Raw genomic sequence first — 57,671 nt, 5'->3', positions numbered from 1 at the left:
TTGGCAGAAATAGTGATATCCCTGCAGAAATAATCTCATTTACTGATTTAAAAGATGGCAAAGAACATATTGCTATGGTGTTTAACAACGCTGATACAGAGCAAGATGTACCGCTTATTCGTATGCATTCTGAGTGTTTAACAGGTGATGTATTTTACTCATCGCGTTGTGATTGCGGCGAGCAGCTAAATGAATGTATTGAAATGATGCACGAGCAAGGCGGTATTTTATTGTATTTACGCCAAGAAGGTCGTGGCATTGGTTTATACAACAAAATTGATGCTTACGTATTGCAATCGCAAGGTATGAACACCTACGAAGCTAATAATCATTTAGGCTTTGCTGATGATTTACGTGACTTTTCGGATGCTGTGTTAATGCTTAATGCGCTTAATTTAAGCCACGTTAAATTAATGACCAATAATCCTAAAAAGCTTAACGCATTAAAAGATGCCGGTATTAATGTTGACTCGGTTGTGGGCACGCATGCGCACATTAAAGCGGGTGTTGCGGGTAATAAATCGTACCTAGAAACAAAAATTAAGCATGGCGCGCATATGTTAGATATTAAGAAAATTAAAAAACCTTAATCATTTAATTACGTTTCGTCTATTAATACCCCCTCACGCCAAGTTATACTTGGCGTGTTTCGTTTTAAATTAAGAGCAAGTATGTCTACACAATTACGAATTTTTAAAGCCGATGCAGGGCTAAAGTGGTTAAAAGCCGGATGGCTTATTTTTAAAACCCAGCCAGCAACCTTTATTTTTATGCATTTATTTATTGGCATTGTAGGGCTGCTGTCTTTATTTTTACCTTTACTGCAAGTTGTGGCAGCGCTAGCTACGCCATTTTTAACCGCAGGCTTTTACCAAGCGGTGCTTAGTAAGCAGCAGGGCGGAAAAATTATGCTAGCCGATATTCTCAAGCCATTTACGGCTAAGGGAAATCGTTTAGGGTTACTACGTTTAGCACTTTACCAAATGGGTGCGGGCATTTTAATGGCGCTACTCGCTAATGGCTTATTTGCCGATGCAGTGGCTGTTATGAGCCAACCAGGACTTGATCCAAATGTAGCACTTGAGCAAATGCTTGATAGTATTTCGGGCGCGAATGTCATTTTGTTTTTTATGGCAATGCTAATTTACTTAACAGCGTTTGCTTACGCTGTACCGCTTGTTTATTTTAGTAAAGAAACACGTATTTTAACGGCACTTAAAAAATCGTTAATGGTGTTTTATCATAACATTTTGCCACTTGGCGTTTTTGGCCTTATTTGCGCATTATTTATGGCGCTTTCGATGTTCTTATCGTTCTTACCACTGTTGATTTTAATGCCAATTTGCTACATTAGCTTTTTTGTATCTTATCAAGCCATTTTTATGCCTGTTGTACCACCAAGTGACGACATTAATGTTAAGCCACTTAGCAGTGAAACAAGCGGGCGTTTTGACGCTTAATGGATGATAAATTAAAGCAAAAACTAAAAAACTATGTACTTTGGTTACTAGGGCGCCAAGAATATTCGCGTCGTGAGTTAACGCTTAAGCTACAGCAAAAAGAAGCTACAGAAGAGTTTATTGAAACGCTGCTTGATTGGTGCGAAAAGCATAATTTTATTAACGAGCAGCGATACTGTGAAGGCTTTGTAAGAAAACACATATTTAAATGCCACGGGCTTAAGCGAATACAAAGCGAAGCTATGGGCAAAGGGATTGATCGTTCGCTACTTGAATTGGTAGTAGAGGAGCTTGAAGTAGATTGGTTTGAGCTTGCGCAGGATGCGTACAATAAAAAATATTCGAATACACCGGCCGATCTCGATTACAAAGACAAAGCTAAGCGCGTGCGCTACTTAATGTATCGGGGTTTTAGCTACGATGAAATTAATTTTGCAATGCAAGCACAGTAAATACAGGTGAGACTTTCAAATGCAGCACATGACTACCGCACAAATTAGGCAACAGTTTTTAGACTTTTTTGCCAGCAAACAACACCAAGTTGTACCTTCAAGCTCGCTTATTCCGGGTAACGATGCCACGTTGTTATTTAACAATGCCGGCATGGTGCAATTTAAAGATGTATTTTTAGGCGCAGAAAGCCGCCCTTATACACGTGCGACTAGCTCGCAGCGCTGTGTACGTGCTGGCGGTAAGCATAACGATTTAGAAAATGTGGGCTACACTGCTCGCCACCATACATTTTTTGAAATGTTAGGTAACTTCAGCTTTGGTGATTACTTTAAGCAAGAAGCTATTAAGTTTGCATGGGAGTTTTTAACTGAAGAAGTAAAACTACCAAAAGAAAAGCTTTTAGTAACTATTTACCACGATGACGAAGAAGCGTTTGAATACTGGTCAAAAGACATTGGCTTATCTGAGGATCGTATTATTCGTATTGCTACCTCAGACAACTTTTGGTCTATGGGGGATACCGGTCCGTGTGGTCCGTGTTCTGAAATATTTTATGATCATGGCGAACACATTTGGGGCGGACCTCCGGGCTCTCCAGAGGAAGACGGCGACCGTTTCATCGAAATTTGGAACCTTGTATTCATGCAGTACAACCGTCAAAGCGACGGCACAATGTTGCCTCTACCTAAGCAATCTGTTGATACGGGAATGGGCCTTGAGCGTATTTCTGCTATTTTGCAGGGCGTGCATTCAAACTACGAAATCGATTTATTCCAAGGCTTAATTGCCGCTGCTGCAAGTGTTACTAATGCACAAGACATGGACGATAAATCACTACGCGTAGTGGCGGATCATATTCGTTCGTGTGCGTTTTTAATCTCAGACGGTGTTATGCCATCTAACGAAGGCCGTGGTTATGTACTGCGCCGTATTATTCGTCGTGCTGTGCGCCACGGTAACAAGTTAGGTGCACAAGGTTCGTTTTTCTATAAATTAGTTGCTGCGCTAATTGAGCAAATGGGTCAAGCGTACCCTGAGCTTGCTAAGCAACAAGAAATTATTGAAAAAGTATTACGCATTGAAGAAGAACAGTTTGGTAAAACACTTGAGCGTGGCTTAGCTATTTTAGAAGAAAGCTTAAGCGACCTTAAAGGCGATATTATACCGGGCGACTTAGTATTTAAACTTTACGATACGTATGGTTTCCCTGCTGATTTAACAGCCGATGTTGCGCGTGAGCGCCAGATGACAATTGATCATCAAGGCTTTGAAGAGTGTATGGCTGTACAACGTAAAACAGCGCAGCAAGCAGGTAAATTTGGTGCAGATTACAATGACCAATTAAAATCAGATAAACACACTGATTTTAAAGGTTACGACAGTACACATTACAGCGCGACCGTTATTGAAATTTTTGCCGGTGGCGAAGCTGTTCAGTTATTAGAAGATGGTCAACAAGGTATTGTAGTACTAGACCGCACACCGTTTTACGCTGAATCAGGCGGTCAAACGGGTGACACGGGTACTATTACAGTTGCTGGTGGCGAATTTAATGTTACTAATACCACTAAGCTTGGTAATGCTTTTGCTCACCACGGTACTGTACAAGGCCGTATTGGTGTTAATGACAAAGTTGACGCAACTATTGATGATACGCGCCGCGACAGCATTAAGAAAAACCACACAGCTACGCATATTTTACACGAAGCATTACGCCAACTATTAGGCGAGCATGTAGGCCAAAAAGGCTCGCTTGTTCAGCCTGATCGTTTACGTTTTGACTTTTCGCATTTTGAAGCGGTTACTAAAGATGAGCTACGTGAAATTGAGCGTGTAGTTAATGACGAAATTCGTCGTAACTTTGCACTTAATACTGAGCTTATGGCTATTGATGATGCTAAAGCGAAAGGTGCTATGGCATTGTTTGGCGAAAAGTACGATGACGAAGTACGTGTAGTTACTATTGGCGACTACTCTATTGAGCTTTGTGGTGGTACTCACGTTGAGCGCGCTGGCGATATTGGTTTATTCAAAATTGTATCTGAAAGCGGTATTGCCGCAGGTGTTCGCCGTATTGAGGCCGTAACTGGTGCAGATGCTGTAGCGTACGTTAGCGAGCAAGAGCAACAACTTAGCGATGTTGCAGCTTTAGTTAAAGGCGATAGCGCATCGGTACTTGAAAAAGTAACTGCGTTGCTTGAAAAATCTAAAGGCCTTGAAAAGCAAATTGCACAGCTTAGCGATAAGCTAGCAAGTGCAGCGGGCGCGTCTTTACTTGATTCGATTGTTGAAATTAATGGCGTTAAGTTACTTGTAGCTAACGTTGAAGGGACTGAATCTAAAGCGCTTCGCGGTATGGTTGATGACCTTAAAAACAAGATTGGCTCAGGTGTTATTGCACTGGGTGTTGCCAGTGGCGACAAAGTAAGCCTAATTGCCGGTGTAACTAAAGACTTAACAGGCAAAGTAAAAGCCGGTGAGTTAGTTAACCACATGGCAGGCCAAGTAGGTGGTAAAGGTGGCGGTCGTCCAGATATGGCACAAGCCGGTGGTAGTGAACCACAAAACCTTGCTGCTGCACTAGATAGCGTTACAGCTTGGTTAACTGAGCGTACTTAAGCCTAAGTGGCGCTTATTGTTCAAAAATTCGGTGGCACTTCGGTCGGCTCAATAGAGCGAATTGAAGCGGTCGCCGACCTTGTTGTTAAAACCAGACAACAAGGGCATCAAGTGGTTGTGGTTCTCTCTGCTATGTCGGGAGAAACCAACCGCTTAATTAATCTCGCCAAACAAATTGATACTCGCCCGAGTAGCCGTGAACTAGACGTACTAATTAGCACTGGAGAGCAGGTTTCTGTTTCGCTCCTTGCTATGGCTATTATTAAACGTGGCCACTCTGCGGTGAGCTTATTAGCCGATCAAGTCAATATTCTAACCGACAACATGTTTGGCAAAGCCCGTATTGCGGAGGTTGCTGCTACGCGCTTAAAGCATGAGCTTGAACATAACCGTATTGCTATTATTGCAGGGTTTCAGGGGCGTGATGTTGAGGGTAACATTACAACACTTGGACGCGGCGGCACCGATACATCGGCTGTAGAAATAGCCGCAGCTATAAAAGCTGACGAATGCCAGATCTATACCGACGTTGACGGCGTATATACTACAGATCCTCGTGTTGAACCTAATGCTCGCAGAATGAGCCAAGTTACCTTTGCCGAAATGCTAGAGCTGGCAAGTTTAGGCGCTAAAGTTTTGCATATTCGTTCAGTAGAAGCTGCAGGTAGACACAATGTGCCACTTAGGGTGCTTTCGAGCTTTAATCCTGACGAAGGTACATTAATAAGTTTTGAGGAGAGCGATATGCCAAGTAAGGTTGTATCGGGAATTGCGTTTAATCGTGACGAATGTTTAATTAAAGTAGAAGGTGTGCCAACAGGTACTCAATATCTTTCAAAAATATTGAAACTTTTTGCTGATAATGGCATCGAAATAGATATGATTAATCAAGTTAATCATATCTTTGAAAAAATAGACTATGCTTTTACTGTGCACTCGAATGATTATCTGCAAGCACTTGAATTATTGAGCGAAGATCAAGCTCAACTTAGTGCTCAAAATATAAGCGGATTACCAACAGTAGCTAAAGTTTCTGCTGTTGGAATGGGTATGAAATCGCATTCTGGTGTAGCAAGTTTATTTTTTGATGCATTAGCGCAGGAAAATATTAATGTGGTTTTAGTCTCGACTTCAGAGATTAAAATTTCAGTTTTAATAGATGAAAAGTACCTAGAGTTGGCTGTTCGTGCATTACATAAAGCATTTTTAACAGAAAATGGATAGATTGGGAGTTTTTACTTACTTTTCAGTCTAATTTTCATTAGTATGTTTAAGCGGAATCTTATAATTTTTATTGGAACATGGGAGCAAGAGAATGCTAATACTAACTCGTAGAGTAGGTGAAACCCTAATGATTGGTGACGAAGTAACAGTTACCGTTCTAGGTGTTAAAGGAAATCAAGTTCGAATCGGTGTTAATGCACCAAAAGACGTATCAGTGCATCGTGAAGAGATTTACATGCGCATACAAGCTGAAAAGTCGAACCCTAATCCGGGCAATGCTTAATCAACACGTATACGTAGTTGAGCAATTAGCTCAACTAGACTAAAAGCCACTCACTGAGTGGCTTTTTTGTTTATAAAAGCGAGTATTTCAGGGGTTAGTATTTGTTTTGAAATGTACTGCATTCCGCTTTTATTTTTAATAATAATACCTTGCTGAGTATCTATTACTTCGCTTATGTTTTGCCAAGTTAGCTCAAAACTTTTGTAATGATTAGCCGACTTAATGCCTTCTTCATCAAAGGTAAGTGTTACCTCAGAGCCTGACGCTCTGCTGAGCATTTGTCTGGTTACCCACCAAGGTCTGCGATAGTAAAAAGCGACGCACTCTAGTACACCTAGCATGATCATAAACGATCCTAAGTAATGATCGTTTAAAACATAAATGCCAAATAAACCAAGCGCAACGAGGAGTACAAGTAAAAAGTACTTAGGTTTGGCGCGCTTACTGTAGGGGAGTGACTCGTCAAAGCACTCGTAAAAGTAAGGTTTATCTAGTGTGTAGGTTGTTGTAAATGCCATATTGCCTTGCTTTAAATATCGTTTTTTTTATTTTAACAAGCTAGCCGCTAAATGAGCAGCTTTATAGTCAGTGATTTTATTACAGACACAAAAAAACGGCCCTAAGGCCGTTTTTTAGCGATACAAGAAGAATTAACAGTTAGTTTCTTCAGCGTTTACGCCTTCTTTAACATTTTCACATGCATCTTCTACTTTGTTTTGCACGTCAGTTACTGCTTCGTCAATACGTTCGCCTGCGTCTTCTGCATGATTGTCTTCACAACCCATGATAAAGAAACTTGCGAATAGACCGATTAGTGCTGCTTTTACAGTTGTTGAATTCATAATGTAATTCCTTGTAAGTGTTAATTAAATTTTAGTGTTTGTTAGTTGAATGCTTTATCTACCTGGGTGATTTACCACGTAGTGCACCTGAAACTAATGAGATCACTAAAAGTACTAAAAATATAAAAAATATAATTTTTGCTATACCAGCTGCGGCACCTGCGATGCCACCAAAACCTAACACTGCAGCGATTAAAGCAATAACTAAAAATGTAATTGTCCAGCGTAACATTGTTTTCTCCTTGGTTATCAAATTTGCTCACAATAACTAATGCCAGTTATATGCCAAAGTTTATTTTTGTTTTATATCAAGTGGTTATGGTTTTTAACTGTGTTTTTAGTTATTAGTTAGTTAGTAATTTTTACGCTTTGTTATGTAAGTTATTCACACTGTTACAAGTTACCGGTAAATATTCACTAAAAATAATCTTTTTGGTAAGACCAATTAACAATTGGTGTGTGTTTTTGTACTTATTATAAAATTTGGCGGTTATTTTTATTAAGTTGAATAGTTAATTAACAACTTCCATATAACTATTAGCTATAGTCGTTATTTTCTGTATGTATTGTAGGGCGCATGATTGCTGGGTTATGGCATGTAAATTTGTTGAGTGTTATGTTGTTTATAGTTTAATTGGTTTTACCAATTTACAAGATGTAGACAAAGCGACTAGTTTTGTTATTATCCAGTGAATAAATATTTAATTAAATCGATTTTTTATTTTCGATATGGGTTTCAAGGGGGAGAAAAATGGATATAGGTGCTCTACTCACAACGGCTGGTAGCTTAATGCTAACTGGTATGGTTGGGGTGTTTGTATTTCTGTCGATATTAATTGGTGCAGTAACGCTTATGTCTAATTTGGTGACGCGCTATAGCGAACCAGAGGCATCACCAGCTAAATCACCGTCTTTTAAATCTCAAGGTGTGCCTAATGAGCACATCGCTGCTATTAGTGCTGCCATTGCTCAGTACAAATCAAATAATAAATAAGGGGCACACACATGGCTAAATTAAAATTAACAGAATTGGTATTACGCGATGCGCACCAATCATTGCTCGCAACACGTATGCGCCTAGACGATATGCTACCTATTGCTAGCAAGCTAGATGATGCAGGTTATTGGTCTATTGAATCGTGGGGCGGTGCTACATTTGATTCGTGTATTCGTTATTTAGGCGAAGATCCTTGGGAGCGTATTCGCGCGCTTAAAAAAGCGATGCCTAATACTAAACAGCAAATGCTATTACGCGGTCAAAACCTATTAGGCTACCGCCATTACGCTGATGATGTAGTTGAAAAGTTTGTAGAACGCGCACATAAAAATGGCGTTGACGTATTTCGTATTTTCGATGCAATGAACGATGTACGTAACCTAGAAACAGCGATTAAAGCGGCTATAAAAGTAGGCGCACATGCTCAAGGTACTATTTCGTACACGGTAAGTCCTGTTCATACGCTTGATATGTGGCTGACTCTTGCTAAGCAATTAGAAGATTTAGGCTGTCACTCAATTTGTATTAAAGATATGGCGGGTTTATTAAAGCCGTACGATGCTGAAAAACTAATTAAAGCACTTAAGGAAACCGTGTCGGTTCCTATTGCTATGCAGTGCCACGCTACAACTGGTTTAAGTACTGCGACTTATCAAAAAGCGATTGATGCAGGCATTGATATGCTTGATACCGCTATTTCATCTATGAGTATGACTTACGGACACACAGCAACTGAAACTATTGTATCGATAGTTGAAGGAACTGAGCGCGATACTGACCTTGATTTAAATCATCTAGAAGAAATTGCTGCTTACTTTAGAGATGTACGTAAAAAATATGCGGCATTTGAAGGTAGCTTAAAAGGGGTTGATGGTCGTATTTTACTCGCTCAAGTACCTGGTGGCATGCTTACAAACATGGAAAACCAACTTAAAGAGCAAGGCGCGGCAGATAAGCTTAATGAAGTTTTGCTTGAGATCCCACGGGTACGTGAAGATCTTGGTTTTTTACCTTTAGTAACACCCACGTCGCAAATTGTAGGCACTCAAGCAGTACTTAACGTGCTAACCGGTGAGCGTTATAAAACAATTACTAAAGAAACTGCTGGCGTATTAAAAGGTGAATATGGCTTAACACCAGCACCAATGAATAAAGAGCTACAAGAGCGTGTGCTTGATGGAGCAGAGGTTATTACTTGTCGCCCTGCAGATAACATTGCACCAGAGCTTGCAACGCTTGAAGCTGAATTATTAAAAGAAGCACAAGAGCAAGGTTTAACACTTGCTGATGAGCAAATTGATGACGTACTAACTTATGCATTATTTCCGCAGGTTGGTTTGAAATTTATTAAAAATCGTAATAACCCTGATGCATTTGAGCCTATTCCTACCGTTGAAGATAAGAGCAATAAGGCAGCACCAAAATCAGGATCAAATAATAACAGCGTTAAAGCTGAGCAATACAGCGTAAAAGTAGATGGTAAAGTTTACGACGTAGTAGTGGCGCAAGGTGGTGAGCTAAAAGAAGTAACATTAAAAGACTCTGAGCACATTCCTCAGTCTGCTTCAGTTGCATCAGGTGAAACACTTAATGCACCGTTAGCAGGTAATATTTTTAAAATTAAAGTAAAAGCTGGGCAAGTTGTTAATGAAGGTGATGTAGTGATTATTATGGAAGCCATGAAAATGGAAACTGAAATACGCGCAATGCATACCGGAACTATTGCCGAAGTGTTGGTTGGTGAAGGCGATGCTGTAACTACCGGCGACGCTATGATTGCATTAGCTTAGGAGTAAATAGAGGATGGAAGGTATTTTAAACCTCTGGAATGCGACAGGCATTGCTAACTTTACAATCCCATCATTAATTATGATTGCGGTAGGGTGTTTATTACTGTTTTTAGCGATAGCTAAAGGCTTTGAACCACTATTATTACTACCTATTGGTTTTGGTGCAATTTTAACAAATGTACCAGTGGCAGGTTTGTCAGACCCAGGTGGGCTTTTGTATTACGTTTATTACGTGGGTATTGATACGGGGATTTTTCCGTTATTAATATTTATGGGAGTAGGGGCGCTGACCGACTTTAGCGCGCTTATTGCAAACCCACGTATGTTGTTATTAGGTGCGGCTGCACAGTTTGGTATTTTTGCTACTTTGTTTGGCGCAATATTATTAAATTATGTACCAGGTTTTGAGTTTACCCTACAGGATGCATCAGCTATTGCCATTATTGGTGGTGCCGATGGGCCAACAGCAATATTTTTAGCATCAAAACTGGCACCTGATTTACTTGGTGCAATAGCGGTAGCCGCATATTCATACATGGCTCTTGTACCAATTATTCAACCGCCAATTATGCGTGCGTTAACAACCCCAGAAGAACGTAAAATTAAGATGCCAGAGCTTCGCAAAATATCTAAAAAGGAAAAGATTATTTTCCCTCTTATGGTGCTTAGCTTAACGGCTATGTTTTTACCGGCTGCTATACCGCTTGTAGGTATGTTTTGTTTAGGTAACTTAATGCGAGAGTCGGGTGTTGTTGATAGATTAAGTAACAGTGCTCAAAACGAAATCATCAATGTTACAACTATATTTTTAGGTTTAGCTGTAGGTTCAAAGCTTGCTGCAGATAAGTTTTTAACTGTTGAGACGATTGGTATTTTAGTGCTTGGCGCACTGGCTTTTGCAATTGGTACTGCATCTGGCGTATTTATGGCAAAAGGACTTAACCGCATATCTAAAACACCTATAAACCCATTAATTGGGGCAGCAGGTGTATCGGCTGTGCCAATGGCGGCACGAGTAGTTAATAAAGTTGGCCTTGAAAGCAACCCACATAACTTTTTACTTATGCATGCTATGGGACCCAACGTAGCGGGTGTACTTGGTAGTGCAGTTGCTGCGGGTATTTTATTAGCACTTGTTGGCTAATAATTAACGTGGTAGTTAATAAATGATTTAGCGCAGTTTACTGCGCTTTTTTTTGTTCTTAATTTGTTCACCGCTAAATGGTTTCTTGTTCAGCGCTTTTTGTTTACAGTAACAGCTCTTCAAAATTTTAAGGATAGTTATCATGCTTCACACACCTTTAGCAAAGCACTTACCTCATGTTAGTAAACTTGTATTCGGATGCATGGGTCTGGGAGGCGGTTGGAATAAAGACGCAATCACTGATGCACATGTTAAGCAAACTCATGAATGCATAGATAACGCTATTGAAGGTGGCATTAACTTTTTTGACCATGCTGATATTTATACTTTTGGTAAAGCGGAGCAGGTTTTTGGTAAAGCATTAAGCGAGCGACCAGAGCTTAGAGAGCACATGTATATTCAATCTAAGTGTGGGATTCGTTTTGAAGATGACTTAGGGCCAAAGCGCTATGATTTTTCATCAAAGTGGATTGAGCAATCAGTTGAAGCATCCTTGAAGCGATTAAATACAGACTATTTAGACGTACTTATGCTACATCGTCCTGATCCACTCATGGAAGCTAACGAAATTGCTCGCATATTTAGTTGCTTAAAAGAAAGCGGTAAAGTGCGCAATTTTGCAGTATCGAATATGCAGCAACATCAAATGAATTTTTTACAGCATGCACTTGATATGCCGATTGTGGCTAATCAAATTGAGGCTAGTTTACAAAAACATCAGTTTGTTGATGAAGGTGTATATGCCGGTAACAGTGACGGTAAGGATCTTAATTTTACGCCCGGTAGTATTGAGTACTGTCGCCATTTTGAAATTCAAATTCAAAGCTGGGGCAGTTTATGCCAAGGATTATACAGCGGCAGTGATTTATCAAACGCATCGCAGGCTGATATAAACACCAGTCTTTTAGTTAATAAGCTGGCTGCACTTTATGATACGTCTGCTGAGGCTATAGTCATTGCATGGTTACTGCGCCATCCCGCATCTATTCAGCCGATTATTGGAACAACTAATGCCAAGCGTATTAAAGCCTCTTGTGATGCTGTAAACGTACAGCTAACTCGTGAGCATTGGTATGCACTTTATGTAAGCGCTAAAGGCCATGAGCTACCATAAGAAGGGCATTGATATGAATATATTCGTTATTTTAATTGGTTTGTTTGTCGCGCTAGCGATACTTATTCCATTGCTTGAAAAATATCAAAGTAAAATAGGGCTCAACGGTGCAACCAAATACAGCAAATATATTTGGCCATTAGTGATGGTGTCTTTAGTTATTCAGCTCATTTATGTATTAATGTATTAATGTATTAATGTACTAATGGTTTTTAGCGTACACAAAAAAGCCTTTGCAGGTTTAACCTGCAAAGGCTTTTTTAATGTTTATTAATAAACTTTATTTAAGTGCTAACTGTAGCTCGCGATTGCGCTCAAGTTGGGCAATAAAATTATCTGCAATAGGTTTAAACTTAGCAAGTTCTGAGCGAGGTAATGGCTCTGACTTAGGAAGTTTTACTGTTTTAGGATTACGGTGAACGCCATTTACTAAAAATTCATAGTGTAAATGTGCGCCAGTAACACGACCCGTAGAACCTACAGTACCAATTTGTTGGCCCTGTTTAACTTTTTGGCCCGTTTTAACTAGTTTCTTATTTAGGTGTAAGTACTTAGTTACATATTGTGTGCCATGGCTAATAAAGACGTAGTTACCGTTGTACTTGCTGTAACCCGCTTTAACTACCTTACCGTTCCCTGATGCAACCACCGGTGTGCCAGTGCGTGCCGCAAAGTCGATACCACGGTGCGCTCTAACTTGCCCAGTAACTGGGTGTAAGCGACGAGGATTAAAGCTCGAACTAATATACTTAAAGCTTACAGGTGCACGTAAAAATGCTTTTTTCATGCTACGCCCTTCAGGCGTATAAAAATTGCCGTCGGTATGGCGAATCGCTGCAAAGCGCTGACCTTGGTTTACAAATTCAGCGGCAATAATTTTACCGGTACCAATAAACTCGCCATCAACATAATGAGACTCGTAAATTAAGCCAAACACATCGCCTTTACGAATGTCGTTTGCAAAATCAACATCCCAACCAAATATGTCAGCAAAGTTCATTATTTGACGTTCGCTTAAACCTGCCGCTATTGCTGAAGTCCAAAAGTTGTTAGATATTTCGCCGCCAGCGGTTTTGGTTAGCGTTTCAATTTCTTTACTATCAATAGCTGTATCGTAGTTACCTTCTTCATTTAAGGTAACAAATAAAGTATCGGTTTTTGAAATCACATAGCGCAGTTGAGCCAAAGAGCCATCTTCAGCTGTCGCAAAGCTAAGTATTTCACCAGGGTGAATTTTAGTTAGCTTGCGCGTTTCTGCGTTAGTGTTAATTAGTTTATGGAGCGTTTGAGCTGAAAAACCAGCACGTTTGAAGATAATTGCTAAATTGTCGCCATTTTTAACTTTATGATCGACAAAGTCGTATTCTGGTAATTTTTCTGCTGCTTGCTCTGAATTTAACTCAGTTAATTTTTCGTTGTCATCAACTTTAACTTGTAACTCATAGCGCTTGCCTATCTCTAATGCATCTGCATTATTGTCTTTAGAAGCAGTCGCTTTTTCAGAAGGAAGAAATGCCAAGCCGGCAATAGCAGAAACTAAACCTAAAATAAGCAATTTGTGTTTTTTTGGGAGAGTGTTAACCACGTGAACCATAACGTGCCTTTTTCTGCTGTCAAGATAATAAATACATAATATTGCAGGATATACTTAATAATGTACGAATACTAGTGCTTTGTAGATTTAAACTAACCTTAAACTACGCTAAAATCAGGGTTAGGAAGCCTTTTTTAACGTCCTATCTAACTAAGACTCAATTCATTTTGTTTAGTTGCATTAATAACTTAAAAAGTTATTTTAATTAGGTAGAAATTTGTTATGTTAGCTACATATATATATTCGGTTTAAACCTATATTAAACCGTGATTACAAGTAACTAGTCCGCCCCTTCGTAGGCAGAATTTTGGAGTAACACAAAGTGGATTTACAAACCGCTCTAGCAGAGATAAAACGCGGTGCAGAAGAAATATTAATTGAAGACGAACTAGTTGAAAAACTAAAGTCGGGCAAAAAGCTAAAAATAAAAGCTGGCTTTGATCCTACAGCCCCTGATTTACATTTAGGGCACACTGTACTAATTAATAAAATGAAAACCTTTCAGGATTTAGGTCATGAGGTTATTTTCTTAATTGGTGACTTTACTGGCATGATTGGTGACCCAACAGGTAAAAACGTAACGCGTAAACCACTTACTCGCGAAGACGTACTAGCCAATGCCGAAACATATAAAGAACAAGTATTCAAAATTCTAGATCCTGCTAAAACCACTGTTGCATTTAACTCTACTTGGATGGAAAAGTTAGGCGCTGCAGGTATGATAAAACTTGCTGCTAACCAAACAGTAGCGCGCATGCTTGAACGTGATGACTTTAAAAAGCGTTACGGCAGCGGTCAACCAATTGCAATTCACGAGTTTTTATATCCACTGGTACAAGGTTGGGATTCGGTTGCACTAGAGTCAGATGTTGAACTGGGCGGTACTGATCAGCGCTTTAACTTGCTAATGGGTCGTGAGCTACAAAAAGTTGAAGGGCAAAAGCCGCAAACAGTATTAATGATGCCATTACTTGAAGGTACTGACGGCGTTCAAAAAATGTCTAAGTCGCTTGGTAACTACATTGGTATTACTGATGCGCCAAACGATATGTTTGGTAAAATAATGTCAATTAGTGATGTGCTAATGTGGCGTTATTACGATTTATTAAGCGCGCTTTCTATTGAAGAAATTGCAGCTCAAAAAGAACGTGTTGAGCAAGGTACTAACCCGCGCGATATTAAAATTGAACTAGCTAAAGAGCTAATTGCTCGTTTCCATAGTGAAGCTGATGCACAAGGTGCACATGATGATTTTATTCAGCGTTTTCAGAAAAAAGCGTTACCAGATGAAATCCCTGAGCTAACAATCACTATCGCAGAAGACACTATTTTAATTGCTAACTTGCTTAAAGAAGCAAATTTAGTAGTAAGTACATCAGAAGCAATGCGTATGATTAAGCAAGGTGCAGTTAAACTTAACGGTGAAGATAAAATCACTGACACCAAACTTGAAATAGCAAAAGGCACAACAGCTATTTACCAAGTAGGTAAACGTAAGTTTGCAAACATCACTGTAGCTTAAATACCGTTTGAAAACTAAAAAACCAGCCTAGGCTGGTTTTTTTGTGCTCGTATTTTGGGGTCTGTAAATAGTTACGAGGTAGTCACTAAATAGTCACTAAATCACTTTTAATATTTCAATACTTACAATTACTAACAACCAAAATACACGCGCCTGATTTAATCTATTAATTATTACAGGTACATCCTCGGGTGTAGGTAGTCTATCAGTACCTATACGCATTTTATTAAAGCGAGTACCTAAATAAACTGCAGGCCCGCCCAGCTGCACACCAAGTGATGCAGAGCATGTGCTTAGTAGCCAACCTGTATTTGTTTGATAAAAATGTCTACCATAATGCTTTATGTAGTGCATGCTTTGTTTGCTCGCTCTACTTGCTGCAATAGTTAAAGCGAGTAAGCGCATTGGAATATACTCAATAATAAACAAGAGAGTTTTAAGCGGTTTTAAAAAGTAGCTATTTGGGGATATATCACTACGCCAGGCTTGTTGTATTAAAGTAAGCAATCGATAGGCGAGGGCAGTAATTGGGCCAAAGGCTAAAAATATAAATATAACTACGAAATAGTATCGAGCAGTGCGCAGTATTAAGCTTTCAATTAATGCTTTAATAATACCAGGAGATGAAAGCCTATTAACTTCACGGGCAAGCAGTGGTTTTAGTAATTCGCGTGCTGTCGATTTTTGATTTTGTTTAGTTAGCTTTGCAATGCGAAGTGCTTTTTTATCAATACTCTTACTTTCTAAGCATAAGTATAAAATAAGACCTGCGAGTAATTCAGGGTAAAAAGCAAACTCGAGTAGTAGCACTACAATAATGAGAATGACACTTAAAATGAGCGTGCTTGCGAGTATAGCTGCCAAATATTGATAGCTTTTAGGTTCTTTGCTTTTGTATATGCGCTTGCCAATAGCACTAAAAACAGCATTTAGCGCTGTATTAGGATGATACCAGCTAATAAGGGGAATAAAGCGCTCAGCAAGGAGCGCTAGTATGAAGGCAATAAAGTCCAAGTGATTTTGAACAATATTGCTAAGCATTTACAGAGACACTGCAGTTAGCTTTTCTAAAAGTGCGACAACCATTTTAGATGAGTTGATTGATGCTGTTTCTAGGTATTCTTCAAACGATTGTGGTGACTCTTTACCTGCAATATCAGACATTGAGCGAATTACAACAAATGGTGTGTTAAGCGTAAAACACGTTTGTGCAATTGAAGCGCCTTCCATTTCAACGGCAAGCATTGTAGGAAAATCACTGCGTGCTTTATCGATACGCACAGGGTCACACATAAATGTGTCACCAGTACAAATTAAGCCAACAAGTGTTTTAACATCACTGATTTGTTCGATTGTTTGTTGTGCTGCTTCAACTAATCTAGGGTGAGCTGTAAAGCCTGCTGGCATTTGTGGTACTTGGCCAATTTCGTAGCCAAAAGCAGTAACATCTACATCGTGATGACGTACTTCTGACGAAATTACTACGTCGCCAACACTTAGAGAAGGATCGAATCCACCGGCAGAGCCTGTGTTAATTACGCAATCAGGTTTGAAGTTGTCAATTAGTAAGGTAGTTGCAATTGTTGATGCTACTTTACCAATACCAGATTGAACAAGTGTTACTGTGTTACCAGCCAATTCACCAGTATAAAAAGTGAAACCTGCTTTAGTTAAAATTTGTGGGTTTTGCATCGCTTCACGTAAAATTTTAACTTCTGGCTCCATTGCGCCAATAATACCAACATTCATAATGTTTAATTCCTGAGTTTGAATCACTTGATTATACGTGAAGTTAGCAATAAAAAACAAAAAAGCGAGCTTGTTTATGAGCTCGCTTTAAATACTTTTTAGGAGAGTATTTAATTTGGTTTTTAAATTTCAGCTAAAGCAGTTGTTTGTGCTTTGGCTTGAGAAGGTGAAAGTACCGCTGGCTTGTGTGAGCGATTACGAACAGGACGCTGCGTTTGTGTTGCTGCAGGCTTACCAAGTTTAAACATAATTGCATCGCGCACTTCTGATGGACGGTAGCCCGATTTAACTTTCATACGAATATGTGGAATGCCCGCAGACTCTAGTGCACCGTTTACAAACCAGTCGCGTTGAGCTTTGTGGCCATCTTTATTGGCATTGTTAACTAGGTCAACGGCCGCAACAATAGTTAGTTTTTCTTTATCGATTAATACAAAGTCGAGTTGCTTATTTTTAGCTTTAGCTAAAGCAGCACGTTTAGATTTAATAGAAAGACCTTGCTTACAGTCAATAACGTCAATTAGCTTAACGCGACTAACAATTTTATATTGATCGCCTACAGCACGCTCGAGAAGATTTAAAAAAGCGCCCTCAACCTGCGTAAAAACAGTTTGCTTGCGGGTAAAAGGATACGGGTTTCCGCCATCGTCATTAAATTTTGACGCAACAACAGAAGCCCCGACAACTAATACTAGAATTAATAATAAAGCGAATTCCATACGGTAACTCCATAACAACAAATTGACACTGCTCAAATAAAGCAATTTACGTGCCTAAAAAGTATGAGTTATAAAATAATTACCAACTGTTTATAAAAGCTAAAACTATGTAGCTATTAAGCTTTGTATCCACCTTTAATACCTTTAACCGCAATAGCTACAGCATCGTGTGCATGGAGTGATTCATAATGGTTTATTTGCAGCCAGTAATCGCTGTAATTATCTGTTTCTAATAAAGCTTTAATTTTACGCGCTGCATCTTCACAAAACATAAGATTTTGACCATTTAAACGGGCAAATTCTTGCTCGTCTTCGCGTTTTACTGCCGCTTGTACAGGCGTTTTAAGTTCAGCTTCGAGGGTATTTATTAGAGTCACTACGTCAAATTCTTGAATATTGCTATCAAGCTTTACTTTTACGTTGGCAATAGAGCGCTGCGAGTGAGGTGTAGCGACTATGCCTTGTGTAGTGCCTAGCCATTCGTGCACATCTTTTTGGCTTAAGGTTTCTTGGTTAAACTTTTCGTTAAACGCGTTTTGTATAAGCTGGCGTGCAAGTGCTGCAGAGCAAGGGCATGTTGAAGAATAGGTAACATCTACGGTTAGCTCGTAGCTAATAATGTTATTTTCAATTGTACTGGTAAGTACAACTGGGTAGCTTTTCCAGCCTGCTTTACCACTTAATAGTGACTTACGGCGTAGCGGTAGTTCAAATTTAAATTCAATTTGTGCTTTATCGCTCAGCCCTTCGTGGCTAGTTATAAAGGTATCGAGTGCTTGCGCTATTGTTTGCGGATTGACTTGCTGCTCAGTCGAAAGCAGGTCAAGTGCTAAAAATAGACGTGACATATGAATGCCTTTGGCATCTTCTTTATGCAAATTTACAAATGCACGAGCTTTGGCATTTACTGTAACTGGAGATAAGTCTCGTGACTCAAAAATAAATGGCAGTTCGATTTCGCCCATGCCAACCCAGTCTAATTTACCTGTTTGTAAAGCGGGTGCAGTGTCTGCTATATCTGGCATATTGGTTTGCATGTGCGCTACTCGTATTTTGGAGATAATAAAGCGGGGCATTTTACACTAAATAATTTATTGCTGAAATGATGAGTTTAAGAGATGAGCAAAATCAAACATGAAAAATTCTGTTTTTATCGCACAACATGGGTAGTGGTAGGAGAAAAATGCTAAAATCTGGGAAAATGGTATGTTTATACATGCGCATTGCCTTCTTTATATTTAAGCACAGAGCTAAGAGATAAAATTACGTATGACCGATTATTCTTTGAGCCCTTGGGCTCGGGTACTTTCCAGCTCAATAACGCGATTTGGTGAATTTAAAACCGCAGCTATTTGTTACACTTTATTTTTAACTGTATCTCTTATTTTATCGAGCATGTTTTATTATGTTGCGATAGGCGAATTACACCTTGTTGATATTTTGGCTGTGGTATTTTTTACGGCTGTAGTTTCTCCTTTAATTATAAGTGTATTACTTAATTCAATTCGTCAATTAGATGCCTCGTATGCTTATTTAGATAGCGCAACCAAGCAGGAAAAGCTCTTAAACCAAACCCTAAAAGACAACATTAGTCGTTTAAATATTGAAATTGATGAGCGTAAAATGGCGTTTCATGCCAAGCATCGCGCTATTGAAGAGCTGCGCCGAGAAATTGCTGAGCGTAAAAAAACACAACAAGAACTTGCCCAACAAAGTATGTTGCAACGCTCAATCGTTGATTCATCTCCCGATTTATTTTATTACCGCGATAACAACGGTGTATTTGCCGGCTGTAATAAAATGTTTGAAGAGGTAATGGGAAAATCAAGTAGTGAGCTAATAGGAAAAACGGTTGAGCAGATATTCCCAAGTCATTTTTTAGCTGAAGTTTTGGCAACCGATAAAGAAGTAGAGCAAAGCCATAAAGCACTAACTATAGATGTAGGCTATGAAGTAAATGGTGAAACACGTTGGTTTGAGCTGCGTAAATTACCTTTTATAAATGATGACGGTGACTACATTGGTTTACTGGGTTTTGGACGTGATATCACTAGCCGTAAAGAAGCTGCACAAGCACTCGAAACTGCCTATAAAGACAAAGGTAAGTTTATTGCTACGCTGAGCCATGAACTACGTACTCCTTTAAATGGCATTGTTGGTTTAACGCGTATGTTATTAGATACAGAGCTTAATAAGCAGCAGCGTAGTTGGGGCAATACTATTTTTTCGAGTGCTGAAACACTCGGTAATATTTTTAACGATATTATAGATTTAGATAAAATAGATAGAGATCAGCTCGATATAGCAACTAATTCTATTAATGTGTCAGACTTTATAAACGATGTAGTTAATTTTGCAGGCTTAATAGCAGAGCAAAAAGAGCTTGAGTTTGATATTAAGCGCAATGGCATACTTGATGTTTACGCGCAGCTCGATCCGACTCGATTACGCCAAGTTGTTTGGAACTTAATTAACAACGCCGTTAAGTTTACTCAGCAAGGCAAAGTAACACTCGAATGCAGCAGAGAAAATCGCGTAGAAGGCCCATGGTTAGTTATTAAGGTACTAGATACCGGTCAAGGTATTCCACCAGAGCAGCTTGCCCATATATTTGATATGTATTACAAAGCGCCGGATTTAAAAGGCACTAACGCAATAGGTTCAGGTATTGGTTTAGCTGTAACCAAGGCACTTGTAAGTGCAATGAAAGGGATAATTACGGTAAATAGTACTGAAGGCGAAGGAAGTTGTTTTACAGTGCAAATACCGCTTAGTTTATGTGTTGCACCAACAGAGCAAAGTTATGTTGGCCGTGGTTTGTATATTCTACTAGTAGAAGATGTGCCTCTTAACGCCGAAATTGCTACAAACCTATTAGAGCAACGCGGCCATGAAGTGTTATGGGCTGAAACCGGTGAAGATGCACTCTCGTTTGTCGAAACCGAAGATGACTTAGATTTAGTACTACTTGATATGCAATTGCCAGATATAAACGGTGACGTGGTTGCTAAACAAATACGCTCAGATAGCCACTTCGATAAATTACCTATTGTTGCTTTAACTGCCAATGTACGCAGTGCTGAAAAAGAGCTTGAAGGTATATCAATACAAGGTGCGTTGGCTAAACCAATTAACACAGTTAAGCTTGATAAAATGCTGGCTGACTTATTTGGCATTAAGCAAAGTGAATGCACAGAGCCACAGCTAAAAGTAAGTGAAGAAGCGCTAGAGGGCATTGATGCACACTTATTAGATATTGAAACAATAGAAGACTTTGTAAATTCGATGGGCTTAGTTGTATTTAGACGCAGTAGTCAGTTATTCGAAAAGCTAAGTCCACAATATCAGCAAGAATTACTTACTTCATTAAATGCCGGCGATAGAGAAGAGTATGAATCAGTAGCGCATAAACTTAAAGGTGCGGCTGGCTCGGTAGGTTTAAATGATGTGCAGCTTCATGCCAAAATAATGGAGCATGGTGCGATTGATGAATCTGATGAAGTGTTAAAGCAGTGGTTAGATGTTTTAGCAGATAAAATAAATGAAGGACAAAAAGCCCTTCATTTATTTTTACAGCAATTAGAGTAAAACTAATTAGCTCTAATTAAGCGTCAATTTTACCAATGAAACGGTAACCTTCACCATGGATGGTGCTGATTAACTCTGACGTTGAGTTATCACTCTCAAAATGCTTACGAATGCGACGAATAGTAACATCAACAGTACGGTCATTTGCACGAAGCTCACGGCCTGTCATGTGCTTGATTAATTGCTCACGACTAAAAATACGACCTGGAGAATCAAGCATTAAACGAAGTGCTCTGTACTCACCTTTTGGTAAACGTTTAGCGTCGCCATTTGGAGAAGTAAGACAGCGGCTATTCTCATCAAGTTCCCAACCGTTAAACGTAATAACACCATTTGTTTCTAGTGCTGACTCTTCACCGCCTAAAGCAGTACGAGTAATAAGGTTGCGAGCTCTAATAGTTAATTCACGCGGGTTGAATGGCTTAGTAACATAGTCATCTGCGCCAATTTCAAGACCTAAAATACGGTCAACATCGTTGTCACGACCGGTTAGGAATATAAGACCTACTTTACGCTTTTGGCGTAATTCACGGGCTAAAATAAGACCGTTTTTACCAGGAAGGTTGATATCCATAACTACAAGATTAACGTCATCGTTATTTGTAAGCTTGTCATGCATATCATCGCCATCAATGGCTTCAATAACTTTGTACCCTTCAGCTTCAAATAAACTAACTAGGTTCAGTCGAGTTACGTCTTCATCTTCTACGATTAGAATGACTGGCGTTTGCATTATTAATTAACCTTTTGGAATATTTTATTTATAAAAAAACCGGTGACGAATTTATAACCGATTACTAGAGATTATAGGATTATACCCATTTGTTAACAAGGAAAAAACAAATTGGATAAAAATAAAACAGTAGGGTGTCCAAAGTCTACTAAAAAGGGCAGTGCAAAAACTACTGTTTAATTGATATATACGTGGATGTAGCTATTTGAATCATAAAGTCGAAGCCATTTTCCTTTAATAATTGATACATCATTCAATCAAACAAGGTACTTAAAATAATCAGACTAATTCAAAGCAAAACTATATCACTTTCTAACCTTTCATCAATGTATGTGATACAGCAAAGATAAAAAAGTTCATAAATCGCTTGGTAATATTTATTTAATGCAATTAAATAATGTTACGCGCTTATCACATGCCTCATTAATGAGGTCATTAAATGCTAATTCAAGGATAAATTTTAAATATATGCACTTTTTAGTGATCTTTATTTAAGGAATAGTAATTATAAAGCGAGCACCGTGTTTTTCTTCAAGATCAAACATAACTCTTCCGCCAAGTGCTTGTGTTACTAGGTTGTAGACCAAGTGCATGCCTAAGCCGCTTGCGCCTTGTCCGCGCTTTGAAGTTACAAACGGGTCAAAAATTCTATTTTTAATGTTTTTATCAACACCTTGACCATTGTCAGAATAAACTATTGTTAATTTTTTCCCTACCAGTTCTACGTCAAAGCGAATTTCATTATTTTCTTTACCTATAAATCCATGAATCACAGAGTTCATAAGCAACTGCTGAAACACTTGTTGCAGAGGTTCAGACTTACTATGAATAGCCAAGTCGGTCGGACAGTTAATAATAACGACAGGCTTTTTAGGCAGTAGTTCAGATTGAATCGATGTTAAAACATCACTTATTAATTTATGTACATTAATATAGGTATTAACACCGTCGTCTTGAATAACGGCCACTTTTTTAAAGTTAGATATCAGGTCTGCGGCACGATTTAGATTACGATAAATTAAGTCTAAGTTTTCAATACCTTCATCTATAAAGCGTTTTAGATGGCTTGAGGTAAGTTTTTTATCGTCAAAGCTTTGCTGTATATCTGCCAGTTTATCTCGAAGTAATGTAGAGCCTGTAATACCCAGCCCTATTGGTGTATTCACTTCATGGGCAACCCCAGCAACCATTTGCCCAAGCGATGCCATTTTTTCGTTTTCAACAATTTGCGTTTGGTACTGATGCATTCTCTCAAGGGTTGATAAAAGCTCTTGATTTGCTTCTCTGAGAGCGATTGTTCGCTGGTTTACTTTTTCTTCAAGGCTCTGGTTTAGTTGTTTTATTTCTTGTTTATCTTTTTCGTGGCGCTCAAGTTGCTTTTTGGTACGTGTAAGCATGATATTTAAACTATTTGAAAGAGCGGTTATTTCTTTTACATCGGTTATTGGCGCGCGTGCATCATAGTTATGATTTTTAGATACATCCTGCAATAGCATGCTTAACTGTTCTATTGGCTTGGCTATACGTCGTTGAACTTTTATAGCAATAAAGTAAACAACGATTAAAATTAATAGAGTTAATAGCACGTCTATTAATATTTTTCTCTCAATATAAGTCTCTAAACTTTCGAGGCTCCCTCGCATATATACATAACCTACCAACTTTTCGTTATCGTAAATAGGGCGGGTTAGTTCAATATGATCGCTCGTAATTCGTGGCGTTTTTAGCTCATCAACACTGTCTATTCTTAGTGGTACTGGAGGTGTTTTTTTTGCATTAAAGCTAATAAAAAAAACAGGTTTTTGAGATGCTTTTTCTATTGAATAAATATGTATGTTTTTTACAAGGGGGATATTTTCAAATGACTTGAGGCGTTTTTCTTCTGTTTTTCTATCATCTTCAACTACTGATTTACCAGCATCAAAAGCTACAATTTCAGAAAGTATGACGAGTTTATTAATGATTAATTGCTTTTGCTCTTTTACGCTTAAATAAGTAGATATCGAAATAGATAGCGACAAGCAAATAGCTGTAATAAGCATAATTAAATTTATGAGTGCTTTGCGAATGCTACTTTGATGAACTTTTTTAGGCATTATTTCGTTATCGCCTGAATTAATTTTGATTATTTAGAGTTTTAGTTTAGCAAAGACGGGAGAAAATGAAGGAAAAAAGCTAAATTAATTCTTATATTTATGCGAAGGTTAGCTTGAGCGCGTTTGCACTCAAGCATTTTTAAAAATAATACTAGCTGCTATATACGGCAAACTTGTTATTTTTAAATACCGTTTGGTAGCTTTCAAATTGCGTTTCTAAAATAGGCGGGTATTTTAAAAAGCTGTTAGCAACAATATTCAGCTTTCCTACTTTAGTTAAATGCTGTTTTGCATTTGCTAAAAATGTTTCTGCTACTGTGTAGTCGGTTGCAATACCTGTATGAAAAGGTGGATTGCTAATAATTAAATCAAACTTACCGGTAATGCTTTTAAGGCCGTCACTTAATATCGCTTCGCCTTTGATGTTGTTAAGCTTTAGAGTTTGCTGTGTTGCGTAAGTTGCCAGTGCACTTACATCACTACACACAAACTCAAGTGCTGGATTATGCAGCCCTAAAAAGGTTGCTATTAAACCTGCACCACAACCAAAGTCGAGAACCCTACCTTGCTTAATTGTCGGTGCGTTTTCGAGTAGAACTTTCGTTCCCATATCTAAACTACCGTGATTAAACACCCCTGGGACACTAATAGCTGTAAACTCGGTGTCGGCAACATTAACAACAAACTTTTTATGGTAGGTCGTAATATCAAAGTCAGGATGCTGGGTAATCTCAGCAAATGAGTAAAGAACGCAGTGCTTAGCTGAATCAATTTTGTTACTAAACTCAGCTTTACCAGCTAATTGCTTTTCAATTGATTTAACACCACTTTTGTTTTCACCTACCACCAATAGTTCGGCATCGTCAGTAATAGCAGAACGAATATTATCAAGCGCCATTAATAACTCAGGTTTTGATTTAGGATAGTAAAGAATAACTAAATCGTAGCCGTTACCAGGTATTGTGTGATTTACACAAATCTCAACGTCTTTGGTGTTTTTAGCAAACTCACCGTTAGCATGGTTGTAGCTAAATGCAGTTACCTTGCTTTGCGGGTTAAGTTTTTTAAGCTCTGTTAAAAAGCCATCTTGAACAAAGTTGACCACCAAGATAGATTTGCCCGTTAGTGCCTCGCTATTACGAAGTAACAGTAAACTTGGGTTGGTTAGTACGCTCATAAATGGCTTTGCCTTACAGTATGTTTAGTTTTATTAAAAATAAAAGTGAGTGCTTAAAGTTACAAATTACTCAGTACGTTCAAACATTAAATCCCACACGCCATGACCTAGGCGATGTCCGCGCTGCTCAAACTTAGTAAGCGGGCGCAAATCTGGACGTGGAACATAATCGTTTGTTTCTGATTGGTTTTTAAAACCAGGAGCTACATTCATTACTTCGAGCATATGCTCTGCATAGTTTTCCCAATCTGTTGCCATATGAAAAACGCCACCCATTTTCAGTTGGGCTCTTAGTTTTTCAACAAACTCAGTTTGTACAATACGGCGTTTATGATGACGCTTTTTATGCCAAGGATCAGGGAAAAACAACTGTAGTGTTGTTAAGCTTTCATTAGGTATACAGTCTGCAAGTACTTCAACTGCATCGTGTTCAAAAATACGTAAGTTAGTAATGCCTGCTTCATCGGCATCCATTAAACAAGCACCAACGCCTGGGCGGTGTACTTCAATACCAATAAAGTTTAGGTGAGGGGCATTTGTTGCCATTTCGACAAGCGATTTACCCATACCAAAACCAATTTCTACTACTACATCGTTGTTGTTGCCAAAAACTTCGCTTAAATCAAGCATACCGTTTTTATGCTCTAGGCCCATTGTTGGCCAGCATTTTTCGATTGCAGCGGCTTGGCCTTTGGTTAATCGACCTTCGCGTTTTACAAAACTGCGAATGGTGCGGATGTATTTACCTTCTTGCTTAGCTTGCTCAAGGTTAGTGTTGCTTGATTCACTCATATTATTGGCCTGACAAAAACAATGTGTTTAAAAATGGTTGCATATTATCCCTGACCGAGCCCGCAATCACAAGTATTAGCTGGTTTTACACGCCCTATAGCTTGATCTTTTTATTAACTACAATAGACTGAGCCGCCATTGAGCATCAGTAAAAGTACAATATGTTGGATTTAAATAAAGAACAGTCTAATTCGTTTTCTAATCAAGTCGTTGATTGGTATCACCTTCATGGGCGTAAAACACTTCCATGGCAGTTGGGTAAAACACCTTATAAAGTGTGGGTGTCTGAGGTGATGCTCCAGCAAACTCAAGTTATTACTGTTATCCCATATTTTGAAAAATTTATGCAAAGCTTTCCAGATATTATTGCTTTAGCCGATGCTGATGAAGATTTAGTACTGCATCACTGGACCGGCTTAGGGTATTACGCTCGTGCGCGTAACTTACATAAAACAGCTAAAATAGTACGTGACAAGTTCCAAGGCGAATTTCCGCAAACGCTTGATGAAGTAATGGATTTACCGGGAATAGGACGCTCTACTGCCGGGGCTGTTTTATCATTGTCGCTTGGGCAGCATCATCCAATTTTAGATGGGAATGTTAAGCGAGTCTTAGCGCGCTACTTTATGATAGAAGGTTGGTACGGTGTTAAAAAAGTCGAAAACCAGCTTTGGCATTTATCAGAGCAATTAACACCTAAAAATAATGTCACCGAATTTAATCAAGCTATGATGGATTTAGGTGCGAGTGTTTGCTCACGCAGTCGTTTTGATTGTGAGGCTTGCCCATTAAATTCAGGTTGTGGTGCTTTTAATGCAGGTAAAGTAAAAGAGTTTCCATATTCTAAACCTAAAAAAGCAGTGCCGAAGAAGAGTTGTCATCAGTTAATTATTCAGTGCGGCGATAAAGTGCTTATGGAAAAACGCCCTAACAGCGGTATTTGGGGAGGACTATTTGGCTTTTTTGAATTTAATGAGTACGAGGAGCTTCAAATATTTTTAGCTCAGCAAGGATTAGAAGCCGACTTAGTAGAGCTTGAAGCGTTTATTCATGTGTTTTCACATTTTGAGCTGACGATTAATCCGCATGTGCTCAATGTTAAGAAAATTCCTGATGTAGTAAATGACAAACAATTAGTGTGGTATCCGCTTGATCAATCAATAGAGGTTGGCCTAGCAGCGCCAACTAAAAAGTTGGTTAAACAAATTACAGCAATAGTATAGAATAGCCCCATATTTAGCGTTAGAGAGAATCAATCATGGCACGTACAGTATTTTGTCAAAAGTTACAAAAAGAAGCCGAAGGGCTTGGCTTTCAGTTATACCCTGGTGAAGTTGGTGAAAAGATTTTTAATAACATCTCTAAAGAAGCGTGGGGTCAGTGGCAGCATAAGCAAACAATGCTTATTAACGAAAAGCATTTAAATATGATGGACCCAGAGCACCGCACATTTTTAGAAGAGCAAATGGTTGGCTTTTTGTTTGAAAACAAAGATGTGGAAATTGAAGGTTATCGACCGCCTGAAAAATAATATTTTGAACATAAAAAAAGGGCTAAATAGCCCTTTTTTTGTGTGCGATTATTTAATCACTTAACTCATCTTCTTGCTCAGAGATTTTAATTTGTTCTTTTAAAAATTGAGCTGCCTTAGAGTATTCAATTTCTAACTTATCTCTTAAGTCTATTAATTCATCGGTAGTGAGTTCACCTTTTTTACATTTATCTTCAAATGCACTTGAAAGTTCAGCCACCGTTAGGGCACCAATTGTTTTAGAGATCGATTTTAATTGATGACACCCTTCAATAATCTCATCTAAATCGTTAACCATAACGCCTGAATTAATCCCCTTAATTAGCCCTTGGCTTTGTTCTAAATACATTTTGAAAAAGCGTAACTGTTTAGCTTTGTCACCATTTACATATTTAGCAACTGCTTCCATATCAATAGGTAGCGCCATGGTTTGATGGATAACTACATTTGGGTTTTGGCTTTGCTTATCGCTCCAGCGTTTTAAAGTGTCCTCTAACGCGTTTAGCTCTATAGGTTTGGTAATGAAGTCGTTTATACCTACGGCTAAGCAACGCTCTTTTTCGCCTTTAAGTGCGTTTGCTGTTACAGCAATAATGTAAGGCTGTGCATCAATTGATTCTAATAGCTCTGCTTCGTTACGGATTTTTTCGACCATATCGTAACCCGACATTTTAGGCATGTGTAAGTCGGTTAAAATAAGTGAGTAATCACCTTTTCTCCACATATCTAAGCCTTCTTCACCGTTGTTTGCTATCTCAACGCCAAAACCTAGTATGTGTAATTGATCGGTCAGCACTTGTTGGTTTAGAAGGTTATCTTCAACAAGTAAAACCAATTTGTTTGATTTACGAGCTTGCTCAACATTTAAATAATTATTAAGTGTTTTGGTTTTTTTAATTTGTTTAGGTGTATGCAAACCTGCAGCGACTAAAATAGACAGCATAAAGTTAGACTTACATAAAGGAGAGGCATTAATATAAAAAATATTATTATGATTTATAGCCGCTTCATCAAGCTTGCTTAGTACAACAACTTGTTGGTTATAATCCTCTAATGAATAAAATAAGCGTCTTAGCAGCGCGTTTGTTTTATCCATATTGTCTATGCCATCAGCCACCCAAATAATATCTTGCGAATGTTGATGCTCTTCAATTTCTTCTTCTGTGTGTGCATAAACTATTTTAGCGCCCATAAACGATAAATAACGGTACATTGTTTTTTCACGTTCTAGGTGATTACTAACTACAACAATTTGCTTACCATTTAATGCACCTTTGTGTGCGTACTTAATTCTACCCGATGTGCTAAACGGCAGTTCAACAGTAAACTCACTGCCAATTCCTGTATGGCTAGTTACATGAATAGTACCTAGCATAAGCTCAGTTAAGCTTTTACAAATAGAAAGACCTAAACCTGTCCCTCCATATTCTCGGGTAATCGAATTTTCGGCTTGAATAAACGGATTAAATATTTCGCGTAGTTGTGCCTGCGACATGCCTTTACCGTTATCAGTTACGCAAAAGCGTAAGGTAAAGTGATCAGTCGTATTATGTACCACCTCTACTGATATTTTTACATGCCCTTGGGTTTTTTCATCAGTGCTCGTAAATTTAATTGCGTTGCTACATAGGTTATAAAGAACCTGACGTACACGTACGCTATCACCGGTAAGATTTATAGGAATATCTGGTGCTATTGCTAGCTCTAAATCAAGCTCACGTTTTTTAGCAACTGATGAGAGCACACGAGCAACTTCTTCAATAGTATCGGTTACCGAAAATGGGATCGGGTCAATATTTAGCTTTCCAGCCTCAATTTTAGAAAAATCTAAAATATCATCCAAAATGCTCAATAACGAAAATGCTGATTCACGAATAATCGTACTTAAACGATGCTGAGCGCCATCAAGTTCGGTCTGGCGCAGTAAATCAATAGTACCTATAACACCATTCATCGGTGTTCTTATTTCGTGACTCATCGTTGCTAAGAATGTTGTTTTAGTTTCGCTTGCTCGCTCTGCTTTTAATGTGGCTTGCTCAAGCGCTAAGGTACGATTTTGCACTTCGGCTTCTAGGCCATTTTGTAATTTATAAAGCTCTTTTTGTGCAGAGTCATTCTCGCTCATTGCAGTTTGTACTTTTTGTAGCAATAAGTTGATGTTTTTTGCTACTACACCTAAACCAATATCAAGTTGCTCATCAACATTACTATTGTAATTAGCATCTTCAGTGATTGCCTGTAACTCTTGAGTAAGAGTGTCAGTACTTTTACGTAAGCGCGTATTAATGTACATATTAAACATTAAAGTAAGTATAAATAATGCAGCAACACTCGCTATCGCGATGATGTAAGCGATAACTTGAGAGTCTTGAGCGCTTAAAGGCGTGGCTGGTATGTTTTGCTTAATAATAAGCTCGCCAATGGGCTGATCGTTTAACAATAGTAGGTGATGCAGGATACCTTCTTCTTTTAAGTGCTTTTCAGTTTTAACAGAAGCGATGGCTGGTTTACTGCTGCTATATACCAACTGAGTATCTGATGTAGCATTGAAGCGATATAGAGTATATTCAAAGTCACCGTCTAATAAGGAGGTTAAATCAAGTAACTGTTTTACTTTACCTTGACCATACATAGTTAATGCATCAACCATAGGTAAGTCTAATCTATCGGCAAGCGTTACAATATTAATAGATGATACTGGTTGGGCTGTCTTAACTTCAGTTTGTGTATAAAATGAGTGGGCAACAATAGCGAGCGCTGTTACAGCAATATTAATGATTAAAAAAAGTGGCAGTAAGCCTTTTACTGGCGATGAGAATTTACTCTGCATTGATTGTTTCCAATTGATGTGTTTTTACTACGATAAGTCCCTATCGTACGTATCTAAGCTAATCGTAACATTTACAAAAAATAATTCACTACGGTTTTAGTCTGATTTAGTTATATTTATTTATAGTTATAGCCCGATTTGTGGTAAAAATGAACGTTATTAATGAAAAATGTACTGAGTTGTCTGAAAACCGTTCAAACAGTTATAAAGAAGAAAAAAAAAGTTGACTTGTAAGGGCAAAACTCGTTTAATACGCCGCACGCCCAGATAGCTCAGTCGCTAGAGATGAGTGGGAATTGCATTAAAAATCCTTTAAGATTTTTAATTAGCACTGTTTAAGTGCCTCGATAGCTCAGTTGGTAGAGCAGAGGATTGAAAATCCTCGTGTCCCTGGTTCGATTCCGGGTCGAGGCACCATTTATTAAAGTAGTGGTGTTTAATCAACAGTTTAAACATTATTACGCGTGCCTTAGCACACAGTTTTGTGTGCCGACTTAGCTCAGCTGGTAGAGCAACTGACTTGTAATCAGTAGGTCAACCGTTCGACTCGGTTAGTCGGCACCATTTATTTAAAGTAGTTTGAAAAGAAAGCTGTAATCAGTAGTCTGTTCAAATTACCCGTCGACTCGGTTAGTCGGCACCATTTATAAAGCTAAAAGTTAAATAATTATTTAACTTTTAGTTAGCACAGTTTATGTGCCTCGATAGCTCAGTCGGTAGAGCAGAGGATTGAAAATCCTCGTGTCCGTGGTTCGATTCCGCGTCGAGGCACCATTTATTGAGAAGCCTTGCTTATGCAAGGTTTTTTTATTTTAAGTGCTTTATAAAAGTTATCAATCTTTAAAATTGAACGTGCCTTAGCACACAGTTTTGTGTGCCGACTTAGCTCAGCTGGTAGAGCAACTGACTTGTAATCAGTAGGTCAACCGTTCGACTCGGTTAGTCGGCACCATTTATTTAAAGTAGTTTGAAAAGAAAGCTGTAATCAGTAGTCTGTTCAAATTACCCGTCGACTCGGTTAGTCGGCACCATTTATAAAGCTAAAAGTTAAATAATTATTTAACTTTTAGTTAGCACAGTTTATGTGCCTCGATAGCTCAGTCGGTAGAGCAGAGGATTGAAAATCCTCGTGTCCGTGGTTCGATTCCGCGTCGAGGCACCATTTACTTTAAGTTCTCAATCTTTAAAATTGAACGTGCCTTAGCACACAGTTTTGTGTGCCGACTTAGCTCAGCTGGTAGAGCAACTGACTTGTAATCAGTAGGTCAACCGTTCGACTCGGTTAGTCGGCACCATTTATTTAAAGTTAATTGTAAAGTATCACAATTAGTTAGCACAGTTTATGTGCCTCGATAGCTCAGTCGGTAGAGCAGAGGATTGAAAATCCTCGTGTCCGTGGTTCGATTCCGCGTCGAGGCACCATTTATTGAGAAGCCTTGCTTATGCAAGGTTTTTTTATTTTAAGTGCTTTATAAAAGTTATCAATCTTTAAAATTGAACGTGCCTTAGCACACAGTTTTGTGTGCCGACTTAGCTCAGCTGGTAGAGCAACTGACTTGTAATCAGTAGGTCAACCGTTCGACTCGGTTAGTCGGCACCATTTATTTAAAGTAGTTTGAAAAGAAAGCTGTAATCAGTAGTCTGTTCAAATTACCCGTCGACTCGGTTAGTCGGCACCATTTATAAAGCTAAAAGTTAAATAATTATTTAACTTTTAGTTAGCACAGTTTATGTGCCTCGATAGCTCAGTCGGTAGAGCAGAGGATTGAAAATCCTCGTGTCCGTGGTTCGATTCCGCGTCGAGGCACCATTTATTGAGAAGCCTTGCTTATGCAAGGTTTTTTTATTTTAAGTGCTTTATAAAAGTTATCAATCTTTAAAATTGAACGTGCCTTAGCACACAGTTTTGTGTGCCGACTTAGCTCAGCTGGTAGAGCAACTGACTTGTAATCAGTAGGTCAACCGTTCGACTCGGTTAGTCGGCACCATTTATTCAAAAGCCTCGCTTATAGCGAGGCTTTTTTGTTTTCAACTTGAGAATTAAAAATACCCATAGTTAAGAGCAAAGCAACTGACTTGTAATCAGTAGTCTGTATAAGTTATCCGTTCGACTTAGTTAGTCGGCACCATTTATTTAAAAGCCTCGCTTATAGCGAGGCTTTTTTGTTTTCAACTTGAGAATTAAAAATACCCATAGTTAAGAGCAAAGCAACTGACTTGTAATCAGTAGTCTGTATAAGTTACCCGCTCGAGTCGGTTAGTCGGCACCATTTATTCCAGTAACTTAAAGCAACTGACTTGTAATCAGTAGTCTGTATAAGTTATCCGTTCGACTCGGTTAGTCGGCACCATTTATTTAAAAGCCTCGCTTATAGCGGGGCTTTTCTGTTTCTATATGTCTAATACCAATCCGCAATAATACTTAATTAATTTGAGTGATTAAACCTGACGCTAACTGCGTTAAAAATTTCTGATATAGAGCAACTAAATAACGAAATTTTTGCCTTGTTATCGACACGATTTTCTTACCTCAAAATAGACCACTTAATTAAGCGAATTGGTATAATCTCTTAGACACACTACAAAAAGTTAATTTTTTATTATTAAAAATTGCTGATCATTTGCTCATTTTTACCGTATAACTGGCTATTATGTTAGTTCATCGCTAGCTATGTAATGTTATGTAAAGTAGGTTGAGCAAAAGTTGCCAAAGTGCTTGAATTACGTTCATAAATAGCAGTAATTTAGGTTTAATTATGATTTGGCAATGCAAGCCAACCCTATTGGCAATTAGTGTGATGCTGCTTAGCGGCTGTGCGAGTGATTTTAACTCGTCGCAGCGCATGCAAGCGCCTAATAATATGCCACAGCAATGGCAGCAAGAAGCATCAAGCTCGGTATTAAAAGTACAAGAGCAATGGCTTACACAACTACAAAACCCTACGCTTAACAAATTTGTACAACAAGCACTTAAAAACAACCAACAGCTTTTACAAACTAGTTACGATGTAGAAATTCAAAAACAACAGCTTATAGTATCGGGTGCTGCGCTTTGGCCTAGCCTCGATTTATCAACGCGTACTAGCCGTAGTAAAGACAACCGCCCAGTGAGCTACGACAACGCAAGTTCAGTTAGTTTAAACTTAACTTACGAGGTTGATTTATGGGGTAAGCTATCTGATTCAAAACGCGAAGCTAATCTTAACTACTTAGCGCAGCAGGCAAGGTTTGAGCAAGCTAAACAACAGCTTGTGGCTGATGTGGCAACAGGTTGGTTTGATGTTGTAACATCGCAACAACTACTCGATTTATTTAAACGCAGAGAAGCGAATGCCCAGCAAAGCCTTGATATTATAGAATCGGGTTACCGCCAAGGTATAAACGAAGCACTCGATGTTTATCTTGCCCGTAATGAGCTCAATACTGAGCGCGCTCGTATTGCGACTCAAACAGCGAACCTATCGGCCTCAGCACGCGTACTAGAACGTTTGCTAGGTGAATACCCAAAGGGTGCCATTACTGCTAGTAGCGACTTACCCGTTATTAATACCGATATCCCACTAGGCTTGCCTTCTGAACTTATAACACGTAAACCTACGCTGCGAGCAAGTTGGTATGAACTTTTAGCCACCGACGCTTCACTTGCGTATGCGCACAAGCAACGCTTTCCAAGTTTAGATTTAACAGCTTCTTTAAGTGATAGCACCGACAGAGTAAGCGACTTGTTTTCTCCATCAAGTCTTGCATGGTCGTTATTAGGTAGTATTTCGGCACCACTTTTTGAAGGCGGACGCTTAAAAGCGAACGAAGAAATAGCGCGCCTTAATACTCAAAAGCAAGAGCAACTTTATTTGCAAACGCTTTACGATGCATTTGGTGATGTAGAGAATGCGATTTCACAGCAGCAGTCTCTTAAATCACAATATAGCAGCACCCTTGAGGCGCAAGAAAACGCACTTGCAGCAGAGCAGTTGTCGTTTGAGCAATATCAAAGTGGCTTGGTAACTTACACTACGGTGCTTGACGCACAAGATAGGTCTTTCGATGCACAAAGCTCCTTAATCGACATTAAAAACCAATTAATAGCTAACAGAATTAACTTACACGTTGCCCTTGGTGGTGATTTTGCAAAGCCCTCAAGTGAACTAAAGAGCAATAATGATGAAAACTAAAACAGCAAAAATTATTATTCCAGCGGTGGTTATTATTGCCACTATTTTAATTGTTATGTTTATTAAAGGTAATCCGCCAGAGGCTAAACGCTTTGGCTCACCTCCTAAAGCATCAATAAGTGTGGCTGCGCTTGAGCTTAAACCACAAAATTACCAAGTGATGATTGATAGCTACGGTACGGTAAAACCACGTACACAAAGTTTATTAGTTGCTCAGGCATCTGGGCAAATAATTGAAGTAAGTGATGACTTTAGAGAAGGCGGCTTTTTTGAAAAGGGCGACGTACTTTTAAAGCTAGACGATAGAGATCATCAAGCTGAAGTTAAATCTGCTCAAGCCAATTTATTAACCGCAGAGCAAGGCTTATTAGAAGAAAAAGCGCGTGGACAACAAGCTATTACTGATTGGAAACGCCTTGGCGGCTCAAATCAGGCAAGCAGCTTAGTACTGCGTGAACCACAACTTGCAGCAGCCGAAGCAGAAGTTTTATCGGCGCAAGCAGTACTTGAAAAAGCCATGCTTGATTTAGAGCGCACTAAAGTAACCGCGCCATATGCGGGTCGTATACTTAGCCGTAGTGTTGATTTGGGGCAAGTTGTTACTAACAATACCCAGCTTGCCACTATTTACGCAATCGATAGCGTAGAGATTCGTTTACCGATTAAAAATAAAGATCTTCCGTTCGTAAATTTACCAGAGCAATATCGTGATGGCGCCAAAAATCAAGCAGGTTCAATTGTTAAATTTACCTCTGACTTAGTGGGTGAGCAAACGTGGCAAGGGCAGCTAGCGCGTACCGAAGGTGCTATAGATGAAGGTGCACAACAGCTTTACGTAGTTGCTAAAATTAACGACCCATATAAAGCAACGGCTAATAACCAGTACCCGATAAAAATAGGGCAATACATAAAGGCGCAAATTACCGGTAAAACAGTTCCTAACGCACTTATAATCCCTAACAGTACTATTTATCAAGGGACGTATGTTTATGTTGTTGAAGAGGGGGTACTTAAGCGTAAAGACATTACACTTGCTTGGCAAAATGCGACACAAGCGATGATAAAAACGGGATTAAATCCAAATGATAAACTGGTTATTACTCCACTAGGGCAAGTGAGTTCTGGTACTCAGGTAAGTATTTTAGGCGAACAAAGCACAGAGCAACCTAAAAGCCGAGGATCTAATGGGCAAGGTAAAGGAAAGCGCCCGACGCCAGAGCAGCTTGAGCAAAAAGCAAAAGAGCAGGGTATTAGTGTTGAAGAGCTAAAAAAACGCCGCGCAGCAAAGCAAGGAGATAAGCCATGATCGCTTGGTTTGCCAAAAACCATGTTGCTGCTAACTTATTGCTAGTAACGCTGTTACTGTCGGGACTTTTTAGCTTATCAAGCAAAATACCGCTTGAGGTATTTCCTTCATTCGAAACTGACATGATAAGCGTAAATGTAAGTTTGCGTGGTTCAACACCAGAGGATGTAGAGCAAGGTGTAACTATACGAATAGAAGAAGCCGTACAAGATTTAGAGGGCATAAAGCAAATATTTAGTCGCTCTTCTGAAGGTTCAGGCTCTGTGACAATAGAAGTGGAAAGCGGTTACGACCCTCGTGAGCTTTTAGCTGATATAAAAAGTCGTGTAGACGCAATTAACACTTTTCCAGCCGATGCTGAAAAGCCGATAGTAGCGCTTGCTGAGCGAATTCGTGAAGTTATCGCGGTTACCGTATCGAGTGACTATGGCGAAAAAGAAACCCGCGAATACGCAGAAACAGTACGCGATCAAATCCTACGTTTACCTAATGTAACGCAGGTAGAGCTAAGTGGCGTTCGTGATTACGAAATAGCCATTGAAGTAAGCCAAGATATTCTTCGTCAGTACGATTTAAGCTTGGCACAAATATCGAGTGCTATTTCTAACTCAAGCTCAGATATTTCTGCTGGTAACTTAAAAACAGAAGGCGGGGACGTACTTATAAGCTCTAAAGGGCAAGCATATCGTAAAGATGAATTTGCCAGCATTGTTGTTAAAAACCAAGCCGATGGCACTATTATTCGCTTAGGTGATATAGCGACTATAAAAGACGATTTTGAAGAAACACCAGTACGTACTCGCTTTAATGGTAAGCAAGCTGCATTTATCGACGTATATCGAATTGGTCCACAAAGTGCGATTACAGTTGCTGACGATGTTAAAAACTACATAAAAGAGCAACAAAGTTCTCTCCCACAAGGGTTTGAATTAAGTTACTGGGATGATGATTCGGAGCTGGTTAAAAGTCGTATTTCGACCCTTACTACCAATGCTTTACAAGGCGGTATTTTAGTACTCGCTTTACTTACTTTGTTTTTACGCCCTGCAATTGCATTTTGGGTATTTATTGGTATTCCGGTTTCGTTTATGGGCGCGTTTATAGCTATGCCTATTTTTGGCGTAACCCTTAATATTATGAGCTTATTTGGCTTTATATTGGTACTGGGGATTGTTGTTGATGACGCCATAGTTACCGGCGAAAACGTTTACACCCACCTAAAAACGGCTAAGTCGGGCGAGCAAGCCGCAATTTTAGGTACTCAGGAAGTAGCAACACCAGTAACATTTGGTGTGTTAACTACCGTTGCTGCCTTTTTACCTTTGGCCTTTATTGAAGGGGCGCGTGGTGCCTTGTTTGCACAAATACCGGTAGTGGTTATTCCGGTATTATTGTTTTCATTGATTGAATCTAAATTTGTACTACCAGCACATTTAAAATATATAAAACTACGCCACGAAAAAGGCGAACCTTCAAAGTTTGATGTTATTCAACAGCGTTTTGCAGATGGATTTGAAAACGCGATTTTAAAATACTATCAACCCACTTTAAATTTAGCACTGCGCCATAAATTGGCTTCGGTAAGCTTGTTTATTGGTGTATTTGTTATAATTTTAACCATGATCACCAGCGGTTGGACTAAGTTTGTATTTTTCCCGCGCATACCAAGCGAAACAGTCCGCGTTAACTTAACACTACCAACAGGTACACCGTTTGAAGTAACGAATAAATACGTAATTGACATGTCGCAAAAGGCGCAGCAATTACAAGAAAAGTACCGCGATCCAGATACTGGCGAAAGCGTTATTTTAAATATATTAGCCACAACAGGCGGGCGTGGTGGTGTATCTAATTCAGGCTCTGTACGCTTTGAAATAACACCGGCTGAAAAGCGTGAATCAGACATAGGATCACGAGAACTTGCCAGCGAATGGCGCGATTTAATTGGAGTCATTCCAGGTGCCGAAAGTTTAACGTTTAGAGCCGAAATTGGCCGAAGTTCAGACCCAATTGATGTTCAGCTTAGCGGCACTTCGTTGACTATTTTACAAGACGTGGCTGATCACATTAAAACCCGTTTATCGACCTATCCAACGGTATTTGATATTGCCGATAGTATGTCCGACGGTAAAGAAGAGTTACAAATAGAGCTTACGCAACAAGGTTTAGCGCTGGGCTTAAATAGAGTCAATGTAGCTGGGCAAGTACGTAACTCGTTTTTTGGCTCGCAAGCACAACGTATTCAGCGAGGCAGAGACGATGTACGTGTAATGGTACGCTTACCTATAGATGAGCGCCGCTCTGTAGCTGACCTACAAAACATACTTATAAATACGCCTGATGGAGGCTCAGTGCCTTTATCGCACGTGGCAACACTTACTGCTGGGCAAAGTCCATCAACTATTAATCGAATAGACCGTTACCGCACATTAAACGTAACAGCCGATATCGAAAAAAATAATACCAACATGACCATACTGCAGGCTGACCTAACGGAGTATTTAGATGGGTTAATGCAGCAATATCCTGGAGTAGATTACAAACTAGAAGGTGAGGCTAAAGAGCAAAGAGAGTCGTTTGGTTCGTTGGCTTGGGCACTTGTGTTTGTATTTTTTATTATTTATGCGCTATTAGCAATACCGCTTAAATCTTACTTACAACCAATCATAGTAATGAGTGTTATTCCATTTGGCATGATAGGTGCTGTGGTAGGACATTGGATTATGGGAATGGACTTAACTATTATGAGTTTACTCGGTATGCTTGCGCTAACCGGGGTGGTGGTAAATGATTCGCTTGTACTCGTTGATTTTATTAATAAAAAGCGCAGTGAAGGTGGTAAAGTTCTCGATGCTATAAAAATTGCAGGTGCATCACGTTTTCGCCCTGTAATGCTAACTAGTTTAACGACCTTTATTGGCTTAATGCCATTGCTGTTTGAAAAAGCGACTCAGGCACAGTTTTTAATACCAATGGCGGTGAGCTTAGGGTTTGGGATTATTTTTGCTACCTTTATTACCTTATTGTTAGTACCAATAAACTACATGCTAATGGAGCGTTTTCAAGGTTGGTTTAAATAACTTCACTCTTAAATACGTGATTATTAAAGCTGTAGGTAAGCAATTACCTGCGGCTTTTTTATAAGCTAAAAAGTAATATTAGACAATTGAAGATAAGTGAATAAAAAATTTAGATAAATATAAGAATAAACAGGAAGGTTAATTTTTTTTGATAAAGCCTTTTAAAGGCGAGGGTTTGCTAAAAAGGTGTTCCCCAAGATACGGTACTCGGTTTCAGTCCTGAAACCAGAAGGTTTCAGGGCGGGAATCTGCGGTTTACCGTAGGCTTCTCGGTACATGCCGAGCCTGCACAATAGTAGACGAACAGAAACCCTGGTATAAAATTTATCGGCTCAGGGACTTAACTAAGCTCCGGTACCCCAGGGAACAATTTAAGTATATAAGACATAATCCAATCCTTAAACCCCAAACGTAAAAAATTAAACCGTTCGCTTAGTTTTTCCGCACCTTTAACTCATCATTTACTTTATCGCATGGTTTTTGAGCTTGATCATACAATTAATTGGAGTTGCTTTTTATCGAGTGGTAGCATTGCCTTAACTTGCAAAGCGAAGATTTTATTATGAACGATTTACCCGATTACGAAAAAGCTCAACTGCTTTTAGAAAAAAACGAAATATTTGTATCACCTGCCGAAGCGCATGGTGTGATTAGTGGTTTACTTGCGTGTGGTTTAACCATTGACGACAAAGAATACTTAGGCCTTTTGAGCGATGTGTTTAACGATGGTGAATCGTTTAGTAACGATTTAAAGCAGTTTTTTGGCACTATTTATAAGCAAGTAGTCGCGAGCTTTAATGATGATGAATTTCAGTTTGATTTATTTTTACCAAGCGACGACGAAACACTCATCGATCAGGCTAATGGCCTCGTATCATGGGTAGCGGGTTTTATGCTTGGTTTTGGTTTAAAGCAAAAAGACTACGGTAAACTATCGAGCGATGTTAAAGAAGTTATTACTGACTTTAGCGAAATCACTCGCCTAGATACTACTTTTGAAGAAACCGAAGAAGACAGCCAAGCGCTGCACGAAGTGATTGAATATGTGCGTGTATCAGCACTACTTTGTTTTGCAGAGCTTGGTAAAGAGCAAAGCACGCAAAGTACTAAAAAAACACTTCATTAACTTTTAAAAAGCAAAACGGGTTGGTTAATAATGGTTGAAGTACAAAAGTCAGAATTTAAAGCACGTCGCGAGCGCTTACTTGCTCAAATGGATGAAAATAGCGTTGCTATTATTCCCGCTGCGAGCGAAGTGACGCGCAGCCGCGATACCGAATATGCGTTTAGACAAGACAGCGACTTTTTTTACTTAACTGGCTTTAACGAACCCGACGCTGTTTTAGTACTGTGTAATAACAGTGATGCACCCAGTACTTTATTTTGCCTAGATAAAGACAAACTAGCTGAAATTTGGCATGGCCGCAGAGTTGGCTTTGATAAAGCTAAAAGTGACTACCTGTTTGATGAAGCTTACCCACTCAGTGAATTAAACGATAAGCTGCTAGATATACTAAATGCAAAAGATGCTATTTATTTTGCACAAGGCGCCTACTCTTCATTTGATACCAAAGTGTTTTCGTTACTAGGTACACTTCGAAGTGGCTCTCGAAAAGGGCTCAAAGCACCGAGTACTTTAAAAGAAGTACGTGGCCTTATTCATGAAATGCGTTTGTTTAAATCGCCAAGCGAGATAGATGTTATGCGAGAAGGCTGTGAAATTAGTGCGCGAGGGCACATGCGCGCTATGCGTTTTTCACATGCTGGAGCTACTGAATTTCAGCTAGAAGCTGAGCTACATCATCATTATGCTATGAATGGTGCGCGGCACCCGGCGTACGGCACAATTGTTGGCAGTGGCGACAACGCTAATATTTTGCACTACACACAAAATAGCGATGTATTAAAAAATGGCGACCTAGTACTTATAGATTCGGGTTGTGAGCTACAAGGCTACGCTGCTGATATAACGCGAACTTTCCCCGTAAATGGAGAGTTTAGCGAGCCTCAAGCCGCGCTTTATAACATTGTACTTAAAGCGCAAGAAGTTGCTTTTGATGAAGTTAAACCCGGTGGTTACCTGTCGCACGCCAATAAACTAGCAATGGAAGTAATGACCCAAGGTTTACTCGAACTAGGTATTTTAACCGGCGACTTTGACGAGCTAATGGCAAAAGGTGCGTGTAAAGAATATTACATGCACGGGCTAGGGCATTGGCTTGGTTTAGATGTACATGATGTTGGCGATTATAAAGTAAATAACGTTGAGCGAGCATTTGAGCCGGGTATGGTACTCACCATAGAGCCAGGGCTTTATATAAGCGAAGACTCAAGCGCACCGCAAAAATACAAAGGCATTGGTATTCGTATCGAAGATAACTTGTTAGTTACCGAAACCGGCCATGAAAACTTGACCCTAAGCGTACCTAAAAAAATTAGCGATATAGAAGCACTTATGCAAAGTGCTAAAAACGTATAAAGCTCGGAGAATCTAGTGACTAAGCAGTTTGATGTAGTTATTATTGGCGGTGGTTTAGCGGGAGCAAGCTGCGCATTAAGTGTGGCTAAAACTAATCCCGCGTTAAATATTGCCGTTGTAGAAGCTAATCAAGTAACTGGCGATTACCACCCAAGCTTTGACGACAGAAGCATTGCACTTGCTCAGCAATCGGTAGAGTATTTACAAAGCCTCAATTTATTTGAGCAAAATGCCCCTTACACCGCAGCAATCAAAAAAGTGAGCGTGTCTGATAGAGGCCACTTTGGCAAAGCGCACATTAATTGCGATGAATTTGCTAAGCCCTCACTTGGTTACGTAGTAGAAGTAAATCCATTTGGCCGAGCGCTCCACCTGCGTTTAACGCAGTCAAATATTACGCTTTTGTGCCCCGATAGCGTAACTGCCATCGAGAAAACTCTGCATAGCAATACACTCACCCTACAAAGCGGCGAGCAATTAAATGCAGCACTATTGGTTATTGCTGATGGCGCACAATCACCAACACGCAATTTACTCGGGCTTGGTTTTAATACCCTGCCTTATGAACAAGGCGCTATTATTGCTAATGTAGAAGTGGCTGGTGGGCATAATAATCATGCCTTTGAGCGCTTTACACAAAACGGGCCTATGGCGTTATTACCCATGAGCAATAACCGTTATTCGTTAGTGTGGTGTATGCGCCAAGAGCAGGTTAAACAGCACATGGCACTCAGTGAACAAGATTTTTTAAGTGCCCTGCAAAGCGCGTTTGGTTATCGCGGTGGTCAATTTACTAAAGTAGGTATGCGCACGAGTTACCCGCTCGTTTACGGGCAAGTTGAGTCTTTAACTGCGCACCGTACAGTGGTTATTGGTAATGCTGCACATGCTATTCATCCTATTGCAGGGCAAGGTTTTAATTTAGGCCTTCGCGACGTACAAGTACTTAGTAATTTAATAGCAAATAGCCAACACGATTTAGGCAGCTATGCGTTTACACGTGAATATTCAAAAAAACGCAGTGATGATATAAAAACCGTAATGAGTTTAACCGACGCACTTGTTAGGCTTTTTTCGAATTCATCGCGAGTGCTCGCATTGGGGCGCAGTATTGGGTTGTTTTCGATGGATTTATTTCCCGCATTAAAAGCGCCATTAGCTAAACAGTTAATGGGGCAAGTTAAACAAGGTAGGCGTTTATGAAGCAAGCACAGGTTTGTATTGTAGGTGGCGGCTGTGTAGGGCTAACACTAGCACTTGGATTGGCAAAAGCCGATATAAGCGTAGTTGTACTAGATAGCGCACCGACACAAGCGTTACCAACTGACGAATATGGTTTGCGCGTAAGTGCGTTAAGCATTGCAAGTCAAACCTTGCTTGAACAATTAAACGTATGGCCCGAAATTATCGCACAGCGAGCGTGCGCTTATACACATATGGATGTACGTGATGCCGACAGCTTTGGCAAAATAGCGTTTAATAACGAGCAACTTGAGCTTGAACATTTAGGCCATATTGTTGAAAACGACATTATCCGCTTTGCGCTTATAAAAGAGCTAGAGCAACAAAGTAGTGCAACACTAATGTTTGATACACAGTATCAGCAAATACATCAAAGCGAATCTGATGTATTTATAACACTTAAAAGCGGCGAGCCAATTATTGCAAAACTGCTGGTGGCGGCTGATGGTGCAAATTCAGCTATACGTAAACAATTTAATATGGCGCTTAGCTTTAAAGATTACGATCACCATGCGCTAGTCGCGACAGTTAAAACTGAAGAGCAACATGCAAACACCGCACGCCAAGTCTTTTTACCAACAGGGCCACTCGCGTTTTTACCATTGAGCGATGAGCATACTCATTCAATTGTGTGGTCTACCAGCCCCAATCATTGTGATGAATTATTAGCAATGGACGACACCGCCTTTAATAAAGCCGTAATGGCTGCAATAGATGGTCAATGTGGCCTGTGTGAAGTGCAAAGTAAGCGCGCGGCTTTCCCACTTAAAATGCGCTACGCCCAGCAATGGGTTTCAGGCAAAGTGGTACTCATTGGCGATGCTGCACATACAATCCATCCACTTGCAGGGCTTGGTATGAACCTAGGCCTAAAAGATGCGGCTTATTTAATTGAGCATTTAACAAGCGATAGCAGCAAGGAGTTTGCAAGCACTCGCACACTGCGCGATTACGAGCGCACTCGTAAGCTCGATGCACAAAAGCACATCGCTATGATGCAAGGGCTAAAAGAGTTATTTGAAGGTGCAAACCCAGTTAAAAAACTTATTCGTGGAGTAGGGCTATCATTAGTTGATAATCTTGGGGCAATCAAGCACCTGTTCGCCAAAGAAGCGATAGGAAAGTAACGTAGGTTGGGAAGAGCGAAGCGAAACCTAACGAAAAAAAGTAGCTAGTTATTCGCTTTTACTAAAAAAACCGATGTTTAATTTAAACATCGGTTTTTTATTGGAATAAATTAAGTACTTCCTTAGTATGCTTTTTCGGTAAACTTTGTTATTTTTATATTAAATATAATAAAAAGTTTTTACTAAATTTTAGGGAAGAGATAAATGATAAAAATAATACTCTTATTTTTTTTATTAACTACATCTGTAGTTTATGCAAAAGATAAACCTTGGGAGTCTTACGCTAAACTTCCAATGGTAGAGCAACCACAAATATCGCCAAATGGAGAAATGATAGCAACACTTTATAATACTGCTGAAGGTCCTACTATCAGTTTAGCTAAATTTCCTAGTATCGAATTCAATATATTAGCAAGTCTCAAAAAAGATAAAGACAGAGTCGACTTTATTCGTTGGTCAGGTAATAAATATATCATTGTTTCTGCTAGTTACCCTGAATATGTCAATGGTCAATACATGAGAGTTTCAAGGTTATATTCGATCAATGTTGAAACCAATGAAAGTAAAATGCTAACTACGCGACGTTTTTCTGAATATAGGTGGTATAGATATCAGAGTTTCAGGCTCGTTTCCTCACTTAAAAATGAGCCAGATTTCGCGCTAGTGTCAACGTTTGATGAAAAAGATAAAGCTTATTCTGTTTTTAAAGTTGAATTAGGTGATTCTAGTTTTGATAAAATTCAGAGGAATAAAGAAAATATTGGAAGTTGGTATGCAGATCCTAAGGGAGTTTTACGCCTGGGGATCGCAATTGATAAAAAAGATGATAAGTTTATTGCTTCAATATGGTATCGAGCAAAGAAAGATGAAGCATTAAAAATGATTCATACCCATATTTTGGGTGAAGATAGTACTTTCTCCATCCAAGGCCTTAATGAAGATGGTACAAAAGCTTACGTCCTTTCTGATCGTGTATTACACAGACAAGCTTTATGGTCATATGATATCGAGTCAGGGGAGTTTGAAGAGCTTGTTTATAGCAATGATAAATACGATATAAATAATGCAATCGTTAATAGTGAGGGCGATTTTATAGGGGTTGGCTACTATGATGATTTCTACAAGAGCCATTATTTTTCAGAGGTAGACGGTAAGCAAGAGCTTATGGTTACTAATTTATTTGGTGATAAGCAAGCTAGTATTGTTAGCCGCAGTAAAGATAGAACACGAATTCTTGTAAATGTAATAAGTGATTCAGTCAGCCCTACTTATTATTATTTTGATTTAAACACAAAGAAGGGCGGCGCTTGGTTATCTAAATTTCCTTATTTAGCACGTAATAAATTTGTACCAGTGCAAAACTATAGCTTTAAAGCGAGCGATGGAGCTGAAATCTCAGGCTATTTTACAAAACCAGAAGGGATTAAAACTCCGCCGCTAATTGTAATGCCTCACGGAGGACCTCATAGTCGAGACTACAAATACTTTAATCGAGAGCTTCAATATTTAGTTAGTTTAGGTTATGCGGTATTGCAAGTGAACTTCAGGGGCTCAGAAGGTTTTGGTAGTGCTTTTGAAACTGATGGTTATTATCAGTGGGGTAAACGTATGCAACAAGATGTATATGATGCAATGGATTGGGCTACTAGAACCGGATTAACATCAAAAAATAATGCATGTATTTATGGCGCAAGTTATGGTGGTTATGTTGCATTAACAGCTGCATGGCAAGAGCCCGATCGCTTTAAATGTATTATTAGTATTTCTGGAATATCGGATCTAAAAGGGTTAGTTGAAGATGAAGAGCGACAAGATGCCTACCTAGGTAATATTGTTGATATGACTGATAGTAAAGCCGTTGATGCATTATCTGAGGTTTCGGCAATCAATATGATTAACCGAATTAAAGCCCCACTTTTACTTATCCATGGGACAAAAGATACGAGAGTTGACTATCGACAATCAAAATATTTTTATGATAAAGCAAAGCGAAATTTAAATATAAAGTATGTTGAAATTGATGACGGAACACACTTATTTGATGACCCAGAAAGCTTAAAAGTACAATACAAAGAGGTTACTGAGTTTCTTAAAAAACACTTGTAAATAAATGAGTGAGCGTTTTTTAACTCGAAACCTATTTTAAATTTTCTAGTTATTATAAAAAACCGATGCTTAGTTTAAACATCGGTTTTTTGTTTTAAAATAGTTTTGAACATATTTAAAGCCGCGCTTTTCACGCGAGCAAGTTCGGCGTCTACATGCAAAGTTTAACACTGAGCTTAATTTTACCTGTAGGCGTTTAGCTTGCTGACGCGACGAGCGTAGCTCGTAATTACTATCGTTAGTTAAAAAGCGCTTTGCGTTAAATCAGTTACAAATTCTCTTGTGCTTCATTCACCATATCTTTGAGCGCATCAACTAACATTGGATCTCGCGAGTTTTGCTTAGCAAGCTCGAGTGCGTGTTTCATGCTGGTAACGGCTTCTTTAAATTGTTTGTTAGCAGTATAGCCTTGCGATAAACGCATGTGAGAATAAGTTGCATTTGGGTAATCGGTAGTAAAGTATTTAAGCGTTGTAATAGCTTTAGCTGTATTACCAAACTTTTGCTGGCTATGAGCAAACTCTACATAAACATCTTGTGGAATTTTAAGCTCAAACCCGTACTTATCACTAAGTGCTTGGTAATAACCTGTAATGAGCGATACATCAGCAAACTTTCCGTGCTCGTCAGTAACCTTAAATATTAGGTCGCTAAATAAGTGAATTAGGCTATCGCTAAGCGCTGGTAGTATGGTGCCCATATGACTAAAAGCGGGGTAATGCTTATATTCCCATTTAAGCTGCGAGGGCGTTTGTTGTTCTAAATTTACCAAAGTATTTAATACGCCTGTATAAAAGCGTGCTCCTTCGCTTGCTACACTAATAAATAACGACTGATCACCTTTAGGGTTTTTAGTGTATTTTATAATATTATTTTTTAATTCCTCATCACTCCACCAACTGTTTGGGCTTATAGCTATATAGTTATTAAATAACTCAGGCTGATTAACTAAAGTATAAAGCGCCAAAGTACCTGCATTAGAGTGGCCAATTAAGGTGTTGTAGCCGTTAGTTGAGTAATTACTGTTTATATAAGGCATGAGTTCATCAGACACAAACTTTAAAAACTTGTCGGTTTGCCCAGCTTCAGGCCATTTGTTTTTAACAAAAGTTTGAAACTCTGTTTTAGGCTCGCCTTCTACTTTGGGTAAATAATCGCGAACACGGTTAGTTGTATCAATACCAACGAGCATTGCGTTAGGTATCTGCTCGTAATCAACAAGGGATTTAATAACACCAGACGCCGTATGAAAGTGCTCAACACCATCAAGTAAATAAATAACATAAAGCGGCTGATCGTCTTTTACAATGTCAGGTATGAAAATTTGAATGGGTCTGTCTTCGTTAAGTATTTTTGACTGCAGAATGACTTTTTTACCAACGGTTATGTCAGTTGTATTGGTTTTTGCGTGGCTTAAAAATGGTGTACTAAAAGTAAGTATTAATACAAGCGATAGTAAGAGCTTCATAAATATCCTTATTTAATAATGTATTGCTTAATAATTGCACGGCTTTAAGCTTGAGTAAATGTTTATATTTTCGGGGTAAACATAAAGCTTAAGCAATTAAAAGCTATCGCTTTTCACGCGAGTAAGCTCGGCTTCTACAAGAGATATTACACTCTGTGCTTAACTTTTTCGGTAGGCGAGCAGCTTGCTGACGCGACGAGCGAAGCTCGTAATAATTACCTTTTAACTCTTATCTATAAAAGCTTAAAAAACATGCTTGCTTAATTATCCGTCTAAGCGTAAAATGCGCGCTCATTTCGGCTTTTAAACTATTAATTCCTTGCCTTAAACCGACCGGCCGAAACGGTAGAAGGCTCTATTAACCGTAAGGAATATCCATGCGTCATTACGAAATCGTATTCATGGTTCACCCAGATCAGAGTGAGCAAGTTGCTGGTATGATCGAACGTTATACTGGTTCTATCACTGAAGCTGGTGGTGTTATCCACCGTCTTGAAGATTGGGGCCGTCGTCAATTGGCTTACCCAATTAACAAGCTTCATAAAGCTCACTATGTTCTTATGAACGTTGAAGCACCAACTGAAGTAATCAGCGAGCTAGAAACTACTTTCCGCTACAACGATGCAGTGCTTCGTAACTTAGTTATCCGCACTAAAACTGCTGAAACTGAAGCGTCTCCTCTTGCAAGAGAAGAGAAGAAAGAAGCACCAGCTGCTTAATTGTTTTGAGTCCTAGCATGGCATGTAATCAGCAGTTACTATAATGGTTAGCCCATATATGAATCAGCTGGTTATATCTGGGGTAGTTTGTAAAACTCCCAAGTTTAGCCAAAGCCCTGCTGGCATCCCGCATTGTATTTTTGTTGTAGAACATAAATCGATGCAAACCGAAGCAGACCTTAACCGTAATAGTTACGTGAGGCTTCAGGTAGTTGCCAGTGGAAAGCAAATGCAACAACAGACTCAACATTTGCACGTTGGGCAGGCATTGCAAGTGAGTGGTTTTTTAAATCGCCACGAAGGTCGTAACGGCCTTAGCCAATTGGTTTTGCATGCTCAGCATATAGAAAGAATTATTTGAGGAATTAATCTCATGGCACGTTATTTCAGACGTCGTAAGTTCTGCCGCTTTAAAGCGGAAGGCGTAAAACAAATCGATTACAAAGATCTAGCTACTCTTAGAAACTATGTTACAGAAAGTGGCAAAATCGTACCTAGCCGTATCACAGGTACTAGCGCTAAATTTCAGCGCCAGCTAGCAACTGCTATTAAGCGTGCTCGCTACTTAGCCCTTCTTCCATACACTGACTTACATAAGTAAGCAGCGGATTAACAGTTTTTAAAAGGTGTAGAAACATGCAAGTTATTCTACTAGATAAGATCGCTAACCTAGGTAGCCTAGGTGAACAGGTTGTAGTTAAATCTGGTTTCGCACGTAACTTCCTTTTCCCTCAAGGTAAGGCAGTTCCTGCGACTAAAGCTAACATTGAAACGTTTGACGCTCGTCGTGCAGAACTTGAAGCGAAAATCGCTGAACAGTTAGTTGCTGCACAAGCACGCGCTGAAAAACTAGAAGCATTAGCAGAAGTTACATTAGTATCTAAAGCTGGTGACGAAGGTAAGTTATTCGGTTCAATCGGTACTCGTGACATCGCTGACGCTATCTCAGCTGTTGGTGTTGAAGTTGCTAAGTCAGAAGTTCGTTTGCCTCTAGGTACTATCCGTGAGACAGGTGAATTTGACGTATCAATTTCAGTTCACTCAGACGTAACGGCTACTATTAAAGTAATCGTAATCGCTGAAGCTTAATTTTTAATTAAGCGACAAAAGCCGTGCTATTAGCACGGCTTTTTTGTGTCTGTAATTTGGCTAACTTTAATTAGTTAAGGGCACTGTTAAATAATACCAATCCGCAATAATACTTAATCATTTTGCGGGGCTAAACGTGTCGCTACCTGTGTTAAAAAATTCTCATTTACGACTGCGTGGATGCAGAAGGTAGAGCAATGCAGGAGCAATTGCCGAGAACAACTAAATAGCGAATTTTTTGTCTAGCTATCAACACGTTTTTCCATCCTCAAAATAGATCACTTAATTAAGCGAATTGGTATAAAGCCTCGTACAAGCCCCTTTTTTATTCAATTATTTTTTTATTCCCTTTAAACCTTTTCGAACTGTTATTACGTCTAACTTATCAATACACTAACTCAATAATAATAATTAAAAGGCGGCATCACGGATGTTACACGTTAAACCCGAACAAACGCCTTTATGCGAAGCTAAACTCATTGAGCGAGTTAAATCAGGTGATCAAGGCGCATACACAACGCTTTATGAGTTACATATAAAACGAGTCTACGGTTTATGTTTACGCTTATTAGCGGACCAAGCGCATGCTGAAGATGCAGCCCAAGAAGTGTTTGTACAGGTATGGCGTAAAATAGCGCAATTTGACGGTCGCTCGCAGTTTTCTACTTGGCTCTACAGCGTTGCCAGTAATGTTGCGATTAACTACTTACGCAAGCAAAAAAATTGGCTGCAAAAAGTAGTGAGCATTGAACACTGCGGTATGGATGAGCAATCAGCTAATGACTGCAAAGGCTTAAATGGTCTCGATAAATTAATAGTAAGGCTTCCTGAGCGCGCACGTATGGTGTTTGTGTTGTTTGCAATCGAAGGTTACAGGCACGAGGAAATAGCCGATCAGTTAGGTATGGCTGTTGGTTCAAGTAAGTCGCAATATCATCGTGCTAGGCAGCTACTACAAGAGTGGTATGAAAATGAATAAACCAAATTTTGACGACTATTTAAATGAGTCATTAAACACGCTTGATAAAGACATTACGCCACAAAAAGACCTGTGGGCGGGAATTGAGCGAGCAATGGTTAGTAATAAGCAGGACCTAAAAGGCACTGCTATTTGGCCAAAACTAACAGCAATAGCTGCCTGCACATTAGCGGCTTTAATTGCTGTAAATTTATTTGTTATAGCGCCTGAGCCACAACCCGTAGTGGCTATAAGTGATTACTTTTTGGCGCAAAAAAACAGTTTGTTGGTTGAATATGAAAATAAAGAAGCATTGACCACTAACTGGCAAACGCAGCTACAAGAGCTTGAAAACGCAGAGCAAGCAATAAAGCAAGTTCTTGAAAATGAGCCACAAAACCAAGCGCTACTAACAATGTTAGCGCAAATATATCAACAACAACTTGATTTAATTAACAAGGTGCATGCGCCACGTTGGCAGCACATTTAGGAGTACTACATGAAAGCGATTTTATTAGGACTGAGCTTATTTCCGTTGGCGGTATTAGCGGGTGAAAAAATAGATAAGCAAATAGACGTACCAAGTGGCGGCACTATTTTTATTGAAAACCAACGCGGTGATATACATATTACAGGCTGGGATAAAAACGAATTTAAAGTATCTGGCGAGCTTGATGACAAAGCCGAGGGTTATGAGCTTAAAACAAATGGTGATAAAACTCAGTTTATTGTAAAAATGCCACGTAAATCAAATTGGAGTAATAATGGCGATGGCTCAAGCCTAACCATATTTATGCCTAAAAGCAGTAGTTTAGAGTTTGCTGGCGTTAATGTATCGGTGACTGCAAAAGAGCTAAAAAATGGCGCTGAAGTTGACGTGGTTAATGGCGAAATTACGGTAGATGATATTACTGGCAACATTAAGCTCACCACCGTAAATGGTGATGTAAATGCAGAAAACCTAAGTGGTAATATTCAATTTGAAACCGTAAATGGCGAAATTAACGATAGAGAATCAAGTGGTGAACTACGTTTTAGCGCTGTTAATGGCGATATTAAATCAACCTCAAGCGCCAATGATGTGCGCCTTGAAAATGTAAATGGCGATATAGATTTTACGCTATCGTCAATTAAAAACTTACGTATTAACACGGTGAATGGCGAAGCCGAAGTACATATTAAAGAGCTTTTAAAAGGCGGTGATGTACGTTTTGAATCGGTAAGTGGCGATGGTGATTTTTACTTTCCTGACAGCGTATCTGCAAATTTTGAAATTAAAGCGCACGCTAATGGCAAAATCATTAATAAAGTTACTGGCGATAAAGTCAGTAAAGCTAAATACGGCCCAGCCAGTGATTTAGAATTTAGCATTAATGGCGGTAATGCTAATGTTGAAATGGATACAATTAGCGGGCGCATAGAGCTTCGTATTAAATAACGCTCATTCACCTTCACGATTACAAAAAGCAGGAAAAGATTTCCTGCTTTTCTATTTGCACAGCCCCTTCAAGTCGATAGAATAGAGCCATTCAATTTTACTACTGTGAAGTTATGGCCAAACCAGATAAGCAAGTCGATACACTTAAAGTTCCTCCCCATTCAATAGAAGCTGAACAATCTGTTTTAGGTGGCTTAATGCTTGATAACCAAGCTTTTGACCGCGTAGCGGAGCTTGTTGTATCACAGGATTTTTATACCCGCACGCACAAGTTAATTTTTGAGGCGATGACGGCACTTGCTGAGATTGGCGATCCGATAGATTTAATCACTATTTCTGAAAGTTTAGAAAAAAATAATAAACTGGCAGGAATTGGTGGCTTTGCTTATTTAGCAGAAATAGCTAAAAACACGCCAAGTGCTGCTAACATTGACGCTTACGCAAGTATTGTACGCGAACGTGCTGTTGTACGTGAAATGATTGGCGTAGCGAACGAAATTGCAGAAGCCGGCTTTAACACCGAAGGGCGTACTAGTCACGACTTACTCGATTTTGCCGAAAGCAAAGTGTTTAAAATAGCTGAGCAACGAACAAAAAATAATGAAGGCCCGCAAAGCATTCATAGCATCCTTGAAAAAACCGTTGATAAAATAGAAGAGCTTTATCAATCACCACAAGATGGTGTTACGGGTGTAAGTACAGGTTATGCCGATCTTGATAAAATGACGACGGGCTTACAGCCTTCTGACTTAATTATTGTTGCAGCGCGTCCATCTATGGGTAAAACCACTTTTGCGATGAACCTTGCAGAACATGCTGCAATGACTCAAGACAAACCAGTATTAATTTACTCTCTAGAGATGCCTTCAGAACAAATTATGATGAGGATGTTAGCGTCTCTTGGCCGTATTAACCAAACTAAGGTACGTACTGGTCAATTAGATGATGACGATTGGGCACGACTTTCATCAACAATGGGCTTATTGATGGAAAAAGGTAAAATGTACGTTGATGATGCATCGGGCTTAACACCTACCGATGTGCGTTCACGTGCAAGGCGTATAGCCCGTGACCACGGTGGCATTAGTATGATCATGGTCGATTACTTGCAGTTAATGCGTGTACCAAGCCTTGCTGATAACCGAACGCTAGAAATTGCTGAAATTTCACGTTCACTTAAAGCACTAGCAAAAGAGCTAAAATGTCCGGTTGTTGCGCTTTCGCAGCTAAACCGTACGCTAGAGCAACGTGCAGATAAACGTCCTATTAACTCAGATTTACGTGAGTCAGGGTCGATAGAGCAAGATGCCGATTTAATCATGTTTATTTACCGTGATGAAGTTTATAACGAAGACAGTACTGACAAAGGTATTGCCGAAATTATCATAGGTAAACAACGTAACGGCCCAATTGGTAAAGTGCGTTTAACATTCCAAGGTCAATTTTCTCGCTTTGATAATTACGCGGGACCAGCGGTAGATGACGATTACTAATGCGCCTAGCCACTGCTGAAATTAATTTAGCTGCACTTGCGCATAATTTAGCGCAAGTTAAGTGCTTTGCACCTAACAGCAAAGTAATGGCGGTGCTAAAAGCAAATGCTTACGGGCATGGTTTAGTAACGATTGCGCAGCATTTAAATAATGCTGACGCATTTGCTGTGGCGCGAATAGATGAAGGGCTTGCCCTTCGAGCTGGGGGCTTAACAAAGCCAATAGTTTTACTAGAAGGCTTTTTTAACAAAGCCGACTTACCTATTTTACTCGCTAATAACTTTCAAACTATTATTCATGACGAATACCAATTAGCCGCGCTTGAAAAAGCAAAGCTCGATGCGCCAATAACATGCTGGTTAAAAGTAAATACAGGTATGCATCGACTAGGTATTGCGCCAGAGCAGTTTGAAGAGTTTTATAACCGCTTACAAAAAACACCTAACGCCAAAAATACCGTTAATTTAATGACCCATTTTTCGTGTGCTGATGATGTTGATAATGCCAAAACGGTTCAACAAATCACGTTATTTGATAACTTAGTGAATGGCATTGACCAAGCACATTGTTTATCAAATTCTGCTGGTATTATTGCATGGCCGAGCGGTCATGGTGATTGGGTGCGCCCTGGGCTTATGCTATATGGCGTATCGCCAATGGCAAATAGTATTGGGCAACAACATAAATTAAAACCAGTTATGCGCTTAACTACGCGCGTAATTGCAGTGCGTAATGTACCAGCTAATGAGGCGGTAGGGTATGGCGGACGTTGGAAAAGCGATAAACCAACCAAGTTAGCTGTTGTGGCTATGGGTTATGGCGATGGTTATCCTCGGCACGCTAAAGAGGGCACACCAGTAATAATTGGTAAGCAGCGTTATGGTATTGTTGGCAGTGTTGCTATGGATATGATTAGCGTAGATATAGGCGCTAATGAGCACAATATTAAAGTGGGCGACAGAGTCACTATGTGGGGCCCTGAGCTACCAGTTGAAGAAATAGCATTATGCGCTGATACTATCCCTTACGAGCTATTATGTAATATTACACCGCGCGTAAGTTATGAGTATCAGCGTTAATACAGCTATAAAGCGGTATTTACTCTTTTATAAAGTAAACGTCGCTAAAGCCCATACGGGCAAATTCTTGGTCGCGAAAGTTACGAACAGAAGCAGACCCTTTTGAGGTCATTTCTATTTGCTGTACCATGCTTAAGTAATTAGTCAGATCAATACCTTCGGCGGCAGCAATTGCTTGATACATGTCGTGGTATTTATCTTTAGCGAAATTAATCTCGCGCGGTTCGTTTTTATATTTGTAGGTTATTCTACGTGCCATTTTAAGCTCATTTCAATTGAGTGTTGCAGCGATTTTACACTGTATTTAATAACGGCTCTAGCATTGAATGACTTGTTGTAATCGGTAATTAAAATAAAGAGTCAAAAATGAAATTATCAGTAGAGATCAGTAAATACCCACTTCACCAAGATTATATCCCGTTTATTCAGGGCTTTATTGACAGATTAAACGAATACGATGATTTAAAAGTGATTACTAACACGTTATCAACGCAAATTTTTGGTGATTACGATTTAGTAATGCAGGTGTTAAATACCGAAATTAAACGTTCATATGAAGAATTTGGTAAAGCTATTTTTGTATGTAAGTTTCTCTCTGGCGACTTATCGCCTGAATAACCTATAATACCAACCTGCATAAATATTTGATCAATTTAACGAATTAAATTGCACTATAACGTCATTAAAAATTTTTTATTTAGAACAACTAGATACAAAAATTTTTGCCTAGTTCTAGCGTAATTTTCTTAACGTTAAATAGACCCCGTATATAAGCAGATTGGTATAACAATCGGCACAACTAAACGGTAATTGCATAATATGGACTTTTTAACACAAACCTTAAGTGGTTTTACAGCAATGTCGCATTGGGAGTATATTGCGGTAGGGTTGTCGATGGCTTATTTATTATTAGCAATAAAAGAAAGCTTATGGTGTTGGCCTGCGGCATTTTTTAGCACGCTCATTTATACAATAATGTACTGGAATGGCGCATTACTTATGGAGTCGTTACTTAATTTTTATTATATGTATATGGCTGTATTTGGCTGGGTTGTATGGCGTAAAGGCAAAGCTGCAAATTTAAATATTACATCGTGGTCGATAAACCGTCATGCTGTTTTAATTAGTTTAACAACCGTAGCTGCAATTGTTATTGGCTATGTTATGCAAAACTATACGCATGCCGACTTTGCTTACCTTGATAGTTTTACAACGTGTTTTGCTGTAGTAACGACTTACTTAGTTGCTAAAAAAGTCCTTGAAAACTGGCTGTACTGGATTGTAATCGATGCAGCTTCTATGTACTTATATTACGAAAAAGGCTATTACCCAACGCTAGCACTCTTTATATTTTATACCATTATGGCAGCGTGGGGCTTTAAAACCTGGTACGAAGAGTACGAACAAAGCCAAGCTAAGCCTCTAGCACAGCTTTAATCAATGATTGAGCATACCCAGTTAGTAAAAATGTGTAGTGCGTTTATAGAGCCTACAAGCATTGTTTCAAGCGAGCGATTACTTAATGGCTTTAGTAACGATAATTTTTTAATACGTACCGAGCAACAAGGGTATTTGTTAAAGTGTTATAAAAGCCATTGGCCAAGTGACAGCCTTGAAGCGCAGCGCTTTTTAAGTGACTTTAATATATGCCCTGCGCCTATTTGGCTTGATAAAGAAAACGGTCGTGCGGTATTTAATTATATTGAAGGCAAGAGCGCGCAATCGGATATAACGCTTTGCTTTATTAATAAACTTGCTCAAGTGCACAATTACAAAGTGTCTACCGCGCCAATGGATATAGCTAAAGAGCTTCATTTTTATCAAAGCACCCACGTATATACGCAATACAAACCTCAAATAGAGAAGGCACTCAAAGCCGTTGCAGCTATGTCATTTAATGGAGGCTTTTGTCATAACGACTTAGTAAAAGATAACATTATTGTAAATGCTTCAGGCATGTATTTAATTGACTTTGAATATGCACAAACTAACGATGTGTATTTTGATTTGTCAGCCCTTGCAGTGAGCTTTAATCTTAATGAGAGCAGTGAAAGTGCATTGTTAAATAACTATAAAAATAGTATCGATAAAACAAAAACGTTTAATCCTTCAATGGATAAGCTGAATTATTATAAGCTGTTTTTTTTAGTGTTATGTATTGGCTGGTATGAAGAGCGCAGCATAACTAGTAAATCTGTAATGTTACGCGCGCAGCTAACTAAACTCGTTAATAATACTTTTTGTAGATGTTAAAGACCACCAAAGCGCTCGGCGAGCTCTTTGTATTTTGTTACTTCGGCTGTATCAAATTGTGGTTCACCATTTTCATCTTCTGATTTAGCAATTAATAAACTTTCTCTAGAGAGACGTTTTACACGCTCTACTTTTACACCTAAAAATTCAGCAACTTGCTCAGTAGACATTAAACTCATCATTATTTCCTCGTATTAAATCCATCCGCACAGCGACAATCATAGTTTCAATGTTACTAAACCGTTACTGTTTCCTATTCAATAAGAATAAATAGCGTGTTTTTAAGCCATTGTGAAGTGTTTTATTTAAAAGAGTTTAATTAATAAGCATATAAGCTGATGTTACTGGTATTTATTTAAAGATCTCTTTATCATTGCTGATGCTAAAGCACTGATATCGCGAGTTGGTGTGGCGGCAACAAATGTGCTCTCGTGGTGAAATGGATATCACGTGGCCCTCCGGAGGCTAAGTTGTAGGTTCGATCCCTACCGAGAGCGCCATTTGCTTTTACATCTACTAATATTCCCCTCTATATTATCTAGCTTTTCATTAATTACTTTTGTATTTAAAAATGTATTACTGCATAAATTTTGAAATTTTATTGTAAGAACAGCTTTCTAGTTATTTATACAATGCAAAATTGCATTATTCAAAATGTTATCTAACGTTATGTATGCATATACGACGAAATTATAAATGAGGAAAACCGATTCAATGTTAAATAGTCAGTTAGAAATACTCGCTCAAGGACATGCTTATCTTGAAAGTGTAACTAAAGAGGATTATTCGCAAATCGTTGCTCCTAATTTCATTAGTTCAGTTGGGTCACATATGCGCCACATTATCGATCATTACCAATCTTTAATGACGGGCTTTGGTATAAATAATATTGATTACGATAGTCGCCTACGCGGCAGTAATATTGAAAGTAACCCCTGTGAAGCTATAAAAAAAATTGCCGAGATAGCATCGTGGATTGAACAGCTAAGTCCAGATGATTTTAATAAACCGCTGTTACTTTCAAGCGAAGTATCAATTAAAAGTAAAAATGTACAAACTGTAACAACCTCATTAGCACGAGAGCTTATATTTGTAGGAAGCCATGCAGTACATCACTATGCGATGATTTCACAAATTACCTTTGCACAAAAAGCATCATTCGACCAGAACTTTGGGTTAGCACCAAGTACAGCCACTTTTTTGAGAGAAAAAAGCCAACAAAGCCAATTAAAATCACTGCAAAGTTAATATGTGCACTTTAAGTTACTTTCTAACTGATGATGGCTACGAGTTGTTTTTTAATCGTGATGAACAAAAAACGCGAGAAATGGCAATCGCCCCGAGTAAGCACACAGATAACGCAATTTACCCTATCGATCCGCAAGGGGGTGGTACTTGGCTTGGT

General features: G+C 39.1%; 53 protein-coding genes, 11 tRNA genes and 1 other RNA gene (2 of these 65 running past the window's edge). 48 read left to right on the top strand and 17 right to left on the bottom strand.

Going from position 1 to position 57,671, the window contains the following annotated elements; all coding sequences use genetic code 11:
• The 6 genes from I6F48_RS08745 to csrA all read left to right on the top strand — a co-directional run.
• On the top strand, window positions 1-590 hold the 3' portion of the coding sequence (locus tag I6F48_RS08745) for a GTP cyclohydrolase II (RefSeq protein WP_007583803.1). Its footprint begins 34 nt before the window's first position; the window shows 590 of its 624 coding nt (coding positions 35-624); the start codon falls outside the window, past its left edge; its stop codon occupies window positions 588-590.
• Between the two features lie 81 nt (window positions 591-671).
• Window positions 672-1,460 carry a BPSS1780 family membrane protein gene (locus I6F48_RS08740; protein WP_024600767.1) on the top strand — a complete coding sequence of 263 codons (789 nt, stop codon included), beginning with the start codon at window positions 672-674 and terminating at the stop codon, window positions 1,458-1,460.
• Window positions 1,460-1,912, top strand: coding sequence for a regulatory protein RecX (locus I6F48_RS08735; protein WP_007583805.1), 453 nt, complete (start codon window positions 1,460-1,462; stop codon window positions 1,910-1,912). The genes I6F48_RS08740 and I6F48_RS08735 overlap by 1 nt, the downstream gene beginning before the upstream one ends.
• Window positions 1,913-1,931: 19 nt before the next feature.
• Entirely contained in the window at window positions 1,932-4,532 is a 2,601-nt protein-coding gene (gene alaS, locus I6F48_RS08730; RefSeq protein WP_197119249.1) for an alanine--tRNA ligase, read from the top strand.
• A 6-nt stretch (window positions 4,533-4,538) separates the two neighbouring features.
• Entirely contained in the window at window positions 4,539-5,756 is a 1,218-nt protein-coding gene (locus I6F48_RS08725) for an aspartate kinase (RefSeq protein ID WP_166421882.1), read from the top strand.
• Window positions 5,757-5,847: 91 nt separating this feature from the next.
• Window positions 5,848-6,039: a carbon storage regulator CsrA gene (gene csrA / locus I6F48_RS08720; RefSeq protein ID WP_004587515.1), complete on the top strand. Its 192-nt coding sequence runs from the start codon at window positions 5,848-5,850 to the stop codon at window positions 6,037-6,039.
• A 50-nt stretch (window positions 6,040-6,089) separates the two neighbouring features.
• On the opposite strand, the gene I6F48_RS08715 is transcribed toward csrA, so the two are convergent.
• The 3 genes from I6F48_RS08715 to I6F48_RS08705 form a co-directional block, all read right to left on the bottom strand.
• Window positions 6,090-6,557 (bottom strand): YcxB family protein, encoded by a 468-nt coding sequence (locus I6F48_RS08715; protein WP_165727244.1) that lies wholly within the window; start codon window positions 6,555-6,557, stop codon window positions 6,090-6,092.
• Between the two features lie 132 nt (window positions 6,558-6,689).
• Window positions 6,690-6,881 carry a hypothetical protein gene (locus tag I6F48_RS08710; protein WP_007378921.1) on the bottom strand — a complete coding sequence of 64 codons (192 nt, stop codon included), beginning with the start codon at window positions 6,879-6,881 and terminating at the stop codon, window positions 6,690-6,692.
• 58 nt (window positions 6,882-6,939) lie between these two features.
• A complete protein-coding gene (locus tag I6F48_RS08705; RefSeq protein ID WP_002961939.1) occupies window positions 6,940-7,113 on the bottom strand; it encodes a DUF1328 domain-containing protein in 174 nt (57 codons plus the stop codon).
• A 519-nt stretch (window positions 7,114-7,632) separates the two neighbouring features.
• Here I6F48_RS08705 and I6F48_RS08700 point away from each other — a divergent pair.
• From I6F48_RS08700 to I6F48_RS08680, 5 genes are all read left to right on the top strand, one after another.
• On the top strand, window positions 7,633-7,875 hold the full coding sequence (locus I6F48_RS08700) for an OadG family protein (protein WP_007583814.1): 243 nt from the start codon (window positions 7,633-7,635) through the stop codon (window positions 7,873-7,875).
• An 11-nt stretch (window positions 7,876-7,886) separates the two neighbouring features.
• Complete coding sequence (gene oadA / locus I6F48_RS08695) at window positions 7,887-9,668, top strand: sodium-extruding oxaloacetate decarboxylase subunit alpha (RefSeq protein WP_165722092.1); 1,782 nt, start codon at window positions 7,887-7,889, stop codon at window positions 9,666-9,668.
• A gap of 13 nt (window positions 9,669-9,681) precedes the next feature.
• Entirely contained in the window at window positions 9,682-10,812 is a 1,131-nt protein-coding gene (locus tag I6F48_RS08690; RefSeq protein ID WP_197119248.1) for a sodium ion-translocating decarboxylase subunit beta, read from the top strand.
• A gap of 142 nt (window positions 10,813-10,954) precedes the next feature.
• Entirely contained in the window at window positions 10,955-11,926 is a 972-nt protein-coding gene (locus I6F48_RS08685) for an aldo/keto reductase (RefSeq protein WP_165727246.1), read from the top strand.
• Between the two features lie 13 nt (window positions 11,927-11,939).
• A complete protein-coding gene (locus I6F48_RS08680) occupies window positions 11,940-12,116 on the top strand; it encodes a hypothetical protein (protein WP_007583822.1) in 177 nt (58 codons plus the stop codon).
• Between the two features lie 90 nt (window positions 12,117-12,206).
• Here I6F48_RS08680 and I6F48_RS08675 read toward each other — a convergent pair whose 3' ends face one another.
• Entirely contained in the window at window positions 12,207-13,520 is a 1,314-nt protein-coding gene (locus tag I6F48_RS08675) for a peptidoglycan DD-metalloendopeptidase family protein (RefSeq protein WP_007585425.1), read from the bottom strand.
• Between the two features lie 322 nt (window positions 13,521-13,842).
• On the opposite strand from I6F48_RS08675, the gene tyrS reads away from it, so the two are divergent.
• On the top strand, window positions 13,843-15,042 hold the full coding sequence (gene tyrS / locus I6F48_RS08670) for a tyrosine--tRNA ligase (protein ID WP_007585427.1): 1,200 nt from the start codon (window positions 13,843-13,845) through the stop codon (window positions 15,040-15,042).
• A gap of 96 nt (window positions 15,043-15,138) precedes the next feature.
• Here the strand turns inward: tyrS and I6F48_RS08665 are convergent, their stop codons facing one another.
• From I6F48_RS08665 to folE2, 4 genes are all read right to left on the bottom strand, one after another.
• Window positions 15,139-16,083, bottom strand: coding sequence for a cobalamin biosynthesis protein CobD/CbiB (locus I6F48_RS08665; protein ID WP_165727247.1), 945 nt, complete (start codon window positions 16,081-16,083; stop codon window positions 15,139-15,141).
• Window positions 16,084-16,791 carry a 5'-methylthioadenosine/S-adenosylhomocysteine nucleosidase gene (gene mtnN, locus I6F48_RS08660; RefSeq protein ID WP_197119247.1) on the bottom strand — a complete coding sequence of 236 codons (708 nt, stop codon included), beginning with the start codon at window positions 16,789-16,791 and terminating at the stop codon, window positions 16,084-16,086.
• 122 nt (window positions 16,792-16,913) lie between these two features.
• Window positions 16,914-17,510: a DUF2726 domain-containing protein gene (locus I6F48_RS08655; RefSeq protein ID WP_007582968.1), complete on the bottom strand. Its 597-nt coding sequence runs from the start codon at window positions 17,508-17,510 to the stop codon at window positions 16,914-16,916.
• Between the two features lie 116 nt (window positions 17,511-17,626).
• Complete coding sequence (folE2, locus tag I6F48_RS08650) at window positions 17,627-18,547, bottom strand: GTP cyclohydrolase FolE2 (RefSeq protein ID WP_197119246.1); 921 nt, start codon at window positions 18,545-18,547, stop codon at window positions 17,627-17,629.
• A gap of 232 nt (window positions 18,548-18,779) precedes the next feature.
• On the opposite strand from folE2, the gene arcB reads away from it, so the two are divergent.
• Window positions 18,780-21,098 (top strand): aerobic respiration two-component sensor histidine kinase ArcB, encoded by a 2,319-nt coding sequence (gene arcB, locus I6F48_RS08645; RefSeq protein ID WP_101217457.1) that lies wholly within the window; start codon window positions 18,780-18,782, stop codon window positions 21,096-21,098.
• Window positions 21,099-21,114: 16 nt separating this feature from the next.
• Here arcB and arcA read toward each other — a convergent pair whose 3' ends face one another.
• From arcA to trmB, 4 genes are all read right to left on the bottom strand, one after another.
• The gene (gene arcA, locus I6F48_RS08640; protein ID WP_002962549.1) at window positions 21,115-21,831 is read right to left on the bottom strand and encodes a two-component system response regulator ArcA; all 717 of its coding nucleotides are present in this window, start codon (window positions 21,829-21,831) and stop codon (window positions 21,115-21,117) included.
• 491 nt (window positions 21,832-22,322) lie between these two features.
• Window positions 22,323-23,927 (bottom strand): sensor histidine kinase, encoded by a 1,605-nt coding sequence (locus I6F48_RS08635; RefSeq protein ID WP_007582962.1) that lies wholly within the window; start codon window positions 23,925-23,927, stop codon window positions 22,323-22,325.
• 151 nt (window positions 23,928-24,078) lie between these two features.
• A complete protein-coding gene (locus I6F48_RS08630) occupies window positions 24,079-25,104 on the bottom strand; it encodes a methyltransferase (RefSeq protein ID WP_165741825.1) in 1,026 nt (341 codons plus the stop codon).
• Window positions 25,105-25,170: 66 nt separating this feature from the next.
• Complete coding sequence (gene trmB / locus I6F48_RS08625; RefSeq protein ID WP_007582957.1) at window positions 25,171-25,896, bottom strand: tRNA (guanosine(46)-N7)-methyltransferase TrmB; 726 nt, start codon at window positions 25,894-25,896, stop codon at window positions 25,171-25,173.
• A gap of 161 nt (window positions 25,897-26,057) precedes the next feature.
• Here trmB and mutY point away from each other — a divergent pair, with 161 nt between their 5' ends.
• Together mutY and I6F48_RS08615 are read left to right on the top strand one after the other, a co-directional pair.
• Entirely contained in the window at window positions 26,058-27,119 is a 1,062-nt protein-coding gene (gene mutY, locus I6F48_RS08620; protein WP_197119245.1) for an A/G-specific adenine glycosylase, read from the top strand.
• A gap of 35 nt (window positions 27,120-27,154) precedes the next feature.
• Window positions 27,155-27,427: an oxidative damage protection protein gene (locus I6F48_RS08615; protein ID WP_007582954.1), complete on the top strand. Its 273-nt coding sequence runs from the start codon at window positions 27,155-27,157 to the stop codon at window positions 27,425-27,427.
• Window positions 27,428-27,479: 52 nt separating this feature from the next.
• Here I6F48_RS08615 and I6F48_RS08610 read toward each other — a convergent pair whose 3' ends face one another.
• Entirely contained in the window at window positions 27,480-30,257 is a 2,778-nt protein-coding gene (locus I6F48_RS08610; RefSeq protein ID WP_197119244.1) for an ATP-binding protein, read from the bottom strand.
• 341 nt (window positions 30,258-30,598) lie between these two features.
• On the opposite strand from I6F48_RS08610, the gene I6F48_RS08605 reads away from it, so the two are divergent.
• The 13 genes from I6F48_RS08605 (at window position 30,599) to I6F48_RS08545 (ending at window position 38,815) form a co-directional block, all read left to right on the top strand.
• Window positions 30,599-30,674, top strand: a tRNA-Phe gene (locus I6F48_RS08605).
• Window positions 30,675-30,745: 71 nt separating this feature from the next.
• Window positions 30,746-30,821, top strand: a tRNA-Thr gene (locus I6F48_RS08600).
• A gap of 134 nt (window positions 30,822-30,955) precedes the next feature.
• Window positions 30,956-31,031 (top strand) — tRNA-Phe (locus tag I6F48_RS08595).
• 102 nt (window positions 31,032-31,133) lie between these two features.
• Window positions 31,134-31,209: transfer RNA gene (locus I6F48_RS08590), tRNA-Thr, on the top strand.
• A gap of 134 nt (window positions 31,210-31,343) precedes the next feature.
• Window positions 31,344-31,419 (top strand) — tRNA-Phe (locus I6F48_RS08585).
• 57 nt (window positions 31,420-31,476) lie between these two features.
• Window positions 31,477-31,552, top strand: a tRNA-Thr gene (locus tag I6F48_RS08580).
• A 51-nt stretch (window positions 31,553-31,603) separates the two neighbouring features.
• Window positions 31,604-31,679 (top strand) — tRNA-Phe (locus I6F48_RS08575).
• 102 nt (window positions 31,680-31,781) lie between these two features.
• Window positions 31,782-31,857 (top strand) — tRNA-Thr (locus I6F48_RS08570).
• 134 nt (window positions 31,858-31,991) lie between these two features.
• Window positions 31,992-32,067, top strand: a tRNA-Phe gene (locus I6F48_RS08565).
• 102 nt (window positions 32,068-32,169) lie between these two features.
• A tRNA-Thr gene (locus I6F48_RS08560) sits at window positions 32,170-32,245 on the top strand.
• A gap of 768 nt (window positions 32,246-33,013) precedes the next feature.
• The gene (locus tag I6F48_RS08555; RefSeq protein ID WP_197119243.1) at window positions 33,014-34,429 is read left to right on the top strand and encodes an efflux transporter outer membrane subunit; all 1,416 of its coding nucleotides are present in this window, start codon (window positions 33,014-33,016) and stop codon (window positions 34,427-34,429) included.
• Entirely contained in the window at window positions 34,419-35,735 is a 1,317-nt protein-coding gene (locus tag I6F48_RS08550) for an efflux RND transporter periplasmic adaptor subunit (RefSeq protein ID WP_197119257.1), read from the top strand. Before I6F48_RS08555 ends, I6F48_RS08550 begins: the two co-directional genes overlap by 11 nt.
• Entirely contained in the window at window positions 35,732-38,815 is a 3,084-nt protein-coding gene (locus I6F48_RS08545; RefSeq protein WP_024589701.1) for an efflux RND transporter permease subunit, read from the top strand. The genes I6F48_RS08550 and I6F48_RS08545 overlap by 4 nt, the downstream gene beginning before the upstream one ends.
• 186 nt (window positions 38,816-39,001) lie before the next feature.
• Here I6F48_RS08545 and ssrS read toward each other — a convergent pair.
• Window positions 39,002-39,184, bottom strand: a non-coding RNA gene (gene ssrS / locus I6F48_RS08540) — 6S RNA.
• A 193-nt stretch (window positions 39,185-39,377) separates the two neighbouring features.
• Here ssrS and I6F48_RS08535 point away from each other — a divergent pair.
• The 5 genes from I6F48_RS08535 to I6F48_RS08515 all read left to right on the top strand — a co-directional run bounded on the left by I6F48_RS08535 (window position 39,378) and on the right by I6F48_RS08515 (window position 45,769).
• A complete protein-coding gene (locus I6F48_RS08535; RefSeq protein WP_007587323.1) occupies window positions 39,378-39,941 on the top strand; it encodes a UPF0149 family protein in 564 nt (187 codons plus the stop codon).
• Window positions 39,942-39,971: 30 nt separating this feature from the next.
• Window positions 39,972-41,294 (top strand): Xaa-Pro aminopeptidase, encoded by a 1,323-nt coding sequence (pepP, locus tag I6F48_RS08530; protein ID WP_165741539.1) that lies wholly within the window; start codon window positions 39,972-39,974, stop codon window positions 41,292-41,294.
• A gap of 15 nt (window positions 41,295-41,309) precedes the next feature.
• Window positions 41,310-42,497, top strand: a complete 1,188-nt coding sequence (ubiH, locus tag I6F48_RS08525; protein ID WP_165741537.1) for a 2-octaprenyl-6-methoxyphenyl hydroxylase — start codon at window positions 41,310-41,312, stop codon at window positions 42,495-42,497.
• Entirely contained in the window at window positions 42,494-43,663 is a 1,170-nt protein-coding gene (locus tag I6F48_RS08520) for an FAD-dependent monooxygenase (RefSeq protein WP_165741535.1), read from the top strand. Before ubiH ends, I6F48_RS08520 begins: the two co-directional genes overlap by 4 nt.
• Before the next feature lie 204 nt (window positions 43,664-43,867).
• A complete protein-coding gene (locus tag I6F48_RS08515; protein WP_231615200.1) occupies window positions 43,868-45,769 on the top strand; it encodes an alpha/beta hydrolase family protein in 1,902 nt (633 codons plus the stop codon).
• Window positions 45,770-46,037: 268 nt separating this feature from the next.
• Here I6F48_RS08515 and I6F48_RS08510 read toward each other — a convergent pair whose 3' ends face one another.
• On the bottom strand, window positions 46,038-47,237 hold the full coding sequence (locus I6F48_RS08510) for an alpha/beta hydrolase-fold protein (RefSeq protein WP_197119242.1): 1,200 nt from the start codon (window positions 47,235-47,237) through the stop codon (window positions 46,038-46,040).
• Window positions 47,238-47,614: 377 nt separating this feature from the next.
• Between I6F48_RS08510 and rpsF the strand changes: the two genes are divergently transcribed.
• The 9 genes from rpsF (at window position 47,615) to alr (ending at window position 54,013) form a co-directional block, all read left to right on the top strand.
• Window positions 47,615-47,956, top strand: coding sequence for a 30S ribosomal protein S6 (gene rpsF, locus I6F48_RS08505; RefSeq protein WP_007378473.1), 342 nt, complete (start codon window positions 47,615-47,617; stop codon window positions 47,954-47,956).
• Window positions 47,957-47,999: 43 nt separating this feature from the next.
• A complete protein-coding gene (priB, locus tag I6F48_RS08500; RefSeq protein WP_004588456.1) occupies window positions 48,000-48,317 on the top strand; it encodes a primosomal replication protein N in 318 nt (105 codons plus the stop codon).
• A gap of 12 nt (window positions 48,318-48,329) precedes the next feature.
• Window positions 48,330-48,557 carry a 30S ribosomal protein S18 gene (rpsR, locus tag I6F48_RS08495; RefSeq protein WP_007378475.1) on the top strand — a complete coding sequence of 76 codons (228 nt, stop codon included), beginning with the start codon at window positions 48,330-48,332 and terminating at the stop codon, window positions 48,555-48,557.
• Window positions 48,558-48,592: 35 nt separating this feature from the next.
• Complete coding sequence (gene rplI / locus I6F48_RS08490) at window positions 48,593-49,045, top strand: 50S ribosomal protein L9 (protein ID WP_002962755.1); 453 nt, start codon at window positions 48,593-48,595, stop codon at window positions 49,043-49,045.
• A 430-nt stretch (window positions 49,046-49,475) separates the two neighbouring features.
• Window positions 49,476-50,024, top strand: a complete 549-nt coding sequence (locus tag I6F48_RS08485; RefSeq protein ID WP_165727257.1) for an RNA polymerase sigma factor — start codon at window positions 49,476-49,478, stop codon at window positions 50,022-50,024.
• Entirely contained in the window at window positions 50,011-50,493 is a 483-nt protein-coding gene (locus I6F48_RS08480) for a hypothetical protein (RefSeq protein WP_197119241.1), read from the top strand. Before I6F48_RS08485 ends, I6F48_RS08480 begins: the two co-directional genes overlap by 14 nt.
• 9 nt (window positions 50,494-50,502) lie before the next feature.
• Window positions 50,503-51,441: a DUF4097 family beta strand repeat-containing protein gene (locus I6F48_RS08475; protein WP_101216066.1), complete on the top strand. Its 939-nt coding sequence runs from the start codon at window positions 50,503-50,505 to the stop codon at window positions 51,439-51,441.
• Between the two features lie 113 nt (window positions 51,442-51,554).
• Window positions 51,555-52,934, top strand: a complete 1,380-nt coding sequence (gene dnaB / locus I6F48_RS08470; protein ID WP_007587308.1) for a replicative DNA helicase — start codon at window positions 51,555-51,557, stop codon at window positions 52,932-52,934.
• Window positions 52,934-54,013, top strand: a complete 1,080-nt coding sequence (gene alr / locus I6F48_RS08465) for an alanine racemase (RefSeq protein ID WP_007587306.1) — start codon at window positions 52,934-52,936, stop codon at window positions 54,011-54,013. The genes dnaB and alr overlap by 1 nt, the downstream gene beginning before the upstream one ends.
• Window positions 54,014-54,032: 19 nt before the next feature.
• Here alr and I6F48_RS08460 read toward each other — a convergent pair whose 3' ends face one another.
• Window positions 54,033-54,272 (bottom strand): DUF2960 domain-containing protein, encoded by a 240-nt coding sequence (locus I6F48_RS08460; protein ID WP_007587305.1) that lies wholly within the window; start codon window positions 54,270-54,272, stop codon window positions 54,033-54,035.
• Between the two features lie 107 nt (window positions 54,273-54,379).
• Here I6F48_RS08460 and I6F48_RS08455 point away from each other — a divergent pair, with 107 nt between their 5' ends.
• The 3 genes from I6F48_RS08455 (at window position 54,380) to I6F48_RS08445 (ending at window position 56,266) form a co-directional block, all read left to right on the top strand.
• On the top strand, window positions 54,380-54,631 hold the full coding sequence (locus I6F48_RS08455; RefSeq protein WP_007587304.1) for a hypothetical protein: 252 nt from the start codon (window positions 54,380-54,382) through the stop codon (window positions 54,629-54,631).
• A gap of 201 nt (window positions 54,632-54,832) precedes the next feature.
• Window positions 54,833-55,450, top strand: coding sequence for a nicotinamide riboside transporter PnuC (pnuC, locus tag I6F48_RS08450; RefSeq protein WP_007587303.1), 618 nt, complete (start codon window positions 54,833-54,835; stop codon window positions 55,448-55,450).
• 3 nt (window positions 55,451-55,453) lie between these two features.
• Complete coding sequence (locus I6F48_RS08445; RefSeq protein WP_165727260.1) at window positions 55,454-56,266, top strand: phosphotransferase; 813 nt, start codon at window positions 55,454-55,456, stop codon at window positions 56,264-56,266.
• Here I6F48_RS08445 and I6F48_RS08440 read toward each other — a convergent pair.
• Entirely contained in the window at window positions 56,263-56,445 is a 183-nt protein-coding gene (locus I6F48_RS08440; protein ID WP_007587299.1) for a hypothetical protein, read from the bottom strand. The genes I6F48_RS08445 and I6F48_RS08440 overlap by 4 nt on opposite strands.
• A 246-nt stretch (window positions 56,446-56,691) precedes the next feature.
• Here I6F48_RS08440 and I6F48_RS08435 point away from each other — a divergent pair.
• The 3 genes from I6F48_RS08435 to I6F48_RS08425 form a co-directional block, all read left to right on the top strand.
• Window positions 56,692-56,766 (top strand) — tRNA-Arg (locus I6F48_RS08435).
• A 214-nt stretch (window positions 56,767-56,980) separates the two neighbouring features.
• The gene (locus I6F48_RS08430) at window positions 56,981-57,514 is read left to right on the top strand and encodes a DinB family protein (RefSeq protein WP_165727261.1); all 534 of its coding nucleotides are present in this window, start codon (window positions 56,981-56,983) and stop codon (window positions 57,512-57,514) included.
• A 1-nt stretch (window position 57,515) separates the two neighbouring features.
• A protein-coding gene (locus I6F48_RS08425) for an NRDE family protein (protein WP_197119240.1) crosses the window boundary here: on the top strand, window positions 57,516-57,671 show its beginning. It continues 549 nt past the right edge of the window; 156 of the gene's 705 nt are visible here — the first part of the coding sequence; its start codon is at window positions 57,516-57,518; its stop codon lies off the right edge, out of view.

Origin of the sequence: Pseudoalteromonas sp. SWYJ118 (genome assembly GCF_015864505.1) — a bacterium.
In the GTDB taxonomy this organism is placed as follows: domain Bacteria; phylum Pseudomonadota; class Gammaproteobacteria; order Enterobacterales; family Alteromonadaceae; genus Pseudoalteromonas; species Pseudoalteromonas arctica.
The sequence above is the reverse complement of the archived record's forward strand: the minus strand, read 5'-3'. Positions and strand labels throughout refer to the sequence as shown.

Coding starts and splice junctions, on each gene's coding strand:
- I6F48_RS08535 (WP_007587323.1), top strand. CDS start 39,378: ATGAACGATTTACCCGATTACGAAAAAGCTCAACTGCTTTTAGAAAAA.
- I6F48_RS08700 (WP_007583814.1), top strand. CDS start 7,633: ATGGATATAGGTGCTCTACTCACAACGGCTGGTAGCTTAATGCTAACT.
- I6F48_RS08455 (WP_007587304.1), top strand. CDS start 54,380: ATGAAATTATCAGTAGAGATCAGTAAATACCCACTTCACCAAGATTAT.
- I6F48_RS08430 (WP_165727261.1), top strand. CDS start 56,981: ATGTTAAATAGTCAGTTAGAAATACTCGCTCAAGGACATGCTTATCTT.
- pepP (WP_165741539.1), top strand. CDS start 39,972: ATGGTTGAAGTACAAAAGTCAGAATTTAAAGCACGTCGCGAGCGCTTA.
- arcB (WP_101217457.1), top strand. CDS start 18,780: ATGACCGATTATTCTTTGAGCCCTTGGGCTCGGGTACTTTCCAGCTCA.
- I6F48_RS08610 (WP_197119244.1), bottom strand. CDS start 30,257: ATGCAGAGTAAATTCTCATCGCCAGTAAAAGGCTTACTGCCACTTTTT.
- csrA (WP_004587515.1), top strand. CDS start 5,848: ATGCTAATACTAACTCGTAGAGTAGGTGAAACCCTAATGATTGGTGAC.
- I6F48_RS08545 (WP_024589701.1), top strand. CDS start 35,732: ATGATCGCTTGGTTTGCCAAAAACCATGTTGCTGCTAACTTATTGCTA.
- I6F48_RS08440 (WP_007587299.1), bottom strand. CDS start 56,445: ATGAGTTTAATGTCTACTGAGCAAGTTGCTGAATTTTTAGGTGTAAAA.
- I6F48_RS08445 (WP_165727260.1), top strand. CDS start 55,454: ATGATTGAGCATACCCAGTTAGTAAAAATGTGTAGTGCGTTTATAGAG.
- I6F48_RS08685 (WP_165727246.1), top strand. CDS start 10,955: ATGCTTCACACACCTTTAGCAAAGCACTTACCTCATGTTAGTAAACTT.
- trmB (WP_007582957.1), bottom strand. CDS start 25,896: ATGAGTGAATCAAGCAACACTAACCTTGAGCAAGCTAAGCAAGAAGGT.
- I6F48_RS08655 (WP_007582968.1), bottom strand. CDS start 17,510: ATGGAATTCGCTTTATTATTAATTCTAGTATTAGTTGTCGGGGCTTCT.
- I6F48_RS08665 (WP_165727247.1), bottom strand. CDS start 16,083: ATGCTTAGCAATATTGTTCAAAATCACTTGGACTTTATTGCCTTCATA.
- dnaB (WP_007587308.1), top strand. CDS start 51,555: ATGGCCAAACCAGATAAGCAAGTCGATACACTTAAAGTTCCTCCCCAT.
- I6F48_RS08460 (WP_007587305.1), bottom strand. CDS start 54,272: ATGGCACGTAGAATAACCTACAAATATAAAAACGAACCGCGCGAGATT.
- I6F48_RS08710 (WP_007378921.1), bottom strand. CDS start 6,881: ATGAATTCAACAACTGTAAAAGCAGCACTAATCGGTCTATTCGCAAGT.
- rpsR (WP_007378475.1), top strand. CDS start 48,330: ATGGCACGTTATTTCAGACGTCGTAAGTTCTGCCGCTTTAAAGCGGAA.
- rpsF (WP_007378473.1), top strand. CDS start 47,615: ATGCGTCATTACGAAATCGTATTCATGGTTCACCCAGATCAGAGTGAG.
- I6F48_RS08630 (WP_165741825.1), bottom strand. CDS start 25,104: ATGAGCGTACTAACCAACCCAAGTTTACTGTTACTTCGTAATAGCGAG.
- I6F48_RS08485 (WP_165727257.1), top strand. CDS start 49,476: ATGTTACACGTTAAACCCGAACAAACGCCTTTATGCGAAGCTAAACTC.
- I6F48_RS08680 (WP_007583822.1), top strand. CDS start 11,940: ATGAATATATTCGTTATTTTAATTGGTTTGTTTGTCGCGCTAGCGATA.
- I6F48_RS08510 (WP_197119242.1), bottom strand. CDS start 47,237: ATGAAGCTCTTACTATCGCTTGTATTAATACTTACTTTTAGTACACCA.
- I6F48_RS08740 (WP_024600767.1), top strand. CDS start 672: ATGTCTACACAATTACGAATTTTTAAAGCCGATGCAGGGCTAAAGTGG.
- I6F48_RS08520 (WP_165741535.1), top strand. CDS start 42,494: ATGAAGCAAGCACAGGTTTGTATTGTAGGTGGCGGCTGTGTAGGGCTA.
- alr (WP_007587306.1), top strand. CDS start 52,934: ATGCGCCTAGCCACTGCTGAAATTAATTTAGCTGCACTTGCGCATAAT.
- I6F48_RS08550 (WP_197119257.1), top strand. CDS start 34,419: ATGAAAACTAAAACAGCAAAAATTATTATTCCAGCGGTGGTTATTATT.
- I6F48_RS08735 (WP_007583805.1), top strand. CDS start 1,460: ATGGATGATAAATTAAAGCAAAAACTAAAAAACTATGTACTTTGGTTA.
- oadA (WP_165722092.1), top strand. CDS start 7,887: ATGGCTAAATTAAAATTAACAGAATTGGTATTACGCGATGCGCACCAA.
- pnuC (WP_007587303.1), top strand. CDS start 54,833: ATGGACTTTTTAACACAAACCTTAAGTGGTTTTACAGCAATGTCGCAT.
- folE2 (WP_197119246.1), bottom strand. CDS start 18,547: ATGCAAACCAATATGCCAGATATAGCAGACACTGCACCCGCTTTACAA.
- I6F48_RS08480 (WP_197119241.1), top strand. CDS start 50,011: ATGAAAATGAATAAACCAAATTTTGACGACTATTTAAATGAGTCATTA.
- arcA (WP_002962549.1), bottom strand. CDS start 21,831: ATGCAAACGCCAGTCATTCTAATCGTAGAAGATGAAGACGTAACTCGA.
- I6F48_RS08705 (WP_002961939.1), bottom strand. CDS start 7,113: ATGTTACGCTGGACAATTACATTTTTAGTTATTGCTTTAATCGCTGCA.
- mutY (WP_197119245.1), top strand. CDS start 26,058: ATGTTGGATTTAAATAAAGAACAGTCTAATTCGTTTTCTAATCAAGTC.
- I6F48_RS08515 (WP_231615200.1), top strand. CDS start 43,868: ATGATAAAAATAATACTCTTATTTTTTTTATTAACTACATCTGTAGTT.
- alaS (WP_197119249.1), top strand. CDS start 1,932: ATGCAGCACATGACTACCGCACAAATTAGGCAACAGTTTTTAGACTTT.
- priB (WP_004588456.1), top strand. CDS start 48,000: ATGGTTAGCCCATATATGAATCAGCTGGTTATATCTGGGGTAGTTTGT.
- I6F48_RS08615 (WP_007582954.1), top strand. CDS start 27,155: ATGGCACGTACAGTATTTTGTCAAAAGTTACAAAAAGAAGCCGAAGGG.
- I6F48_RS08675 (WP_007585425.1), bottom strand. CDS start 13,520: ATGGTTCACGTGGTTAACACTCTCCCAAAAAAACACAAATTGCTTATT.
- I6F48_RS08475 (WP_101216066.1), top strand. CDS start 50,503: ATGAAAGCGATTTTATTAGGACTGAGCTTATTTCCGTTGGCGGTATTA.
- I6F48_RS08715 (WP_165727244.1), bottom strand. CDS start 6,557: ATGGCATTTACAACAACCTACACACTAGATAAACCTTACTTTTACGAG.
- mtnN (WP_197119247.1), bottom strand. CDS start 16,791: ATGAATGTTGGTATTATTGGCGCAATGGAGCCAGAAGTTAAAATTTTA.
- I6F48_RS08555 (WP_197119243.1), top strand. CDS start 33,014: ATGATTTGGCAATGCAAGCCAACCCTATTGGCAATTAGTGTGATGCTG.
- I6F48_RS08690 (WP_197119248.1), top strand. CDS start 9,682: ATGGAAGGTATTTTAAACCTCTGGAATGCGACAGGCATTGCTAACTTT.
- rplI (WP_002962755.1), top strand. CDS start 48,593: ATGCAAGTTATTCTACTAGATAAGATCGCTAACCTAGGTAGCCTAGGT.
- I6F48_RS08635 (WP_007582962.1), bottom strand. CDS start 23,927: ATGCCTAAAAAAGTTCATCAAAGTAGCATTCGCAAAGCACTCATAAAT.